Source organism: Janthinobacterium sp. 1L-D-8-B-C4, from assembly GCF_057291295.1.
Genome location: NZ_JBXAVX010000006.1, coordinates 1 through 57,467, shown reverse-complemented (window position 1 = coordinate 57,467; position 57,467 = coordinate 1). Strand labels below are relative to the sequence as shown.

The 57,467-nt window shown below is 62.6% G+C and carries 50 protein-coding genes (1 of these 50 running past the window's edge); 27 read left to right on the top strand and 23 right to left on the bottom strand.

Features of this window, described 5'->3' with window-relative positions:
• From AC0Z42_RS12370 to AC0Z42_RS12320, 11 genes are all read right to left on the bottom strand, one after another.
• Positions 1 to 71 carry the start of an acyltransferase family protein gene (locus AC0Z42_RS12370; protein ID WP_485468518.1) on the bottom strand. It extends 1,057 nt beyond the left edge of the window, so only the first 71 of its 1,128 coding nucleotides appear in the window; the start codon lies at positions 69 to 71; the stop codon falls past the left edge of the window.
• Between the two features lie 30 nt (positions 72 to 101).
• Positions 102 to 464 (bottom strand): translation initiation factor Sui1, encoded by a 363-nt coding sequence (locus AC0Z42_RS12365; RefSeq protein ID WP_485468517.1) that lies wholly within the window; start codon positions 462 to 464, stop codon positions 102 to 104.
• A gap of 50 nt (positions 465 to 514) precedes the next feature.
• Complete coding sequence (motD, locus tag AC0Z42_RS12360) at positions 515 to 1,303, bottom strand: flagellar motor protein MotD (protein WP_485468742.1); 789 nt, start codon at positions 1,301 to 1,303, stop codon at positions 515 to 517.
• 16 nt (positions 1,304 to 1,319) lie between these two features.
• Positions 1,320 to 2,066, bottom strand: a complete 747-nt coding sequence (locus AC0Z42_RS12355; protein ID WP_485468516.1) for a flagellar motor protein — start codon at positions 2,064 to 2,066, stop codon at positions 1,320 to 1,322.
• A complete protein-coding gene (locus tag AC0Z42_RS12350) occupies positions 2,048 to 2,779 on the bottom strand; it encodes an RNA polymerase sigma factor FliA (protein ID WP_065306824.1) in 732 nt (243 codons plus the stop codon). Before AC0Z42_RS12350 ends, AC0Z42_RS12355 begins: the two co-directional genes overlap by 19 nt.
• Before the next feature lie 41 nt (positions 2,780 to 2,820).
• A complete protein-coding gene (locus tag AC0Z42_RS12345; RefSeq protein WP_485468515.1) occupies positions 2,821 to 3,693 on the bottom strand; it encodes a MinD/ParA family ATP-binding protein in 873 nt (290 codons plus the stop codon).
• Entirely contained in the window at positions 3,686 to 4,990 is a 1,305-nt protein-coding gene (gene flhF, locus AC0Z42_RS12340; protein WP_485468514.1) for a flagellar biosynthesis GTPase FlhF, read from the bottom strand. The genes AC0Z42_RS12345 and flhF overlap by 8 nt, the downstream gene beginning before the upstream one ends.
• A gap of 212 nt (positions 4,991 to 5,202) precedes the next feature.
• Entirely contained in the window at positions 5,203 to 7,299 is a 2,097-nt protein-coding gene (gene flhA, locus AC0Z42_RS12335; protein WP_485468513.1) for a flagellar biosynthesis protein FlhA, read from the bottom strand.
• Positions 7,296 to 8,489 carry a flagellar biosynthesis protein FlhB gene (gene flhB / locus AC0Z42_RS12330; RefSeq protein ID WP_485468512.1) on the bottom strand — a complete coding sequence of 398 codons (1,194 nt, stop codon included), beginning with the start codon at positions 8,487 to 8,489 and terminating at the stop codon, positions 7,296 to 7,298. The genes flhA and flhB overlap by 4 nt, the downstream gene beginning before the upstream one ends.
• Positions 8,490 to 8,627: 138 nt before the next feature.
• A complete protein-coding gene (locus AC0Z42_RS12325; protein WP_485468511.1) occupies positions 8,628 to 9,626 on the bottom strand; it encodes a fumarylacetoacetate hydrolase family protein in 999 nt (332 codons plus the stop codon).
• A 147-nt stretch (positions 9,627 to 9,773) separates the two neighbouring features.
• Entirely contained in the window at positions 9,774 to 10,484 is a 711-nt protein-coding gene (locus AC0Z42_RS12320) for a pseudouridine synthase (RefSeq protein ID WP_485468510.1), read from the bottom strand.
• A gap of 208 nt (positions 10,485 to 10,692) precedes the next feature.
• Here AC0Z42_RS12320 and AC0Z42_RS12315 point away from each other — a divergent pair, with 208 nt between their 5' ends.
• Complete coding sequence (locus AC0Z42_RS12315) at positions 10,693 to 11,058, top strand: hypothetical protein (protein ID WP_485468509.1); 366 nt, start codon at positions 10,693 to 10,695, stop codon at positions 11,056 to 11,058.
• A gap of 320 nt (positions 11,059 to 11,378) precedes the next feature.
• On the opposite strand, the gene AC0Z42_RS12310 is transcribed toward AC0Z42_RS12315, so the two are convergent.
• From AC0Z42_RS12310 to AC0Z42_RS12295, 4 genes are all read right to left on the bottom strand, one after another.
• Positions 11,379 to 12,368: a S49 family peptidase gene (locus tag AC0Z42_RS12310; protein ID WP_485468508.1), complete on the bottom strand. Its 990-nt coding sequence runs from the start codon at positions 12,366 to 12,368 to the stop codon at positions 11,379 to 11,381.
• Between the two features lie 27 nt (positions 12,369 to 12,395).
• Positions 12,396 to 12,773, bottom strand: a complete 378-nt coding sequence (locus tag AC0Z42_RS12305; protein ID WP_485468507.1) for a Rieske (2Fe-2S) protein — start codon at positions 12,771 to 12,773, stop codon at positions 12,396 to 12,398.
• Complete coding sequence (locus tag AC0Z42_RS12300) at positions 12,770 to 13,429, bottom strand: HAD-IA family hydrolase (RefSeq protein ID WP_485468506.1); 660 nt, start codon at positions 13,427 to 13,429, stop codon at positions 12,770 to 12,772. Before AC0Z42_RS12300 ends, AC0Z42_RS12305 begins: the two co-directional genes overlap by 4 nt.
• Positions 13,430 to 13,515: 86 nt before the next feature.
• On the bottom strand, positions 13,516 to 14,511 hold the full coding sequence (locus AC0Z42_RS12295) for an RluA family pseudouridine synthase (RefSeq protein WP_485468505.1): 996 nt from the start codon (positions 14,509 to 14,511) through the stop codon (positions 13,516 to 13,518).
• A 679-nt stretch (positions 14,512 to 15,190) separates the two neighbouring features.
• On the opposite strand from AC0Z42_RS12295, the gene AC0Z42_RS12290 reads away from it, so the two are divergent.
• The 4 genes from AC0Z42_RS12290 to moeA all read left to right on the top strand — a co-directional run bounded on the left by AC0Z42_RS12290 (position 15,191) and on the right by moeA (position 22,858).
• Entirely contained in the window at positions 15,191 to 18,382 is a 3,192-nt protein-coding gene (locus AC0Z42_RS12290) for an Rne/Rng family ribonuclease (RefSeq protein WP_485468504.1), read from the top strand.
• Between the two features lie 59 nt (positions 18,383 to 18,441).
• Entirely contained in the window at positions 18,442 to 19,803 is a 1,362-nt protein-coding gene (gene chrA, locus AC0Z42_RS12285; RefSeq protein WP_485468503.1) for a chromate efflux transporter, read from the top strand.
• A gap of 27 nt (positions 19,804 to 19,830) precedes the next feature.
• Positions 19,831 to 20,952: a GTP 3',8-cyclase MoaA gene (gene moaA / locus AC0Z42_RS12280; protein ID WP_485468502.1), complete on the top strand. Its 1,122-nt coding sequence runs from the start codon at positions 19,831 to 19,833 to the stop codon at positions 20,950 to 20,952.
• A 64-nt stretch (positions 20,953 to 21,016) separates the two neighbouring features.
• On the top strand, positions 21,017 to 22,858 hold the full coding sequence (gene moeA / locus AC0Z42_RS12275; RefSeq protein WP_485468501.1) for a molybdopterin molybdotransferase MoeA: 1,842 nt from the start codon (positions 21,017 to 21,019) through the stop codon (positions 22,856 to 22,858).
• Between the two features lie 14 nt (positions 22,859 to 22,872).
• On the opposite strand, the gene AC0Z42_RS12270 is transcribed toward moeA, so the two are convergent.
• Genes AC0Z42_RS12270 through cqsA form a run of 3 tightly spaced genes read right to left on the bottom strand, consistent with a single transcriptional unit; the run spans position 22,873 to position 25,936 of the window.
• Positions 22,873 to 24,249 carry a DNA recombination protein RmuC gene (locus AC0Z42_RS12270; RefSeq protein WP_485468500.1) on the bottom strand — a complete coding sequence of 459 codons (1,377 nt, stop codon included), beginning with the start codon at positions 24,247 to 24,249 and terminating at the stop codon, positions 22,873 to 22,875.
• Between the two features lie 4 nt (positions 24,250 to 24,253).
• Complete coding sequence (locus tag AC0Z42_RS12265) at positions 24,254 to 24,649, bottom strand: group II truncated hemoglobin (RefSeq protein ID WP_485468499.1); 396 nt, start codon at positions 24,647 to 24,649, stop codon at positions 24,254 to 24,256.
• A gap of 39 nt (positions 24,650 to 24,688) precedes the next feature.
• Positions 24,689 to 25,936, bottom strand: coding sequence for an alpha-hydroxyketone-type quorum-sensing autoinducer synthase (gene cqsA, locus AC0Z42_RS12260; protein ID WP_485468498.1), 1,248 nt, complete (start codon positions 25,934 to 25,936; stop codon positions 24,689 to 24,691).
• 166 nt (positions 25,937 to 26,102) lie between these two features.
• On the opposite strand from cqsA, the gene AC0Z42_RS12255 reads away from it, so the two are divergent.
• Positions 26,103 to 27,416: a sensor histidine kinase gene (locus tag AC0Z42_RS12255; protein WP_485468497.1), complete on the top strand. Its 1,314-nt coding sequence runs from the start codon at positions 26,103 to 26,105 to the stop codon at positions 27,414 to 27,416.
• 3 nt (positions 27,417 to 27,419) lie between these two features.
• Positions 27,420 to 28,427: a response regulator gene (locus tag AC0Z42_RS12250; protein ID WP_485468496.1), complete on the top strand. Its 1,008-nt coding sequence runs from the start codon at positions 27,420 to 27,422 to the stop codon at positions 28,425 to 28,427.
• Positions 28,428 to 28,433: 6 nt separating this feature from the next.
• Here AC0Z42_RS12250 and AC0Z42_RS12245 read toward each other — a convergent pair whose 3' ends face one another.
• Together AC0Z42_RS12245 and AC0Z42_RS12240 are read right to left on the bottom strand one after the other, a co-directional pair.
• Positions 28,434 to 30,965 carry an ABC transporter permease gene (locus AC0Z42_RS12245; RefSeq protein WP_485468495.1) on the bottom strand — a complete coding sequence of 844 codons (2,532 nt, stop codon included), beginning with the start codon at positions 30,963 to 30,965 and terminating at the stop codon, positions 28,434 to 28,436.
• Positions 30,966 to 30,987: 22 nt separating this feature from the next.
• Entirely contained in the window at positions 30,988 to 32,004 is a 1,017-nt protein-coding gene (locus AC0Z42_RS12240; protein WP_485468494.1) for an adenosine deaminase, read from the bottom strand.
• Positions 32,005 to 32,107: 103 nt separating this feature from the next.
• Between AC0Z42_RS12240 and AC0Z42_RS12235 the strand changes: the two genes are divergently transcribed.
• From AC0Z42_RS12235 to AC0Z42_RS12165, 15 genes are all read left to right on the top strand, one after another.
• The gene (locus AC0Z42_RS12235) at positions 32,108 to 32,332 is read left to right on the top strand and encodes a hypothetical protein (protein WP_485468493.1); all 225 of its coding nucleotides are present in this window, start codon (positions 32,108 to 32,110) and stop codon (positions 32,330 to 32,332) included.
• A gap of 228 nt (positions 32,333 to 32,560) precedes the next feature.
• Positions 32,561 to 34,483, top strand: coding sequence for a PrkA family serine protein kinase (locus tag AC0Z42_RS12230; RefSeq protein ID WP_485468492.1), 1,923 nt, complete (start codon positions 32,561 to 32,563; stop codon positions 34,481 to 34,483).
• Positions 34,484 to 34,540: 57 nt separating this feature from the next.
• Positions 34,541 to 35,809: a YeaH/YhbH family protein gene (locus AC0Z42_RS12225; protein WP_485468491.1), complete on the top strand. Its 1,269-nt coding sequence runs from the start codon at positions 34,541 to 34,543 to the stop codon at positions 35,807 to 35,809.
• The gene (locus tag AC0Z42_RS12220) at positions 35,809 to 37,398 is read left to right on the top strand and encodes a SpoVR family protein (RefSeq protein WP_485468741.1); all 1,590 of its coding nucleotides are present in this window, start codon (positions 35,809 to 35,811) and stop codon (positions 37,396 to 37,398) included. Before AC0Z42_RS12225 ends, AC0Z42_RS12220 begins: the two co-directional genes overlap by 1 nt.
• A gap of 534 nt (positions 37,399 to 37,932) precedes the next feature.
• On the top strand, positions 37,933 to 38,595 hold the full coding sequence (locus tag AC0Z42_RS12215; protein ID WP_485468490.1) for an energy transducer TonB: 663 nt from the start codon (positions 37,933 to 37,935) through the stop codon (positions 38,593 to 38,595).
• 84 nt (positions 38,596 to 38,679) lie between these two features.
• Positions 38,680 to 39,612 carry a MotA/TolQ/ExbB proton channel family protein gene (locus tag AC0Z42_RS12210; protein ID WP_485468489.1) on the top strand — a complete coding sequence of 311 codons (933 nt, stop codon included), beginning with the start codon at positions 38,680 to 38,682 and terminating at the stop codon, positions 39,610 to 39,612.
• A 5-nt stretch (positions 39,613 to 39,617) separates the two neighbouring features.
• On the top strand, positions 39,618 to 40,046 hold the full coding sequence (locus AC0Z42_RS12205) for an ExbD/TolR family protein (RefSeq protein WP_485468488.1): 429 nt from the start codon (positions 39,618 to 39,620) through the stop codon (positions 40,044 to 40,046).
• Positions 40,047 to 40,148: 102 nt separating this feature from the next.
• Complete coding sequence (locus tag AC0Z42_RS12200; protein ID WP_312440206.1) at positions 40,149 to 40,580, top strand: ExbD/TolR family protein; 432 nt, start codon at positions 40,149 to 40,151, stop codon at positions 40,578 to 40,580.
• Between the two features lie 78 nt (positions 40,581 to 40,658).
• Positions 40,659 to 41,870: a tetratricopeptide repeat protein gene (locus AC0Z42_RS12195; RefSeq protein WP_485468487.1), complete on the top strand. Its 1,212-nt coding sequence runs from the start codon at positions 40,659 to 40,661 to the stop codon at positions 41,868 to 41,870.
• 161 nt (positions 41,871 to 42,031) lie between these two features.
• Positions 42,032 to 43,003 carry a bifunctional riboflavin kinase/FAD synthetase gene (locus AC0Z42_RS12190; RefSeq protein ID WP_485468486.1) on the top strand — a complete coding sequence of 324 codons (972 nt, stop codon included), beginning with the start codon at positions 42,032 to 42,034 and terminating at the stop codon, positions 43,001 to 43,003.
• A 69-nt stretch (positions 43,004 to 43,072) separates the two neighbouring features.
• Complete coding sequence (gene ileS / locus AC0Z42_RS12185) at positions 43,073 to 45,973, top strand: isoleucine--tRNA ligase (protein WP_485468485.1); 2,901 nt, start codon at positions 43,073 to 43,075, stop codon at positions 45,971 to 45,973.
• A gap of 96 nt (positions 45,974 to 46,069) precedes the next feature.
• Entirely contained in the window at positions 46,070 to 46,585 is a 516-nt protein-coding gene (lspA, locus tag AC0Z42_RS12180; protein ID WP_485468484.1) for a signal peptidase II, read from the top strand.
• 14 nt (positions 46,586 to 46,599) lie between these two features.
• Complete coding sequence (gene coaBC, locus AC0Z42_RS12175) at positions 46,600 to 47,820, top strand: bifunctional phosphopantothenoylcysteine decarboxylase/phosphopantothenate--cysteine ligase CoaBC (protein ID WP_485468483.1); 1,221 nt, start codon at positions 46,600 to 46,602, stop codon at positions 47,818 to 47,820.
• A gap of 25 nt (positions 47,821 to 47,845) precedes the next feature.
• The gene (gene dut / locus AC0Z42_RS12170) at positions 47,846 to 48,295 is read left to right on the top strand and encodes a dUTP diphosphatase (protein ID WP_485468482.1); all 450 of its coding nucleotides are present in this window, start codon (positions 47,846 to 47,848) and stop codon (positions 48,293 to 48,295) included.
• Between the two features lie 89 nt (positions 48,296 to 48,384).
• Positions 48,385 to 49,410 (top strand): M48 family metalloprotease, encoded by a 1,026-nt coding sequence (locus AC0Z42_RS12165; protein ID WP_485468481.1) that lies wholly within the window; start codon positions 48,385 to 48,387, stop codon positions 49,408 to 49,410.
• Here the strand turns inward: AC0Z42_RS12165 and AC0Z42_RS12160 are convergent.
• Positions 49,407 to 49,550, bottom strand: a complete 144-nt coding sequence (locus AC0Z42_RS12160; RefSeq protein WP_485468480.1) for a hypothetical protein — start codon at positions 49,548 to 49,550, stop codon at positions 49,407 to 49,409. The genes AC0Z42_RS12165 and AC0Z42_RS12160 overlap by 4 nt on opposite strands.
• 101 nt (positions 49,551 to 49,651) lie before the next feature.
• Between AC0Z42_RS12160 and AC0Z42_RS12155 the strand changes: the two genes are divergently transcribed.
• Entirely contained in the window at positions 49,652 to 50,635 is a 984-nt protein-coding gene (locus tag AC0Z42_RS12155; RefSeq protein ID WP_485468479.1) for an XdhC family protein, read from the top strand.
• Positions 50,632 to 51,519, top strand: a complete 888-nt coding sequence (locus AC0Z42_RS12150; RefSeq protein ID WP_485468478.1) for a DNA-3-methyladenine glycosylase 2 — start codon at positions 50,632 to 50,634, stop codon at positions 51,517 to 51,519. The genes AC0Z42_RS12155 and AC0Z42_RS12150 overlap by 4 nt, the downstream gene beginning before the upstream one ends.
• On the opposite strand, the gene AC0Z42_RS12145 is transcribed toward AC0Z42_RS12150, so the two are convergent.
• Positions 51,516 to 52,715 (bottom strand): MFS transporter, encoded by a 1,200-nt coding sequence (locus tag AC0Z42_RS12145; protein ID WP_485468477.1) that lies wholly within the window; start codon positions 52,713 to 52,715, stop codon positions 51,516 to 51,518. The two genes, AC0Z42_RS12150 and AC0Z42_RS12145, sit on opposite strands and share 4 nt — an antisense overlap.
• A 147-nt stretch (positions 52,716 to 52,862) precedes the next feature.
• Between AC0Z42_RS12145 and AC0Z42_RS12140 the strand changes: the two genes are divergently transcribed.
• Positions 52,863 to 53,777 (top strand): LysR family transcriptional regulator, encoded by a 915-nt coding sequence (locus tag AC0Z42_RS12140; protein WP_485468476.1) that lies wholly within the window; start codon positions 52,863 to 52,865, stop codon positions 53,775 to 53,777.
• 30 nt (positions 53,778 to 53,807) lie between these two features.
• On the opposite strand, the gene mug is transcribed toward AC0Z42_RS12140, so the two are convergent.
• Positions 53,808 to 54,329, bottom strand: coding sequence for a G/U mismatch-specific DNA glycosylase (gene mug / locus AC0Z42_RS12135; RefSeq protein ID WP_485468475.1), 522 nt, complete (start codon positions 54,327 to 54,329; stop codon positions 53,808 to 53,810).
• Positions 54,330 to 54,509: 180 nt separating this feature from the next.
• Here mug and AC0Z42_RS12130 point away from each other — a divergent pair, with 180 nt between their 5' ends.
• A complete protein-coding gene (locus AC0Z42_RS12130) occupies positions 54,510 to 54,983 on the top strand; it encodes a (2Fe-2S)-binding protein (protein WP_485468474.1) in 474 nt (157 codons plus the stop codon).
• Positions 54,980 to 57,283: a xanthine dehydrogenase family protein molybdopterin-binding subunit gene (locus tag AC0Z42_RS12125; RefSeq protein WP_485468473.1), complete on the top strand. Its 2,304-nt coding sequence runs from the start codon at positions 54,980 to 54,982 to the stop codon at positions 57,281 to 57,283. The genes AC0Z42_RS12130 and AC0Z42_RS12125 overlap by 4 nt, the downstream gene beginning before the upstream one ends.
• Positions 57,284 to 57,467: the final 184 nt, after the last annotated feature.

Sequence of the window (57,467 nt, the reverse complement as noted above, 5' to 3'; positions counted from 1 at the left end):
ATTGCCAGCGCACGCAGCAAATCGAGGCCGGGCAAGCGCGCGCCTGCGCGCCGCACATGTGTGTCAGCCACGCTCCGGCGACTGGTGCGCATGGAGACGGCTCAGCCGCCAGCCTGTTTCGGCTTGTGGCCCAGCTTGACGAGCGCCGCCATAATGGCGGCCACATGGTCGCCCTGCACTTCGATCACGCCATCCTTGACCGTGCCGCCCGAACCGCACTGGGTGCGCAACTGCTTGCCCAGCAGCGCCAGCGCGATGGCGTCGAGCGGCAAGCCCTTGACCACGGTGACGCTCTTGCCGCCACGGCCCTTGGTCTGGCGCGATACGCGTACGGCGCCGTCGCCTGCCTGCGCAGCCTTGGCGGCCGCCTTGCACGTGCATTGCGCCAACGGCTGGCGGCATGCGGGGCACATGCGGCCGGTTTCGGTGGAATAGACCAGGCCGCCTTGGGAACTGCTTTTCATGATGGGAGTAGAAAAAACCGAGAGGCCGCGATTGTAGCAAGCGGCTGAGTTTAATTGTTGCCCGGCTCAGGCAAAGGCGCCGGCGCGGTCGGCACTTCCGTCACCGTATCGGGTATGCCCGACAGAATCGTCACGGCGACCCGACGGTTGCGCGCGCGCCCTTCCGGCGTGTCGTTGTCGGCGACCGGGACATTGTCGGCGTGGCCAACCGCCGTCAGCCGCTGCGCCTGCACGCCGCTGGCGATAAACAGGCGCACCACGGCACTGGCGCGCGCCGACGACAGTTCCCAGTTCGAGGCGAAGCTGGAATTGCTGATCGGCTGGATATCGGTATGGCCTTCTACCTGTACATTGTGAGCGTCGCCGCGCAGCAGCACCGCCACCGCGCGCAGCGCCTGGTCCGATTCCACCGTCAGACCGGCCGCGCCGGGATCGAACAGCACGCTGGCGTTAATTTCCACGCTGACGCCACGGCTGGTCTGCGTCACGCGCACCTTGCCTTCCTTCACCAGCGGCGCCAGGGTCGAAGTGAGGTCCTGCGCCAGGCGCGTCATGTGTTCGCGTTCGCGGCGGATCGCTTCGGTGCGCCGTTTCAGGGCCGGGTTCGGCAGCGCAATCGCCTGCGGCGCCTCCATCTGGATCGGCGGCGCGCCCTTGTCGAGGCTGAAGGCGGTGCCGATGGCGTCGGAAAACACCCGGTACTTGCCTTCATTGACCTGCGAGATGGCGTACATGACCACAAAAAAAGCGAACAGCAGGGTGATGAAATCGGCGTAGGAAATCAGCCAGCGGTCCTGGTTGTCAGGCTCCTCGTCATACTTCCTGCGCGCGCGCCGCATCATGGTCAGTGCTCGCTCAGTGTTCATGCAACAGGCTGGCCACGCGCTCTTCGATGATGCGCGTATGGTCGCCGGTGGCGATATCGTAGAACACGGCGGCGGTGATTTCATATTGCACCACGCGGCGCGAAACGATGGCTTTCAGCTTGTTGGCCACCGGCAGGAACAGCAAGTTGGCCAGGCCGACGCCGTAGATGGTCGACACGAACGCCACGGCGATGCCGCCACCAAGCTTGCTGGGGTCGGTCAGGTTTTCCATCACGTGGATCAGGCCCAGCACGGCGCCCAGGATGCCGATGGTGGGCGAATAGCCGGCTGCCGATTCCCAGATTTTCACGGCCTGGCGTTCGGCCAGTTCATAGGCGGTGATTTCCACGTCGAGCAGCTGGCGCAGCTTGTCGGGCGCGATGCCGTCGACGATCATGCGCAGGCCCTTGGCGTTGAAATGATCAGCCGTGCTTTCCATCATGCGTTCCAGCGCCAGGGTGCCGTCGCGGCGCGCCGTCAGGCTCCACAGGCCGATATCGCGGCCCAGCTCGGCACGCATGTCGGCCGGCGGAAAAAATACCCAGCGCAGCATTTCCAGCCCGCGCACAAAGGTGCGCAAGCGCGTTTGCAGCAGCACCGCGCCAAAGGTGCCGATGACCACAATGGCAAAAGCGGCCGGCTGCAGCAGCGAGGCCATCTTGCCACCTTCGAGCGCCTGGCCGACCAGGAGGCCCGCCAGCGCCAGCGCCAGCCCGATTACGCTGGACCAGTCCACGCCTGCTCCCTCAAGGTTGCGCGCAGGCGCGCGACGGCCTGGGTATGGAGCTGCGAGACGCGCGATTCGGACACGCCCATCACCGCGCCGATCTCTTTCAGGTTCAGCTCTTCCTCGTAATACAGGCTCATCAATATTTTCTCGCGTGGCGGCAGCGCGTCGATGGCGTCGATCACGGACTGCCGGAAGTCGGTGTCGAGCAAGGAACGCAGCGGGTCGCTGTCCTCGTCCACGCAATGGCGGTCGAGGAAGCTGTCATTGCCGTCCGGATCGTGGAAGTCTTCATAGTAGACCAGCTGGTGGCCACCGCCCTCGCCCAGCATTTCCTGGTAATCGACCAGCGATATCTTGAGCAGCTTGGCCACTTCCGATTCGGTCGGCGGATGGCCCAGGCGCTGCTGCAAGGTGCTCATCGCCTCTTCGATCTTGCGCATGTTCTGGCGCATGCTGCGCGGCAGCCAGTCGCTGGTGCGCAACTCGTCGAGCATGGCGCCGCGGATGCGCAGCACGGCATACGTTTCGAACTGCGCGCCATGCGTCTCTTCATAGCGCGTGATGGCATCGAGCAGGCCGATCATGCCGGCCTGGATCAGGTCGTCGACCTCGACCGATGGCGGCAACTTGGCCTTCATGTGGTGCGCCAGGCGCTTTACCAACGGAATATGTTCCGTCAGCAAATGATCCTTGTTCGATTTCCCTTTGACCGTGTACATAGGCTACTTATTATTATCTTTGATAGGGTGCTGCAAAATCATCAGGCGCTGAAATGGTGTGGACTCCCCGTCTGGTACAAGGTGGTGCCCAGCACCGGCGCCGCCGAGCGGGCCAGCCGTTCGGCCAGTCCGCGAAACGCCACCGATGCGCCAGCCAGCGGAAACGCATCGATCACGCTGCGGCCCAGCCGCGCCGCGCGATGCAGGTATTCGTCGGCCGGAACCGAGCCCATCGACGTCAGTTTCACGGCCAGGTAGCGGCTTGCCGCTTGTGCCATATTATCGTATACCACTTTTGCCTCGGTTTCGGAAGCGCCAGTGACAAGGATGCCGAAAGGACGGCGGCCCAGTTCCTGGTTCAGGCGCTTGATCAGGCAGTAGGCGGCCTTGATCGAAGTGGCGCTGGTCGAGACCTGCACCACGATATCGGCGCTGGCCATCATCGGCACCGGAAAGCAGGCGCCGCCCTGCCCGGCCATGCTCATGTCGCCATCGACCAGCACGATGCCGGCCTGGCGCGCCATCACTTCGAAGGTCTTGGCCAGGCGCCGCGCCTCTTCCTCGCTGGCGTAGCCGGGGCCGTCCATCAGATGGTCGCGCGCGCCCAGGCTGGCCACGCCAAAGCCCTGCGGCACCTGGTGAATCACCTGGTTCAGGCCGCATTGCTGGCGCGCCACGTCAAGCAGGCTGGCGCCGTGCGCCAGGCCCAGCCGTGAAGCGACGCCGTCGCCGCTGGTGCTGGCGTCGAGCAGCAGCACTTCATTGCCGGCATGCGCCAGCGAAGCGCCGAGGTTGACCAGCATCGCGCCCTTGTCGTCCTGCGGCGTGGCCGACAAAAACGTCAGCACGCGCGGCTGGACGCCGGCCAGCATGCGGCGCAAGCCTTCGGCCTGGTCGAAATCAAAGTTAGCCACCGTGCACCCCGCGCGCTTCATTGTTGCGGGTCGCGGCCTGGGCCATCAGCAGCGGCAGTTCGTCATCCGAAAACTGGGTTGCGGCGCTATCGCGCTTGAGCTTGAAGGCGCGGTCGATCAGGTAGCCGCGGTCGGCCAGGTACAGGTCTTCCGGCACGCGCTGGCCATTCGACACATAGAACAGATTGAGTTTCTGGCGTATCACCACGTCGAGCACATTGCCGATCGAGGCCGCTTCATCGAGCTTGGTCATGATGCAGCCGGCCAGGCCGCCGCCCTGGTAGGCGCGCACCACTTCGTTCAGGGTTTCCTGGGTCGCGGTCGAGTTCAGGCACAGCAGGCGTTTCACATCGGCGCCGGCGCCCGACAGCATCGCTACCTGTTCCGTCACCATCTGATCGCGCTGGCTGACGCCCACCGTGTCGATCAGCACCGTATGCTTGTTCTTGAGTTCTTTCAGGGCGATGCGCAGGTCGGCCTCGTCCTTGACCGAATGCACCATCACGCCGAGGATCTTGCCGTAGATGCGCAATTGCTCATGGGCGCCGATACGATAGGCGTCGGTGGTGATCAGGGCCAGCTTTTCCGGGCCGTGGCGCATCACGCAGCGCGCCGCCAGCTTGGCCGTGCTGGTGGTCTTGCCGACACCGGTCGGACCGACCAGGGCGAACACGCCGCCCTGTTCCAGCATCGCGTCTTCGTTGGCCATGGTGTTCAGGTTGCGGCTCAGCACGGTTTTGATCCAGCGCATGCTTTGCGCGCCGTCCAGGCCTGCCGGCAGTTTGTCGATCAGGTAGCGCGCCAGGCTGGCCGAAAAACCGGCTGCCAGCATTTCGCGCAGCACCACCATTTTTTGCGGCTCGCGATGCTGGGTGGCGCCCCAGGAAATTTCCGCCAGCTGGGTTTCCATCATGCCGCGCATGGCGCGGATTTCATTCATCATGCCGTCGATATCGGCGGTGGCATTCTTTTTCACGTGTGCCAGCGCGCTGGTCATCATCTGCTGCATGCGCGCCATGTCCAGGCCTTCGGCGGGCGCGGCGGCAGGACGGGCGGGCGGCGCGGACGGGCGCTGCGGCACGGCAAACTGGGTCTGCAGCTGCGGGCGCGGATGCGACATTTCGGACGCGGCCGGCGGCGAAGCGAGCGAGGCGGCATCGTCATTGGCCAGCGCGAGGATTTCCACCACGCCGTCGCCCTGGCGGTTCGACAGGATCACGGCATCGGGGCCCAGCGCTTCGCGCACCTTGCGCAGCGCATCGCGCGAGGTCGGCGCGGTAAATTTTTTCACATTCATGGCCGCACCCCCATGACTGGGTTGGCGTGTTGCTGGCTGAACTGTGTGACCATCATCGACTCCTGTTGCGTGAGCGCTGCCTCCCACATGGGACGAAGATCACTCGGACAGCCTCCATTATTGGGGATGCGCGCAGGAAATGATAGAAGGAACAGGACCGGAAATGGGCCGTATTTCAATTTGCCGAGAGGAAATTGGTTTCTTTGCGCCTTTTACTGCGCGCCGACCAGGCTCGTCACTCTAATCGTCTTGGTTTCCGGCACTTCCGCATGCGACAGCACCTTCAGTTGCGGCAAGGCGCGGCGCAGGAAACGCGACAGCAGCGCGCGTAGCGGCGCCGGCACCAGCAGCACAGGCGTCAGGCCCATGGCTTCCTGCTGTTGCGCGGCCAGCCCCGCCTGGTGGGCGATGGTGTCGGCCAGGCCCGGCTCGATGCCGGAGCCGTCGCCGCCGGCGCCCATGGCCTGCATCAGCAAGCGTTCCAGGCGGTTGTCCAGGGTCATTACCGACAGTTCGGCCGCGCCGGGGAACAATTGCTGCACGATCGCGCGGCCCAGCGAGACGCGCACCAGCGCGGTCAGGTCGGTCGGGTCCTGCGTGTGCACGGTGTGTTCGGCCAGGGTTTCGATAATCGTGCGCATGTCGCGGATGTGCACGCCTTCCATCAGCAGGTTCTGCAGCACTTTTTGCAGCGTCGACAGCGACAGCATCTTCGGCACCAGGTCTTCCACCAGGCGCGGCGCGTCCTTGCCGAGGTGGTCGAGCAAGGACTGCACCTCGGCGCGGCCCAGCAGTTCGGAAGCGTGCGAGGTGATCAGGTGATTCAGGTGGGTCGCCACCACGGTGCCGGCATCGACCACCGTGTAGCCCATCGATTGCGCCTGGTCGCGCAGGGCCGCGTCGATCCAGGTGGCCGGCAGGCCAAAGGCCGGGTCGGTGGTCGCCACGCCAGGCAGGCTGCCGCTGGCCATGCCGGGATTGATCGCCAGGAACTGGCCATTGAACGATTCGCCCACGCCCACCTCGACACCCTTGAGCGTGATGCGGTAGGCCGAAGGTTTGAGTTCCAGGTTGTCGCGGATATGCACCGGTGGCGCCAGGAAACCGACTTCCTGGGCGAATTTCTTGCGGATACCCTTGATGCGCTTGAGCAATTCGCCGCCCTGCGACTTGTCGACCAGCGGAATCAGGCGGTAGCCCACTTCCAGGCCCAGGGTGTCGACCGGCATGATGTCTTGCCAGCTGGCCTCTTCCTGTTCCGGCGCCACGGTCGCCTGCGGCGCTTCGGCCGGCGTTTCCGCGTCGGCTTTTTTCTTTTGCGCCGTCTTGGTGATCATATAGGCCGAGCCGGCCAGTGCGCCGGCCAGCAGCAGGAACACCAGGTTCGGCATGCCGGGAATCAGGCCCATGCCGCCGATAATGCCGGCGGTAATATACAGCACTTGTGGCTTGGCAAACAGCTGGCCCACCAGCTGGGTGCCGATGTCCTGGTCGCTGGCCACGCGCGAAACAACGATACCGGCCGCCGTCGAAATGATCAGCGAAGGAATCTGCGCCACCAGGCCGTCACCGATGGCCAGCAAGGTATAGTTCTTCAGTGCATCGGCAAAGCCCATGTCATGCTGGATCAGGCCGACCAGCAGGCCGCCGATGATATTAATCACCGTTACCATGATGCCGGCGATCGCATCGCCACGCACGTATTTGCTGGCGCCGTCCATGGCGCCGTAGAATTCGGCTTCCTGCGCCACTTCGGTGCGGCGGCGGCGCGCTTCGTCTTCGGCGATCAGGCCGGCGTTCAGGTCGGCGTCGATCGCCATCTGCTTGCCGGGCATGGCGTCCAGAGCAAAGCGGGCACCCACTTCGGCAATACGGCCTGCACCCTTGGTGACGACGGTAAAGTTAATGATCGTCAAGATGATAAACACCACAATACCGACCGTGTAGTTGCCACCAATCAGGAAGTGGCCGAACGCCTCGATCACTTTACCGGCCGCATCCGCGCCCGTATGGCCTTCGGTCAGCACCACGCGGGTCGAGGCCACGTTCAGCGACAGGCGCAGCATGGTCGATACCAGCAAAATCGTCGGGAAGGCCATGAAGTCGAGCGGCTTGACTGTATACAAGGCGGTCAGCAGCACGATGATCGACAGCGCAATATTGAAGCTGAAGAAAATATCGAGGATAAACGCCGGCAGCGGCAGCACCATCATCGCCAGCAGCATGATGATGATGATCGGCGCGGCCAGGCCCTTGCTGGCATTGTTGTTCATGCCGCTCAGCCAGGCTGGCATTCTCAAGCCGTTCATGATGTGCTTCCTTTATTGTTCTTGTCTGCGCCGGGCGCGGGTTGCTTTTGCGAGGCGGGATTGAGCGGATCGAGTTCGGCCGGCACATCGAGCTTTTTCGGCTTGTCGGGGCGCTGGCCGTTGCCATTGCCGTAGCTGCGCAGCTGGAACACATAGGCCAGCACTTCGGCCACGGCGCCGTACAGGGCTTCGGGAATCTCGTCGCCGATCTCGGTATGCTTGAACAGCGCACGCGCCAGCGCCGGCGCTTCCAGGATGGCGACCTTGTGCTCGCCCGCCAGTTCGCGGATTTTTGCGGCCACTTCGTCGGCGCCCTTGGCCACCACCTGCGGCGCGCCGCGCGAATTCTCGCCGTATTTCAGCGCCACCGCGTAGTGGGTAGGGTTGGTCACCACCACGTCGGCGGTCGGCACATCGGCCATCATGCGGCGCTTCGACATCTCGTGCTGCATCTGGCGGATCTTCTGCTTGATCTGCGGATTGCCGTCCGACTCCTTGGCTTCCTGCTTGACTTCCTGCAGGGTCATTTTCATCTTGTTGGCGTAATGCCACATCTGGTAAGGACCGTCGATGGCGGCAATCAGGCCCAGCGCGCCGACGATAAACAGAAAAGCGCTGATCAACAGGCTGATCATGTGGCCCGAACCGGCGCGCAGGGACTCCACCGACAGGCCCAGCACGGCATCCTTGTGATGCTGCATCACCAGCCAGGCGACAAACCCCACCACCAAAGTCTTGGCCAGCGCTTTCAGCAGCTCGACCAGGGCGTTCTTCGACACCATGTTGCCCAGCCCCCGTATCGGATTGAGCTTGCCGAAATTGGGCGTAAATGCTTTCGAGCTGAACAGCCAGCCGCCGACCAGCAGCGGCGACGCCAGCGCCACCACCATGATCGCCACCGCATACGGCAGGCAGGTCAGCAGCACCGAGGTGACGTCGCTGCCGACGCGCAATATCATGGCATTCGGATTGAGTATCTGTTCCCGGTCCAGGGTCAGGCCGGACACCATCACCGCCGTCAGCCGGCGCACGATGGCGTCGCCGGCAAACCACAGGCAGCAGCCCGACGCCATCAGCACCGTGAACGTCGCCACTTCACGCGATCGCGGAACGTCGCCTTCCTCACGCGCCTGCTCGAGGCGCTTCGGTGACGCGGCTTCGGTCTTTTCTGCGTCGCTGTCTTCCGACATCAATCAACTCCGGTGACGTCCTGCGGCCCCAACTGGCGCATGATGGACTGAACAAGCAGTATTATTGCCGCCAGGCCTGAATTGCCATGCGGCGAACAGGAGGATAAATGCCCTGCATTTCAGCTTGCCAGGCTGAAATTATCTTGAGCGCCGCGTTTCTGCCTGTTTCACGACCTGCTCGATCGCGCCAAACAGCGACTTGCCGTCCTCGCCCAGCATCTCGATGCGAACAGTATCGTCAAACAGCATGTAGGGCGTGCTGATGACGCCATCGGCATGCAACTCATGCTGTCGTCGCTCAACGATGCTGGAAAAACCCTTTTTGACTTCCTTGTTGGCAACTGCGCCGGCGCTGATCACGCTGCCGGCGCGCGCCTGGCGCGTCTGACACAGATGGGCCAGCAATTGCGGATAATTGAAGGCCATGTCGGCGTCAGCCTGTGGCTGGCCGCTCAACTTGCCGTTCAGGCTGCAGCGTAGCGGCAGATGCACCTTGCCGCCGCGCCAGGCGTCGCCCAGCTCATCCGGGGTGATTGCCACCGGCGAACAGGCCATGCCCGGTTTGGACTGCACCAGGCCATAGCCGCTGGCCTGCTCCGCCTGCGCCAGGTTGCGCAAGGTAATGTCGTTGACCAGCATCAGGAGCTTGATATTCATGTGCGCCTGATCGGCCGTCGCGCCCATCGCCACGTCGTCGGTAATGACGGCAATCCCGGCCTCGTAGTCGATACCCCATTGCTCGTAGGCCAGCGCGATCTCGTCCTGGGCGCCCAGGAATGCATCGCTGGCGCCCTGGTACAGCCGCGGCGCATCGCGCAGGTCGGCCGGCACCTCCTGGCCGGCCGCCTTGCAGGCGCGCTCGATCTGCTGCAGATAGGCAGCACCCGCCACCCGCTGGCTGCTGCGCGGCAGGGGCGCCATGCAGTTGGCCGGGTCGAAGTCGAAAGCGCGGTGGCCGCGTCCGCTGTTGATGGTCTGGTACAGCAAATCGAGCTGGGGCGCGATAAAGCTCCAGTCGTCGAGCGCCTTTTGCAAGGTTGGCGCGATGCCATCGGCCAGGTGCGCCGTTTTCAGGTCGCGCGAGACGACGGCCAGCTGGCCGTCGCGGGTGCCGTCCTTCAGTGTGGCTAATTTCATGTACGGAAAACTTTGTCAGATATGAGCAATGGCAATGACGCCAAAATAGTTGGCGCTCACCCCGAACGGCGAAAATGCCGGGATCGGACCCTCAGGGTCCGAGCCCGGATCTTGCTTTTGGGGTGGAAAAGACGCTAATGGGGATGATCAGGCCAAAAGAGCGATCTGTTCCGGCGTCAGGTAGCACCATTCGCCTTCTTCGATCCCCAAGGACTCCAGCGTCAGGCTGCCGATGGCCGAACGGTGCAGCGCCGTGCAATGGTTGCCGGCGGCGGCCAGCATGCGCTTGACCTGGTGGTATTTGCCCTGTTCCAGCACGATTTCCAGCTGGTGCTCGCCGCGCTTGACGCAGACCAGGGCCGCCAGCGGCGCCGGTTCGTCGTGCAGCTGCACGCCGGCCAGCAGCAGCGCCACCAGTTCGTCGGTGACGGGCTCTTGCGTGGTGGCTTGGTAAATCTTCGGCACATGCCGCTTTGGCGACGATTGTGCATGGATAAACGGGCCATCGTCGGACATCAGCAGCATGCCGGTCGTGTCGTGGTCAAGCCGGCCGACTGGCTGCACCTCACGCCAGGTAAACTGTTCCGGCAGCAAAGTCAGCACGCCGGGGTGGTGACTCGGCTTGCGCGAGCACTCGAAATTGGCCGGCTTGTACAAGGCCAGGTACAGGTGCTGGCGATAAGCCCACTCTTCTTCGAACACCTGCAGCACCAGGCCATCGGTTTCCACGGTGGTGCGGTAATTGGTCTGGGTCACGCCATCAATGACAACCTCGCCATCGTCGACAAGGGAACGGCAGTACTTGCGGGTGCCAAAACCCTGCGATTGCAGGATGCGGTCTAGGGATAATTTACTCATGGGCGTGACTTTAACAGATGCGCACCATGGCGTGAAGACGAGGTTCGCGCACAGATATGCCAAACCACAAGGACTGTTTTTCGGTCAAGTAGTTATTTCCTTTGAGATATGTCAAGCAGCAAGAAAATCGCATTGCTAGACTGAAACCTCATTAGGAATCGGCCTAATGAGCTTTAGGAATTACGGCAGGAATCACGAAGGAGAACATATGAAACATCTCGACACCATCACCCTGGAGGGCAGCATAGACCAGATGCGCACCCGCATCGCCATCGAACAGGGTGCCATGCATCAGGTGCAACTGAGCGTGGCGCGCTGGCGCGGTGACGCAGCGGGCGCGAAGCGGGAACACGACCAGGGCCCGGCCATGGCGTCCAGCCAGGCTGAATGGCATGCCGCTGCCCAATGCCATTTCCTGTGCTGGCTGGCCGATGGCGGCTTTGCCCAGGCCAGCGCAGAAACCGACGTGGCCATGCCAGCTGGCACGGCCAACGTTGTGCTTGAAGAGACGGAGGCAGAGACAAAGGCAGCAGCGCAGATAGTGCCTGCCGCCTGCCATAACTGTACCGCTTGATTACCTGATGCCTGCTCGCGCCATGCCCCCGCGCCGCACGCCTGCATCCACATCGGTAGTGACAGCAAAAGGAAACGGCGGCATTGCGCCGCCGCTCCCAAGTCCCGCCGGGACTTTAGTGAGGAATATAAATTCACTCAAAACCGCATCGTCGATGCAGCAAGTAGTTCCAGGACAGACGGATCAAGTTCGTACTGACAACATAGTTGATGTATATCACCCTCCCTTGAGAAGAACTACTGTTTCAATATAGCCCATACAGCAAGATTTTCAAGCTCAATTACCGCGGAGCTTGAAAACTATTCTTCTTTCGCCAACGCTTAACGCAGCGACGGCTGGGCCTGCTGCACGGCCGCCTTCATGGCGCCAGCGCCCATGGCAGCGCCAAATTTCTTCAGCACCCGCTCCGGCAAGCCTTCATGCTGCGTGTAGTCGACGATGTCTTCAGCCTTGACGATATCGCGCGCCACGCTGTCGACCGTGCCAAAATCGTCGGCCAGGCCCATCTCGACGGCGCGCGCGCCGGTCCAGAAGAGGCCGGAGAAGGTTTCCGGCGTTTCCTTCAGGCGCTTGCCGCGTCCCGCGCGCACCACGGCGATGAATTGCTGGTGGATTTCATTGAGCATGTTCTGTGCATGCGCCTTGTGCTTCTCGCTCAGCGGGCTGAACGGATCCATGAAGCCCTTGTTTTCGCCGGCAGTGAGCAAGCGACGTTCGACGCCGACTTTTTCCATCGCGCCCGTAAAACCGAAGCCATCCATCAGCACGCCGATCGAACCGACCACGCTGGCCTTGTTGACGTAGATGCGGTCGGCCGCGGCGGCGATGTAATAGCCGCCCGAAGCACACATTTCGTCGACCACCACATACAAGGGCTTGTCGGGGTAGCCTTTGCGCAGGCGCAGGATTTCATCGACGATCATGCCGGCTTGCACCGGACTGCCGCCGGGACTGTTAATGTGCAACACCACCGCCACCGAGCCACTGTCCGAAAACGCCTTGTCCAGCGCCGGGATCACGACAGCGGCCGAACCGGCGCCTTCGGACTCGATCTCGCCGCTGATATCGATCAGCGCCGTATGCCGGCCCAGGGTTTCCGTATCGCCCATATTGTTGTAGTCATAAAACACCCACAGCGCGAACAGCACGATCAGCAGGCTGAAGATCTTGAAGAAGATGCTCCAGCGCCGGTGCGCGCGCTGCTCCTGCACGGTGGCGAACACGAGCTTTTCCAGCACCGTGCGTTCCCATTGGCTGTTGCCGGCACCGGCAGGGGGATGCGCCGGTTTGTCGTTGATGTTATCGCTCATGATTCACTTTATCAAATAGCCGCGCGCTCAAGCCTGGCGGGGCATCACATACTCATCGGGCTGCCAAAACAATTGCCCGTCGCGCTCACTGACCGCGATCGGGCGCAAACGGCCACCCTTGCACGGGCCGCCCGCACAGAAGCCGCTGTCGGGAACATAGATGGCGCCATGCGTGGAACACATCAGATACAAGCCGCTCGATTCGAAAAACTCGCCTTCGGCCCAGTCCAGTTCGATCGGCACATGGGCGCAGCGGTTCAGGTAGCCGTAGGGCTTGCCGTCGTAGCGCACCACAAAGCCGGTGGTCGCCTCGCCACCCGCCTGCACGGGAAAGCGCACGCCCTTGCCGCCTTCGGCGACGGCGTCGGCGGCGCAGATCAGGATTTCCTGTACCTCGGCCATCATGCGTGCTCGCTCAGCCATTGATGCAACTGCGCCACATTCGCAGCCGAATACATCGGCTTGCATTCCTGCAACTGCGACACCGGATGGGCGCCGTACTCGACCGCGATACCGGCCGCACCCGCATTGCTGGCCATCAGCAAATCGTGGCTGGTGTCGCCGACCATCACGGTGCGGCGCATGTCCTGGCCCAGCTCGCGCGTCAGTTCCTGCAGCATGGCCGGATGGGGCTTGGAAAAGGTTTCATCGGCGCAGCGCGTGGCGTCGAACAGCGACAGCAGCTTGACGGCGTTCAGGGCGCGGTTCAGGCCGACGCGGCTCTTGCCGGTGGCAACAGCCAGGAAATAACCATTCTGCGACAGGTCGAGCAGCATCTCCTGCACCCCGGCAAACAGCACCAGCTCATGGTCGCGCGACAGATAATGATAACGATAGCGCTCAACCATGCGCGCGTGATATTTGGGCTCGATGCCAGGCATGACCACCTGCATGGCTTCCTGCAAGCCCAGGCCGATCACGTGCGAGGCCAGCAACTCGGTCGGCACCGGCAAGCCCAGGTCCTTGGCCGCCGCCTGGATGCAGCGGACGATGGTCGAGGTGCTGTCCATCAGCGTACCGTCCCAATCGAAGACGATCAGATCAAATTGCTTTCTTGCCATGTTTCCCGACGTTCCAGCCGCCGGCTCCTTGAGTGGTAAAAGTTGACCGCTGACTACCTTGTGAGTAGTCCCCACGGTACGAGTGCTTAACGTGTGGCAACGGCAAGTGGTTTGCCCAAGCTTACCAAGAAACGCTCGCACTCGGCGGCCAACGGTGCGTTCAGGGTCATCGTCTTGCCGGTTTCGGGATGCACAAAGGTGATCTGATGCGCGTGCAGGAACATGCGCTTCAGGGAACCGCGCGTGGCATCGGCTTTCAACAGCGCGCGATTGAGGGCAAAATCGCCGTACTTGTCGTCGCCGGCGATAGCAAAGCCCGACGAAGACAGATGAACGCGGATCTGGTGGGTACGGCCGGTTTTCAGTTCGGCTTCCAGCAGGGCGAAGTTGTTATATTTATGCAACAACGAAAACACCGTATGCGACGCCAGGCCGTCGGCCTGCACCGCTACCCGGCGCTCGCCCTCGGCCGTCGTATATTTGTGCAGCGGCAGCTTGATATGCTGGCGCGCATTTTTCCAGTCGCCGGCCACCAGCACCAGGTAGCGCTTGTCGGTGACGCCGTCGCGCATCTGCTCATGCAGGTTGGTCAGCGCCGAGCGCTTTTTCGCCAGCAGCAGCAGGCCCGAGGTATCGCGGTCCAGGCGGTGCACCAGTTCCAGGAACTTGGCGTCCGGGCGCGAGGCGCGCAATTGCTCGATCACGCCGAACGACACGCCCGAGCCGCCATGCACGGCCACGCCGGCCGGCTTGTCGATCACCAGCATGTGCGCGTCTTCGAAGATGATCTTGAACTCGGCCGCCGGTGCGCCGGTCGCTGCTTTTTCGGCCACGCGCACCGGTGGAATGCGCACCACGTCGCCGGCGGCCAGGCGGTACAGCTGGTCGATACGGCCTTTGTTGACCCGCACTTCTCCCGATCGCAAAATACGGTAGATGTGGCTTTTAGGCACTCCCTTGCATACTCTTAACAAGTAGTTATCAATACGCTGGCCTGCTTCTTCTTCATCGATGGTGACGAATTGCGCTTGCGGCTGAATCGGGGGTGTTGAAGGGGGAACAACATCATTTTGACTCTTCATTTACTATGTCTTCCCAGAAATCTCTCTAAGTCCTTCATTTTGAATATATAATTGTTTTTGCTGCGGCCCTGGCTGCTGCTGGTGTAAGAATAAAAGCACATTTTACACAGGGGCGTCTCCACCGGCCTCGCCAAATTGCAAATTCGGTGGAAAAAAACGTATACGCACCACCCTCGCGCCCATCAAGGTTGCACCGTAGTTGTAATCGGATAAGCGCGGGGATGCTGAAGAGAGTGATCTGGATTAAAAGGATAAGTACCCGTTAGCGCGACTTATCGAGTCGGGCTCGCGGGTTGATGAAGTTGATAACGCTTGCCGTTTTCGCCAAACCCCGTATGAAGCCACACTATTGAGGGTTGTCGATGAATAGGCTGAGGCCAAGCCTCGCCATCGCGATTCCAGTAGGTGAGCCGGCTTACGCTTTGGCTCTGAATTTGCTGACCGCCTGCATTCTCTGCTCCCGCGATTTCGGGCTGCATCAGATGAGTACAGGTGTCATGTCACTCGGCATGTCGATCGACATCACCGCGCCTGTTGCGGCCGTAACGTATATACGTTGTTGCTCCGCACGCTTGGGCATTCCCCCCGCCAACACTCCCGTTCTCGCGTATATCCCTGTACTTTCGCCGCTTCCCAGGAAGCGGCTTTGAGATGGCCTACGGGTCGCGGAGTTATAAAAATGAAACGCATGTTGTTTAATGCCACGCAGCAAGAAGAACTGCGCGTAGCGATTGTCGACGGACAAAAACTGATCGACATCGATATCGAGACAGCCGGGCGCGAACAGCGCAAATCGAACATCTACAAGGGCGTGATCACGCGTATCGAGCCTTCGCTCGAAGCGTGTTTCGTCAGCTACGGCGAAGACCGCCACGGCTTCCTGCCATTCAAGGAAGTTGCCCGCACTTACTTCCGCGAAGGCGTCGATGTGCGTACCGCCTCCGTCAAGGAAGCGCTGCGCGAAGGCCAGGAAATCATGGTCCAGGTCGAAAAAGAAGAACGCGGCAACAAGGGCGCTGCCCTGACCTCGTTCGTTTCGCTGGCCGGCCGCTACCTGGTCTTGATGCCGAACAACCCGCGCGGTGGTGGCGTATCGCGCCGCGTGGAAGGTGAAGAGCGCCAGGAATTGCGCGAAACCATGGATAAACTGGACTTGCCAGCGGGCATGTCCGTAATTGCCCGCACCGCCGGCATCGGCCGCAACGTCGATGAACTGCAGTGGGACTTGAATTACCTGATGCAACTGTGGCGCGCCATCGAAGGTGCCGGCAAGTCGGCCAACGGCGCTTTCCTGATCTACCAGGAAAGCTCCCTGGTAATCCGCGCGATCCGCGACTACTTCCAGCCCGATATCGGCGAGATCCTGATCGATACCGACGAGATCTACGACCAGGCCCACCAGTTCATGAGCCACGTGATGCCCGACATGGTGCACCGCGTAAAACGCTACAGCGACGACGTGCCGCTGTTCTCGCGCTTCCAGATCGAACACCAGATCGAAACGGCCTACAGCCGTACCGTGCCGCTGCCATCGGGCGGCGCGATTGTGATCGACCACACCGAAGCGCTGGTCTCGGTCGACGTCAACTCGGCCCGCGCCACGCGCGGCTCGGACATCGAAACCACAGCCTTCAACACCAACTGCGAAGCGGCCGAAGAAGTGGCCCGCCAGCTGCGCCTGCGCGACCTGGGCGGCCTGATCGTGATCGACTTCATCGACATGGAAGTGGCCAAGAACCAGCGCGAAGTGGAACAGCGCCTGAAAGACGCGCTGCACCATGACCGTGCCCGCGTGCAGATGGGCAAGATCTCGCGCTTCGGCCTGATGGAACTGTCGCGCCAGCGCCTGCGCCCTTCGCTGTCCGAAGGCTCGCACGTGACCTGCCCGCGCTGCTCGGGCACCGGCCATATCCGCGATACCGAATCGTCCGCCCTGCAGGTGCTGCGCATCATTCAGGAAGAGGCGATGAAGGAAAACTCGGCCACTATCCACGTGCAGGTACCGGTCGATGTCGGCGCCTTTTTGCTGAACGAAAAGCGCGGCGAAGTGCTGAAGATCGAGAACCGTCACCGCATCGCCGTGATCCTGATCCCGAACAAGCATCTGGAAACGCCACACTACAAGCTCGAACGCATCAAGCATGACGATCCGCGTCTGGAAGACAGCCAGGCCAGCTACAACCTGGCTGAAAGCGCCGAAACCGACATGGCCTACAGCAAGCGCCAGAAGGAAGAAGCCAAGCCGCGCCAGGAAGCCGTCGTCAAGACGATCACGCCTGACCAGCCTGCACCGATGGTCGAACGCAAGCCAGTTGAAGTCAAGCCGGCCCCGGTGTTCGTGCCACCTGCGCCACAAGGTTTCTGGGCCAAGGTCGTCAGCTTCTTCAACGGCCCGCAGGCACCGGTGGCGCCAGCCCCGGCGCCTGTCGCGCCAGTCAAACCTGCCGGCACGCCCGACCGTGGCGACCGCAACAGCCGTGGCCCGCGTGGCCGTGGCCGCAACGGCAAGCCGGGCCGCGAAGAGCGCGAACCAGGCCAGGGCCGTCCGGCCCAGGACGATGCCGCGAAAGAAGCCGAAGCACTGGAAAAAGCCGTGCGTCCGCCACGCCCGCCACGTCCGCCACGCGAACCGCGTGAAGCCGGCGACCTGACGGCGCCGGCACCGCGCGAACGCGCGGAACGCGGCGAGCGTCCTGAGCGCGCCGAACGTCCGGAGCGCGCCGAGCGTGCCGAGCGTACGCCACGCCCACCGCGTGAAGCGCGCGAACCACGCGCCGACAAGCCAGTGGCTACTGAAGTGAAAGCCGAGTTCAAGACCGACATCAAGGCCGAGGAATTGGCCGCCGTGGGCGTGATCACCACGCCGGTCAATGTGCTCGTGCCGTCGACCGGCCCTGCCATCGACGCGCCAGCGCCAACCAGCCTGGAAAAAGCTCCGGCAAATGCCGGCCCTGAAGGCGAAGAAAGCGATGTCGAAGGCGAAGGTGAAGAACCGCGCCGCCGCCGTCGTCGTGGTGGCCGCAACCGCAACCGCCGCGACCGTGAAACGGGCGAGCTGATCGAATCGGCAAACGGCGAGAACGATGGCCAGGAAGCGCCTGCCGTCAGCTTTACCGTGGCCCCGGCCGATGACGCAGCGCCTGCACTGGCCATCGTTACCAGCGCCACTTTGGTGGAAGTGACCGCCACGCCGGTACCGCAGGCTGATGCCGTGGTGGTGGAAGTGACTGAAGTGGCCAAGGTAGTGGAAGTGACGGAAGTGGTGGCAGTTGCCGAAACCGCTACCCAAGCTGCCGCTGCCGAACCTGCACCAGCGCCAGCCGAAGTGATCGTGCCGGAAGCGCCAGCGGAAAACGTTGTTGCTGCAGCACAAGCTTTACCGGCAGAAACCGAACCCGCGCCAGCCGCCGAGTACAGCTTTGCCGAAAAAGCAGTGGAAGCACCGGCCCCAGCGCCTGTCGAAGCACCAGCTGCAGTGGAAGCAGCGGTGGAAGTGGTTGCCGAGCCTGCTCCTGCGGCAGCACCGGTTGCAGTGACCGAGCCTGTTGCAGAAGCACCGGCACCAATGGCTGCGCCTGTGGTGGAACCGGTGGCCGAGGTGGCGGAAGTTGCTCCTGCTCCTGCTCCTGCTCCTGCTCCTGCTCCGGTTGAAGTCGCTCCGGTCGCCGCACAAGCTGCAGCGCCGCTGGACCTGGACGCCGTGCTCGGTTCGGCCGGCCTGACCCTGGCCGCCACCGATCCGGAAAAACTGCGCCTGGCGCAGGAAGCGGCCGCCAAGGCCGTGGCACCGGTACGCAAGCCGCGCGAACGCAAGCCATTGCCGCCGCAGTCGGATGAGCCATTGATCCAGGTCAACACGCAGCGTCCATAAGCGAGCCGGGTCCGCCCAGCCGCACTCGATAAAGGGGGAGCCAAGGCTTCCCCTTTTTTATGTCCTCACTTTCGCCAGCCATGCTTGAAAAGACCGTAGCCGCCATCCCCGCTCCTGTCAGCCTGCGCAGCGCCTTCTGGTACTGGCTCAAGCTGGGCTGCATCAGCTTTGGCGGCCCGGCCGGGCAAATCGCCATGATGCATGCGGAACTGGTGGAAAAGCGGCGCTGGATTTCCGAGCGGCGTTTCCTGCATGCGCTGAACTACTGCATGCTGCTGCCGGGGCCGGAAGCGACCCAGCTGGCCATCTATATCGGCTGGCTGCTGCACCGCACGCGCGGCGGCATCATCGCCGGCCTGCTGTTCCTGCTGCCGTCGTTGCTGCTGTTGATCGCCCTGTCGTGGATCTATATGGCGTATGGCCATGTCAGTGCGATTGCCGGCGTGCTGTATGGCGTCAAGCCGGCCGTCGTCGCGCTGGTGCTGGCGGCGGCCTGGCGCCTGGGCCGCCGCACCTTGCGCACGCCAGGCCTGCAGCTAATCGCCTTTCTTGCCCTGCTGGCCATTGCCGTATTCCAGCTGCCGTTTCCATTGATCGTGCTGTGCGCCGCCGTGCTGGGCGCGGCCGGCGGCTACCTGTTGCCGGCCCAGTTTCACGCCAGCAGCGCCAGCCATGGCGGCAACAAAAGCCATGGCCCGGCCCTGATCGACGACGATACGCCCACCCCGGCCCACGCACGTTTCGGCTGGCCGCGTTTGTTGATGACGCCCTTGCTGGGCATCATGCTGATCGTTCTGGCATGGCTGGCGCTGGCCTGGCTGGGCGGGCGCGAACAGCCGCTGGCGCAGATGGCGGTGTTTTTCAGCAAGGCCGCCCTGCTGACCTTTGGCGGCGCCTACGCCGTGCTGCCGTATCTGCACCAGGGCGCCGTCGAACATTACCACTGGCTCGGCAGCGCGCAGATGATGGACGGCCTGGCGCTCGGCGAAACCACACCCGGGCCCTTGATCATGATCGTCGCCTTTATCGGCTTTGTCGGCGCCTGGGGCCAGGCCGTGTTCGGCGAGCATCTATTGCTGGCGGGCGTGTGCGGCGCGCTGGTCACGACCTGGTTCACCTTCCTGCCGTCGTTTATCTTCATTTTGGCCGGCGCGCCGCTGGTGGAAGCGACGCGCGGCAATCTGCACCTGGACGCGCCGCTGAACGCCGTCTCGGCCGCCGTGGTGGGCGTGATCGCCAGCCTGGCGCTGTTCTTCGGCCAGCATGTGTTCAGGATGGAACAAGCCGCGCCGCACTGGGACTGGCTGGCGATTGCCATTGCCGTGGCGGCCAGCGTGGCATTGATAAAATATCAGCTTGGCACCATCAAATTGCTGCTCGCCTGTGCCATCTTCGGCCTCGTGCTATCGTATCTGCCTTGAACGACTATAGGCAGTGGCAATACATTCATGCTTGACAAGATTATCTACCTGGCCGAAGCGCGCAATGGCGCCGTGGCCGTACCGCAACGGCTGGAACAGCCGACCGGCAGCGTGGCCGACCGCCTGGGCCGGCCCCTGCACGACCTGCGCATTTCGATTACCGACCGCTGCAATTTCCGTTGCGTGTATTGCATGCCGAAAGACGTGTTCGACAAGAACCACGTCTACCTGCCGCACACGGCCTTGTTGTCGTTCGAGGAAATCACGCGCATCGCGCGCCTGTTCGTGGCCCATGGCGTGGAAAAGATCCGCCTGACGGGCGGCGAGCCGCTGCTGCGCAAGAATATCGAACGCCTGGTCGCGATGCTGGCCGCCCTGCGCACGCCCTCGGGCCAGCCGCTGGACCTGACCCTGACCACCAATGGCTCCTTGCTGGCAAAAAAGGCGCAATCGCTGAAGGATGCCGGCCTGAACCGGGTCACCGTGTCGCTCGATTCGCTCGACGACGCCACCTTCAAGCGCATGAACGATGTCGATTTCGCGGTGGCCGACGTGCTGCATGGCATCGACGTGGCGCACCAGGTGGGCCTGGGGCCGATCAAGGTCAACATGGTGGTCAAGGCCGGCATGAACGACCAGGAAATCGTGCCGATGGCGCGCCATTTCAAGGGCACGCCGTACATCCTGCGTTTTATCGAATACATGGACGTGGGCGCCTCGAACGGCTGGGACCTGAAGGAAGTGATTCCATCGGCAGAGGTGGCGCGCCGCATCGGTGAAACCATGCCCCTGGCGCCGGTCGATCCGAACTACACGGGCGAGACGGCCTCGCGTTGGCGCTACCTCGATGGCGGCGGCGAGATCGGCCTCATTTCCAGCGTCACGCAGGCGTTTTGCGCCGACTGCAGCCGGGCCCGCCTGTCGACCGAAGGCAAGCTGTACACGTGCCTGTTTGCCAGCGGCGGCCACGACCTGCGCGCCCTGCTGCGCGATGGCCGCAGCGACGAAGAAATTTCCAGCGCGGTGGCGCAGCTGTGGCGCGGCCGCGGCGACCGTTATTCGGAACTGCGCACCAGCCAGACCAGCTTGCCCGGCCAGGCAATTGAGCCAGGCAAAAAGAAAGTGGAAATGTCGTATATCGGCGGCTGATTTCTGCCGGCCGGTCATGGCCGCTGCTACCATGGCGTCTGGAATCACCACTGCAAGCATCCGCATGATAGCTAAACAAGACATTACCGGCCTGATACTGGCCGGCGGCCTGGCCACGCGCATGGGCCAACAGGACAAGGGCATGCTGGCCCTGCACGGCCAGCCGCTGGCGCAGCACGTGCTGCAACGCCTGGCGCCGCAAGTGGGGCCGCTGGCCTTCAATGTCAACGCCCGCCCTGAACACTATCTCGGCTTCGGCCTGCCCATCTGGCCTGACGACCTGGCCGGCCATTGCGGCCCGCTGGCCGGCTTGCAAAGTGGCATGCGCCGCGCTGGCACGCCGTATCTGCTGATGGTGCCATGCGACTCGCCGCTGCTGCCGCCGGACCTGGCTGCCCGCCTCGCCGCCGGCCTGCTGGCGCACGACGCGGACCTGGCGATTGCCGTTACCGAAGAGCTTGATCCTGCTGGCGGCGCGCCGCAACGGCGCCGCCATCCCGTATTTTGCCTGGTCAAGACGTCTGCCCTGCCCCAGCTCGATACTTATCTGGCCAGTGGCGAGCGCAGGGTCGGCGCCTGGCATGGCGGCTTGAGACTGGCCGAAGTGCTGTTCGAGGACGCGGCCGCGTTTCGCAATATCAATACCCCAGAGGAACTGGCCCAACTGAACGCCGAGGCCATGACGGTGGACATGGCGCAAGCGCTGCTGGCCGCCAAGGCCGCGCCCATCACGGAATTGGAACAGTTGCCGCTGGCACAGGCGCTGGGGCGCATCCTGGCGAACGACATCATTTCGCCGATCAGCGTGCCGGCGCACGACAATTCAGCCATGGACGGCTACGCCCTGCATGGCGCCGACCTGGCCGGCAGTGCGCCGGTGACCCTGGCGGTGGTCGACACCATCCTGGCCGGCAGGCCGGGTACGGTGGCGGTTGAACCCGGGCAATGCGCACGCATCATGACCGGCGCCGTGATGCCGGCCGGCTGCGACAGCGTGGTGCCGCAGGAACTGGTGCTGCAAGCCAACGAGCAACAGATTACCTTGCGCGCCGATGCGATCAAGGCGGGCGACAACCGCCGTTTCAAGGGCGAAGACCTGATGCAGGGCCAGCCGGCGCTACTGCAGGGCAAGCGTTTGGGACCGGCCGAACTTGGCCTGCTGGCGTCGCTGGGCATCGCCTCGGTGCCGGTGCAGCGCAAGCTGCGGGTGGCGTTTTTCTCGACCGGCGACGAATTGCGCCAGCCGGGCGAGCCTTTGGCCGCCGGCAGCATCTACGACAGCAACCGCTATACCCTGCTGGGCATGCTGGAGCGCCTGGGCTGCGAGCCTCTCGACATGGGCAGCGTGAAGGACCAGCCCGCTGCACTGGAAGCGGCCCTGCGCGGCGCCTGCGCCAGCGCGGACGTCATCATCACCTCGGGTGGCGTGTCGAGCGGCGCGGCCGACCATACGCGCGCGATCCTGGCCCGGCTGGGCAAGGTGGCCTTCTGGCAAATCAACATGCGTCCGGGCCGGCCGATGGCTTTCGGTGAAATCTGCGCCGATGGGCACTCGGCCCTGTTGCTGGGGTTGCCCGGCAATCCGGTGGCGGTGATGGCGACGTTTTATTTCCTGGCCCGCCCCACACTGCTGCGCATGATGGGGGCCAGCGCCGAGGCGTTGCCACTGATCAGCGTGCCGGCGCAGGCGGCGATCCGCAAGAAACGCGGCCGCACCGAGTACCAGCGCGGCATTGTCGAGCGAGACGCGCACGGCCGCCAGCAAGTGCGCGTGACGGGCGCGCAAGGCTCGGGCATCTTGCGCTCGATGACGCAGGCCAACTGCATGATCGTGCTGCATGAACAGCAAGGCCATGTGGCGGCCGGCGAACTGGTCGATATCGTGTTGTTTCACGGGCTGGCCTGAGGCCGGCCGGGCAATTACTCTGCGGCGGGGTCCACGCCGGCTTCCCCCAGCAGCAGGGCAGCCGTGTCGCCCGGCAAGGCTTCTACCGATTTGAGCTTGCGCGCCATCTGCCGGCTGCGCACTTCGGCGCTTTCGATATTCCTGGCCGCCTTTTCCAGGGTCAAACGGGTTTGCGACAGCACTTCGCCGAACTTGCCGAACTCCGTCTTGACGGCGCCCAGCACCTGCCATACTTCCGACGAGCGCTTTTCCAGCGCCAGCGTCCTGAAACCCATCTGCAGGCTGTTGAGCAAGGCGGTGAGCGTCGACGGGCCGGCAATGCTGACCCGGTGCACGCGCTGCAAGTCGTCGGCCAGGCCCGGCCGGCGCATCACTTCCGCGTACAGGCCTTCGGTGGGCAGGAACAGAATCGCAAAGTCGGTGGTGTTGGGAGGCAACAGGTATTTGTCGGCGATGGTTTTCGCCTCGCCGCGCACCGCCCGTTCCAATTCGCGCCCCGCCTGCAGCACGCCCTCGGCATCGGCCCGCTCGGCCGACTCGACCAGCCGTTCATATTGTTCCTTGGGGAACTTCGCATCGATCGGCATCCAGACGGGCGGCCCGCCATCGACCAGCCCCGGCAGTTTCAATGCGAACTCGACCCTGGCGCCGCTGCCCGGCACGGTTTCCACGTTTTTCGCATACTGGTCGATGGTAAGCACTTGCTCCAGCAGCATTTCCAGCTGCACCTCACCCCAGGTGCCGCGCGTCTTGACGTTGGTCAGTACCCGCTTCAGGTCGCCCACGCCCAGCGCCAGCTGCTGCATTTCGCCAAGTCCCTGGTGCACTTTTTCCAGCCGCTCCGACACTTGCTGGAACGAGGCGGACAGGCGCGTTTCCAGGGTGGCATGCAGTTTTTCATCGACCGTCTTGCGCATTTCTTCCAGCCGCGCGCCATTGTCAGCCTGCAAGTCGCGGATCTTGTTTTCCAGGGTGGCGCGCACTTCCAGCATGCGCTGCGCATTCGATTCGGTCAGCTGGGCCAGGCTCTGGCTGGTGCTGTCGGCAAAGCGCGCCAGGCTTTGCGCCTGTTCTTCGCGCCCCACTTTTCCCTGCGCCTGGATCTGCGTGCGCAGGCTGTCGAGCTGCTGCAAGGTAGCGGCCTGGAATTGCGCCAGGCCGGCTGCCAGGTCCTGCCGCGTGGCCTGCGCCGACGCTTGCAGCTGCAGCCGCACTTCGCGCTCGACCCGGTCGATGCGTTCCAGGCTTTGCGCCTGGTGCTGCTGCACCAGCGCCAGGGTGGTGGCGCCGTCGGTACCGGCGCCCGGGCGCGGGCGCAACAGCAGCAGCACCAGCAGGACGATGACGGCCGCGAGCGCGCTCAGCAGCACATAGAATTCGAGCGAGGTCATGGCGTCAGTCGGGCTTGTTGCGCATCCAGTCGGCGGTCTGGTAGAACGACTCCATCAGGCGCACGCGCAGGGATTCTTCGATGCCGCTGTCTTCCATGGCCCAGGCCATGGCGCGCAGCCACTGGTCGCGCTCGCTCGTGCCGATGGCGTACGGCAAATGGCGCGCGCGCAGGCGCGGGTGGCCGAATTTTTCGATATACAAATCCGGCCCGCCCATCCATCCCGTCAGGAAGAAATACAGCTTGTCGCGCGAGCCTTCGGTCGAGGATGGATGCATGGTGCGGATGCCGGCAAATTCCGGTTCCAGCTCCATCAGGTCATAAAAGCGGTCGACCATCTGGCGCAGCACGGGCGCGCCGCCGATGGTCTGGTACAGGGTGGGGGCGTTGGTATCGGTCATGGCCGCCATGATAGCGCAAGCGGCCCGGCCCCGTCCTGGCTAGACCAGCGCCAGCTTGCGCAGGCGTCGCGTCGACGGCCAGCGCGCCAGGCCCACTTCGTCGCGGATCGCCGCGCAGGCGTCGAGCAGGCGCTGCGCCTGGTCCTGGCGCAGCAGGGCATTCAGGGTCAGGCGCACCAGCGCGCGGTTTTTTGGCGTGGCTGGCGCGCAAAACACGGCGCCGTAGATGCCATGGCGTTCCAGAGCCTTGCGCAGCACCAGGGTGTCCGGTTCGGTGCCCGCTTCGAGCGCGATGATCTGCTCGGTGCCGTCGCTGACGTTATAGCCCAGGTCAAGCAGGCCCTGGCGCAGGTAGACGCTGTGCTGGCGCAGTGCGGCGCGGCGCTCGTCGGCGGCGCTGATGAAATCGAGCGCGGCGTCGAACCACGCCAGCTCGTGCTCAAGCAGGCAGGAACTGAAAATGGCCGGGCGCGAGGCGGACAAAAAGTATCCCTTGAAGTGCGACGAGCAGGTGATCAGCCCGGCGCGCCCGGCAAACGCCTTGGCCAGCGAGGCGGTACGGAAATGAACGCGCCCGGCCAGTCCCAGCTCGGCCACCAGGCCGGCGCCTTTCGGCCCGTGCGTGCCCAGCGAATGCGATTCGTCGACGATCAGCATGCAGCCGCTGCGTTCGGCAATCTCGACCATTGCCAGCAGCGGCGCGACGCTGCCATTGGTGCTGTACAGCGCGTCGACCACGATGATGCCCGGGCCATGCCGTTCCAGCTGGCGGCGCAGGTGGGCGCTGTCGTTATGCAGGAAAGGCACGGCCAGTGCCTGCGCCGACTGCACGCCCTCCCACAGCGAAGCATGGGCCTGCATGTCGAGATACACCGGGATGCCGGGGCCGGCCAGGCTTTGCAGCAAGCCCACATTGGCGGCCCAGCCCGACTGCGCCAGCACGCACGCCTCGCTGCCGAGAAATGCGGCCAGCTTGCCCTCCAGGCGGTGCTGGCGGCTGCCTTCCTGCAGGAAGACTGACGACATCAGCATCGCGCCGCCGCCTTGCAATACGCGCGCCTGCGCCGCCAGCGGCGCCGGTTCGCCGGCGATATTCAGGTAATCATTGCCGGCGAGCATGACCGCATCGGCCGGCATCGCTTGCCACTGGTGCAGGTGTTCGCCACCGAGCAGCTTTTCGATGCGCTCCACATAATGTTCGTCCATGCGCGCGCGCACAAAGGCGGGCAGCTGTTGTTCGGCATTGATGGCAGCGGCGGTGGACAGGGAAGAAATGGCAGGTGACATGATGACTCCATGGAAATGTTGTGATGGGAATTGCTACATCCAACATGCGCGAGCCATTACTCAGGAGTTTGATGCATCTCAATACCGGACCAGTTAGCCTTCTTTTCCACCGGAAACAGGCTGATCATATGGTATTGATTTACCACAAAAGTTCCTTCCCCATACCATGACGCATGCACAGTCCTCCGCTGGAAAACCATGGCAAAGCCGGCTGCTCCAGCCTTTTCTGCATTTCCATGACGCCATCGAGCATACGCCGGTCCGGCGCGCCCAGGTGCGCCTGCTGGCCTTTTGCGGTGCGCTCGGCATGCCGTTGTACTACACGCTGTGGCATTACTATTTTCCGCAGGAATTCGAATCGCCGGCCTTGCGCGTCATGGCTGCGCTGCTGTTCGTACCGGCCCTGTTCCCTCAGCGCTTCAGCAATACCTGGTTCAGCGTCTATCTGTTCGTCGGCCTGACGTTCGAGCTGCCGTTTTTCTTTACCCTGATGTTCCTGATGAACCATGCCTCGGCGCTATGGATGCACTCGCTGCTGGTGGCGCTGGTAGTGCTGTTCCATTTCGATACGCGCATCGCCGTGCTGGCCTACCTGAGCGGCACGCTGCTGGCCTGCGCGGTCTTTGCCGTGCTGGGCGACCCGCACTTCCTGCTCGACACGCAGGTCATGCAGCAGCTACCGGTACACTGGTTTACCATCGTCGTACTGTCGCTGGTCAAGGTCAGCCGCCATGTAGGGGCGCAGGAAAAGCTGGCCGGCCTGGCCGCTGGCCTGGGCAGCGTGGCGCACGAACTGCGCACGCCGCTGGTCAGCGTCGAAGCCAATGTACGCGGCCTGCAGCGTTTGCTGGCGCGCGATACCGGTGCCGATAGCGCTGCGCCCGGCGCGGCCTGCATCGACGCGCTGGCGCGCATCCAGTTCGAAGTACGCCACATGCATCACATGATCGACCTGTTCCTGCTCAGCGCCAGCGCCGTCAGCAGCCGGCTCGAAGCGACCGAGTCGGTCGGCATGCACGACACGGTGACGGCCGTCCTCAAACGCTATCCCTTTGTCAGTCCGGCGCAGCGCGCCCTCGTCGCGGTCGACCTGCGCGCCGATTTCCGCTTTGCAGGCCAGACGGAGCTGTGCGTGGTGATCCTGCTGAACCTGCTGCGCAACGCCCTGAAAGCCATCCAGCGCGCCGGCAAGGGCCGCGTGCGCATCGTCATCGACGGCAAGCGGGCCGTGCCGCGCCTGCTGTTCATCGACACCGGCTGCGGGATTGCCGCCAGCCGCCTGCCGCTGATCTTCGACCGCTTCTATTCCTATCCCGCGCACAATGGCAGCGGCATCGGCCTGGCACTGTGCCGGCAGATCCTGCAAGCCTGGCGGGCGCGCATCCATTGCGTCTCGCGCGACAGCGCCTATGCCATCTTCGTGCTGGAATTCGCGCCGCCGGCGCCCGACCGTTTTTCTCCTCCCCAACGTGCAAGGTGACGCATGATACTGCCCGTCCATACCCACCCGACCCTGACCGTCCTGATCGACGACAGCGATTCCTTTCTGAAAAGCCTGGCCTTCCAGCTCGATCCCGCGCTGGCGCGCAAGACCTTCCACGACACCAGCGCGGCCCTGGACTGGCTGCGCCAAAGCACGCGGCAGGGCGAGACCCCGCTGCACGTCAACTTCGACACGCAAAACCTGCCGCCCGACCAGTGCAACGTGGCGCTCGACATCGAGCGCATCTGGCGCATCAGCAGCCAGCCCCAGCGCTTTGCCACGCCGTCGGTACTGGTGGTCGATTATTCGATGCCGCAGATGAATGGCCTGGAATTTTGCCAGGCGGTGCGCGACCTGCCATGCAAGAAGATTCTGTTCACCGGCGCGGCCGATGAAAAAGTGGCGGTCACCGCCTTCAACCGGGGCCTGATCGACCGCTACATCAAGAAGAGCGACGACAATGCGCTCGATATCCTCGAACACGAAATCATCGGCCTGCAGCGCGAGTTTTTCCTGCAGCAATCCGATACGGTGCGCGACCTGCTGGTGCTGCACGACTACCAGTTCCTGCAGGACGAGGCGATGGCGGCGGTGGTGCTGGAATTGTGCCGGCGCCATGGCTTTGTCGAACACTATATTTTTCCCAACCCGGGCGGCATCCTGTTTTTCACGCGCGATGGCCAGGCCAGGCTGATGGTGATCGAAACCGAACGCAGCCTGCACACGCAATACGAGATGGCACGCGACAGCGATGCGCCGCAGTCGCTGCTGCAAGCCTTGCTGGAACTGCGTGTGATCCCGTATTTTTCCGATGCCGACAGCGACGGCATGTATAGCGCCAGCATTGGCGAAAACTGGTTCCGCTACTGCGCTCCACCGACCATTTGCCGGGGTGGCGAAACCTACTACTGGGCCCTGTTCGACCTGCCGGCGCACCAGCTGGGCCAGCCGGTGCTGTCGTATGCACAGTTTTTGCGCACGCAGGCCAGGGAAAGCCTGGCCGCCTGAGGCGGCTTACCCTTCGCGCAGGGTTTGCAGCGGCGGATGTTTCAATACGCCGCGCAGGCCCAGCCAGCCGCCGGCAATCGCGCACAGGGCGCCGGCCAGCAGGCCGAAGAGCCACACGCCGGGCGCGAAGCTCCAGGCGAATTTGAACTGGTACGTGGCCAGCGCCCAGCCCATGGCCGCCGCGCCAGACGCCGCCAGCAAGCCGGCCAGCGCGCCCACCAGCGAGAATTCGATCAGCTGGGCTTGCGCCAGCTGGCGCCGGGTGGCGCCCAGCGCGCGCAGCAGGCCCGCTTCGCGGGTGCGCTCGTCTTGCGAACCCATCAGCGCCGCATACAGCACCAGGAGGCCCGACGCCAGCGTAAACGCAAACAGGAATTCAACCGCCGTCACCACCTGGTCCAGCACGGCCTGGATCTGTTTCAAAATGCCGCCCACGTCCACCACCGTCAGGTTCGGGTAGTCACGCGTCAGGGCATTGCCCAGGTCGCCATGCGCGGCCGGCAGATGAAACGCCGTGATCCAGGTTTGCGGCGTGTCGGCCATCGCTTCCGGGTTGATGATGACAAAGAAATTGACGCGCATCGAACCCCATTCGAGCTTGCGCAAGCTGGTGATGCGCGCCTCGACCATCTGGCCGGCGATATCGAAACGCATGCTGTCGCCCAGCTTCAGGTTCAGGGTCTTGGCGATGCCCTCTTCCACCGACGCTTCGGCCGGTGCACCCGGCTTGCCGCTGAACCATTGGCCGGCGAGCAGCTTGTTTTGCTCTTGCATGCGCGCCATGGTCGACAGATTGAATTCGCGGTCGGCCAGGCGCTTGGCGCGGTCGTCCTCGTAAGTGTCTTCGGTAATCGTCTTGCCGTTCACGGCCACCAGGCGCCCGCGTATCATCGGATACAGCGGTGCATTGAGCACGCCGGCCTGCGCCAGGCGCGCGGCGATCGGCTCTTTTTGTTCCGGCAAGATATTGATGATGAAGCGGTTCGGTGCGTCGGCTGGCGTAGCGTTGCGCCAGGCCACCATCAGATCGCCGCGCACCACCGTCAGCAAGAGCAAAGCCATCAGGCCCAGCGCCAGCGACACCACCTGGATCACGGTCGCGCCCGGGCGGCGCTGCAAGGACGTCACGGCAAAGCGCCAGCTTTGATGGTTGACCAGGCCGCGCAGGCTTTTCAGGGACTTGAGGCCAAGCCAGCCGGCCAGGCCAAACAGCGCAAAGCCGCCGAGGAAACCTGCCGCCGTCAGCAGCGCCAGGGTCACGTCGCCAGCCTGCCACAGCAGCAGCACCACAAAGGCGGCGATGCCCAGGCCATAAGTGGCCAGCGCCAGCGCCTGCGGCGGCTCCTGCTCGCGGCGGATCACGCGGTTGTGCGGCACATTACGCAACTGCAAAATCGGCGGCAGGGCAAACCCCAGCAACAGCAGGATGCCGGTGGCCACGCCCTGCAACGCCGGCAGCATCGACACCGGCGGCAAGTCGCTTTGCACCAGCTTGCCCAGCAATTCGAGCAGCACCAGGTGGCCGCCGAAACCGACCGCCACGCCGATCACGCTGCCGACCAGGCCAACGATCAGGAACTCGATCACATACATGGCCGTGACCTGGTTTTGCGTCAGGCCCAGGCAGCGCAACATGGCGCAGGCGTCGAGGTGGCGCAGCATGAAGCGGCGCGCCGCCATCGCCACGGCAACCGCCGCCAGCATCGCCGACAGCAGGCCGACCAGCGACAGGAAACGGTCGGCGCGGTCCAGCGTCGACTGCATCTGCGGGTTGCCCGACTCGATCGATTCGATGCGCACGCCCTTGATCGCCTGTTCGCTGATCTGTTTTTCCAGCCACCCCTGGTAGCTGGCGATATCGGCCGCTTTTGTTGCCGGCGCCGACAGCAGCAGGCGATACGACACGCGTGAGCCATTTTGCACCAGCGCCGTGGCGGCCAGGTCGGCCAAAGGCAGCATCACGCGCGGCGCAAAGTTCAAGAACGAGGCGCCGCGGTCCGGCTCGCTGGCGATCAGCTGCGTGACGGTAAAATTCTTGTCGCCAAGTTTCAAGGTATCGCCCAGTTTCGCGTTCAGGGCGGACAAAATGGCCGCATCGACCCACAGGGTGCCGGGCGCGGGCACCTGATCGGTCGGCTTGCCGACGGCGTCCAGCGCTTCGCTGGAACTGGTGGTGATTTTCAGCTTGCCGCGCTGCGGATAACCGTTTGAAACGGCCTTGATCGAGGCCAGCTGCGACAGCGATTGCTCGCCTTCGCCGGCCTGCGCCATGCTGGGAAAGGTGACGGTGTCGGCCAGCATGAAGCCGCGCCGTTGCGCCTCCGCGCGCCAAGCGGCGCTGACCGGCTGGTCGGCGCTGATGACGAGGTCGGCACCGAGCAGCTGGTGCGCGTCGCGGTTCAGGCCAGAGCGCAGGCGGTCGACGAAAAAGCCCACCGCCGACAGCGCGGCAACAGCCACGATCAGGGCGATCAGCAGGAAACGCAATTGCCCGGCGCGCCAGTCGCGCCCGGTCATGTTGAGGGATAGGCGGAGCATGGCGGCGGATCTTTATGAAAAGTTATTGCGGTGTAGTTTGCGCGAAATAGGCGTCGACAGTGGCCAGGAACGCGTCTTTTTGCGCCTGCGGCAAGAACGCCGCGATAAAGCCGTTGCGCGCCAATTGGCGGGCGTGCGCCAGGCCCAAAGGCAGCGCGTCGAAGATGGCGTCGAAGTTATCGTTCATGTAGCCGCCGAAATACGCCGGGTCGTCCGAGTTGACGGTGACCAGGAGGCCTGCGGCCAGCAGCTCGGCCAGGTTATGGTCGTGCATCTGGTCGAACACGCGCAGCTTGGTGTTCGACAGCGGGCAGACGGTCAGCGCGATCTGCTCGCGCGCCAGGCGCGCCGTCAGTTCCACGTCTTCCAGGCAGCGCACGCCATGGTCGATGCGTTCGACTTTCAAATCGTCAAGCGCGGTGCGGATATACGCCGGCGGACCTTCTTCGCCGGCATGCGCCACCAGGTGCAGGCCCAGTTCGCGGCAGCGCGCAAACACGCGTGAAAATTTTTCGGGCGGGTTGCCCACTTCCGACGAATCGAGGCCGATGCCGATGAACTTGTCGCGGTAGGGCAGCGCATCTTCCAGGGTCTCGAACGCTTCCTTTTCGCTCAGATGGCGCAGGAAGCACAGGATCAGGCTGGCGCTGACGGGGCTGTCCTGGCAGGCGCGGTGGATGCCGTTGATCACGTCGGCGATCGCCACGCCGCGCGCCGTATGGGTTTGCGGGTCGAAGAAAATTTCGGTGTGCAGCACATTGTCGGCTTCGGCACGCAGCAAGTAGGCCTGCGTCATGTCGTAGAAATCCTGCTCTTTCAGCAGCACGCTTGCGCCAGCGTAATAAATATCGAGAAAGGACTGCAAATCCGTAAAGGCATAGGCGCTGCGCAAGTGTTCCACGGATTCATAGCCCAGCGGCACGCCATTGCGTTCGGCCAGTGCGAAAATCAGTTCCGGTTCCAGCGAGCCTTCGATATGGATATGCAGTTCGGCTTTGGGCATGCCGCGTACGATCGCGCGCAATTGCTCGTTCATCATGAGGTGTTCCTTGTAGGGGGCGAAGAAAAAATGCTGGCGCAGGCGCGCGACGGACCGGGACCCTGGCGCTGCGTCATCAAACATGCATGCAGTTTATCGCAAGATGAGCCGCACCACCGGCGACGCCGCCACGCCACTGTCGGCGCAGGCTGTCGAATTGTCGTATGATGATCGTGAAGGGGCCGGAAAGTTTGGTAAAAAGCCTGTGGTTTTTTTGATTTTATTCAATCAAATCAACAATTTACAAACAAGTATTAAAGATATTACGACTTATCTTTTGACTTCCTCATCCTTTAGAGCAATAATTAATTTCATGGGGCAAAGGTAGGTGCAACAAGCGCTATCAACACATGAAAATAAGCCATCTGATTACGTCAGAATGGCATCAAGCGCCAGTTTTTGGTCCGGGCAATCCGGACTGGCAAAGACAGCCGGGCTTGAACAACAATAACAATCGAACACGGGGTAATAACAACGCAAGCGGCAAGCCGAGGCGACTGCCAGGCCGGCTGACATGGTAACTGGCAAGTTAGTTTTACATTAAAGGACATTGAACATGACCATTTTTGATAACTACGCAGCACGCTACGAGCGCACCCGTGAAGAGGAAATGTCGCTCACCGAATACCTGGCCCTGTGCAAGAAGGACAAGCTGACTTACGCCAGCGCGCCCGAACGCATGCTGGCCGCCATCGGCGAGCCGCAACTGGTCGACACGCGCACCGACACGCGCCTGTCGCGCATCTTCGCCAACAAGATAATCAAGATCTACCCGGCCTTCCGCGAGTTTTATGGCACCGAGGAAGTGATCGAACAGGTGGTCTCGTATTTCCGCCATGCCGCACAGGGGCTGGAAGAGCGCAAGCAGATCCTGTACTTGCTGGGGCCGGTCGGCGGCGGCAAATCGTCGATCGCCGAAAAGCTCAAGTCGCTGATGGAGCACGTGCCTTTTTACTGCCTGAAAGGCTCGCCCGTCAACGAGTCGCCGCTGGGCCTGTTCAACGAGGAAGAAGACGGCACCATCCTCGAGGAAGACTACGGCATCCCGCGCCGCTACCTGCGCAATATCCCCAGCCCGTGGGCCGTGAAACGTTTGCATGAATTCAATGGCGACATCAACCAGTTCCGCGTCGTCAAGCGCTATCCGTCGGTGCTGAAACAGATCGCCATCTCGAAGACCGAGCCCGGTGACGAGAACAACCAGGATATCTCCTCGCTGGTCGGCAAGGTCGATATCCGCAAGCTCGAAGACTATGCGCAGGACGACCCGGACGCCTACAGCTATTCGGGCGGCCTGTGCCTGGCCAACCAGGGCCTGATGGAATTCGTTGAAATGTTCAAGGCGCCGATCAAGGTACTGCACCCGCTGCTGACGGCCACCCAGGAAGGCAATTACAAGGGTACCGAAGGCTTTGGCGCGATACCGTTCGACGGCATCATCCTGGCCCACTCGAACGAATCGGAATGGAAAACGTTTAAAAACAACCGCAACAACGAGGCTTTCCTCGACCGTATCTATATCGTCAAGGTGCCGTACTGTCTGCGCGTGTCCGACGAAATCAAGATCTACGACAAGCTGGTGGCCAATTCCTCGCTGGAAAAAGCCCCGTGCGCGCCGGGCACCCTGCGCATGATGGCGCAGTTCGCGATCCTGTCGCGCCTGAAAGACCCTGAAAATTCCAGCATCTTTTCCAAAATGCTGGTGTACGACGGCGAGAACCTCAAGGACACCGATCCGAAAGCCAAGTCGATGCACGAGTATGTCGACTATGCCGGCGTCGACGAAGGCATGAACGGACTGTCGACGCGCTTTGCCTTCAAGATTTTGTCGAAGGTGTTCAACTTCGACAATTCCGAAGTGGCGGCCAATCCGGTGCACCTGCTATATGTGCTGGAGCAGCAGGTCGAGCGCGAACAGTTTCCGTCGGAACTCGAACAGCGCTACTACTCGTATATCAAGGAGCACCTGGCGCAGCGCTACGTGGAATTCATCGGCAAGGAAATCCAGACCGCCTACCTGGAAAGCTATTCCGAATACGGCCAGAACATTTTCGACCGCTATGTGACGTTTGCCGACTTCTGGATACAGGACCAGGAATACCGCGACCCGGACACCGGCGAAAGCTTCGACCGCGAATCACTGAACAACGAACTGGAAAAGATCGAGAAGCCGGCCGGTATTTCGAACCCCAAGGATTTCCGCAACGAAATCGTCAATTTCGGCCTGCGGGCGCGGGCCTCGAATGGCGGCAAGAATCCGGCCTGGACCAGTTATGAAAAATTCCGCACCGTGATCGAAAAGAAAATGTTCTCGAATACGGAAGATCTGCTGCCGGTGATATCCTTCAATGCCAAGGCCAGCGCCGACGATGCCAACAAGCACGCCGACTTCGTGGCCCGCATGGTGGAAAAAGGCTATACGGCCAAGCAGGTACGCCTGTTATGCGAGTGGTACTTGCGCGTACGCAAGTCATCCTAGCGGCAGCGGGACGCGCCGGCTTCGGCCGGCGCGCAAGACAAGTGAAGGAGGCACGCTTTGACTTACCTCATCGACAGGCGCTTGCAAAGCAAGAACAAGTCCGCCGTCAACCGCGAGCGTTTCTTGCGGCGCTACAAGGGCCAGATCAAGGATGCCGTGGGGCGCGCCATCAAGGGGCGCTCGATCACGGATGTCGAAAATGGCGAAAAGGTCACCATTCCCGTCAAGGACGTGGGCGAACCGGCGTTTGGCCACGCGCATGGCGGGGTCTGGGAAGTCGTCAATCCCGGCAACAAGGAATACCTGAAGGGCGACCAGATCGCCCGGCCCAAGGGCGGCGGCGGCAGTGGCCGCGGCAAGGCCGGCAACAGCGAGGAAACTTCCGAAGACGATTTCATCTTCGAGCTGTCGCGCGAAGAATTCATGAATTTTTTCTTTGAAGACCTGGAATTGCCGCACATGGTGAAAACCCAGCTGACGGCCACCACCGAACTGAAGAACCAGCGCGCCGGCTACAATATGTCGGGCACGCCATCGAATATTCACGTGCTGCGCTCCCTGCGCGGCGCACTGGGCCGGCGCATCGCCGTCGGCGGCGGCTCGCGCAAGCAACTGGCCGTGGCCGAGGAACAACTGGCGCAGATGCTCAGGGAAGGCGTATCGGAAGAAGACGGCGACGTGCTCGAGCTGCGCCGGCTGATCCACCACCTGCACACGCGCTTGCTGGCGATTCCCTTCATCGACCCGTTCGACCTGCGCTACAGCAACCGCATCAAGGTGCCCAAGCCGATGACGCAGGCGGTGATGTTCTGCATCATGGACGTGTCGGGTTCGATGGACGAGTCGCGCAAGGATACAGCCAAGCGCTTTTTCATCCTGCTGTATCTGTTCCTCAAGCGCGCCTACGACAAGATCGACGTGGTGTTTATCCGCCACCATACGGCCGCCTCCGAGGTCGATGAACACGATTTCTTCAATTCGCGCGAATCGGGCGGCACCGTGGTGTCGTCGGCCCTGAACCTGCTCAACACTATAATAGAAGAGCGCTACGGCGGCGGCCAGTGGAACAGCTACGTGGCACAGGCTTCCGACGGCGACAACTGGGACAACGATTCCGTGCTGTGCCGCCAGCTCTTGATCAATACCATCATGCCCAAGGTGCAGTATTACACCTACGTTGAAATCACCGACGGCCCGCAGCAGAACCTGTGGGAGCAATATGCGGGCGTGCTCGACCACCACGGCCATTTCGCCATGCAAAAGATCGTCACGCCGGCCGATATCTATCCGGTCTTCCGCGAACTGTTCAAGAAACAGGTGAAATGATGACCAGCGCAGCCACTCCGCATGCCGAACCATTCGTCCGCGTCCGCCACCCGAACGCCCTGCCCGAGCAATCCGAATGGACGTTCGAGCTGATCGAGCAGATCCACGAGGAAATCCGCCGCGTGGCGAAACAGTTTGGCCTCGACACCTATCCCAACCAGCTCGAAGTGATCACGGCCGAACAGATGATGGACGCCTACACCTCGGTCGGCATGCCGGTGTCGTACAACCACTGGTCGTTCGGCAAGCATTTTTTGTCGACCGAGAAAAGCTACAAGCGGGGCCAGATGGGTCTGGCCTACGAGATCGTCATCAACTCGAACCCGTGCATCGCTTATTTAATGGAGGAAAACAGCCTGACCATGCAGTCGCTGGTGATTGCGCACGCGGCCTACGGCCACAACTCCTTCTTCAAGGGCAATTATCTGTTCCGCGCCTGGACCGATGCGGACGCCATCATCGATTACATGGTGTTTGCCAAGAACTACATCGCCGAATGCGAACAGCGCCATGGCGTGGACGCGGTGGAATTGCTGCTCGACTCCTGCCATGCGATCCAGAACTATGGCGTGGACCGCTACAAGCGCCCCGCCAAGTTGTCGATGGCGAAAGAATATGCGCGCCAGAAAGAACGCGAAGAATACGTGCAGTCGCAGATCAACCAGCTGTGGCGCACCCTGCCGCGCCGCGACGAGGAAGAAGACGAGGACGAGCAGCGCAAGGCGGCGCCACGCTTCCCGCCCGAGCCCGAGGAAAACCTGCTGTACTTTATCGAAAAATATGCGCCGCTGCTCGAACCGTGGCAGCGCGAGATGGTGCGCATCGTGCGCAAGATTTCGCAGTATTTCTATCCGCAACGCCAGACCCAGGTGATGAACGAAGGCTGGGCCACCTTCTGGCACTACACGATATTGAACCAGCTGTATGACGAAGGGGTGGTGGGCGACGGCTTCATGATGGAGTTCCTGAAAAGCCATACCAACGTAGTGTATCAACCGCCGATCGACAGCCCGTATTACAGCGGCATCAATCCGTATGCGCTGGGCTTTGCCATGATGAGCGATATCCGCCGCATCTGCGAACACCCGACCGATGAAGACCGCGCCTGGTTTCCCGACCTGGCCGGCAGCGACTGGCGCAAAAGCCTGGACTTTGCCATGCGCAATTTCAAGGATGAAAGTTTCATTGCCCAGTACCTGTCGCCGCGGCTGATACGGGAATTTCACTTCTTTGCCGTGCTCGATGACGACAAGAATGAAAAGCTGGCCATTTCCGCCATCCACGATGAAGCCGGCTACCGCTATGTGCGCCAGCAGCTGGCCGAGCAATACAACCTGGGCAATCGTGAACCGAATATCCAGGTGTGGTCAGTCAACACGCGCGACGACCGTGCGCTGACCTTGCGCCACACGCAATTCCTGCGCCGCCCCCTGAACCAGCAGGCCACGGAGGTATTGAAACATGTGGCGCGCCTGTGGGGCTTCGACGTGCATCTGGACACGGTCGATCCGCAGGGCATGGTGCTGGGCACCCTGAACTGCCGGCGTGAAAAGCGCAACCGCCGCGACGATACAATGATGCGTCCGTAACACGATTTGTCATGGATATCAGCGAAATATAAGCGTGCGCTATGCCTGCATCACAATTCCGTATGGCCTGACGGCCTCGAAAAACGCCGTATCGACACGTGATTTCGCTCCTCGCGGCGCCGATTCGCACCGCCTTGGTGCAGCAATAAGCTTAAGTGGTCTGGTTCAGGCATGAAAAGTTACCTAAAAGAAATAATTCTATCCAAATTTAGCGTTTTCCATATCCAATAACGCAAAATATAATTCTGCCATAACGGGACATGGGAGAACTTAGCCGTGGTACGCCCAAACGGCTGTAAAAAACCGATAAGACCGCCTTTTTTTATGTCCGAAAGCGTGCAAAGATGGCATAAGCAAGTACGTTTTCAGGGCGCAAAAGACGCGAAAATTTAACCGGTTTTAGGCGTTAAAAATCTGTGTAAAATAAAGAATTCGTATGTATAATTCGGCGACGTCCCGGATACGGCTGGAGCTTTGTGTCGTCATTTTGGGGTTCAGTTGCAAGACAAGAGATGGTATTTGGAGAAAGCAGGCATGAATTTTTCGAACGAGAAAAGTCCCAAGAACTACACAGGCATCACGATCGTTGTCCTGCTGCACGTTCTCGCGGCTTACGGGATCGCGACGGGCTTGGGCAAGCGCTTGGTCACCAAAATGATGGACCCGGTTGAAACCAAGATTATCGAGGAAGTGAAACCGCCTCCACCGAAGGATCTTCCACCGCCACCACCGCCGCCAGAAATGAAAGCGCCGCCGCCGCCATTCATTCCGCCAGTCGAGGTGAATGTGCAGCAGCCGCCACCACCACAGAACGTGATTGCCAACACCACCCAGGTGAAGCCAGCCACCAATGTGCTGGCACCGCCGGCACCGCCTGCAACGCCTGCGCCAGCCGCTCCTCCTGGACCAGCCAAATCGGTGCGTACCGCAGCGGTGGTTGACTTCAGCGTCTGCGAAAAACCGCAGTATCCGAAGTCGTCGCAGCGCAATGAGGAAACCGGTGTCGTGACACTGTCGTTCCTGATCGGCGTTGACGGCAAGGTTGCTGATTCGAAGATCGTGAAGTCGAGCGGCTTCAGGGACCTGGACAAAGCTGCGGTAACAGGCATCAGCCGCTGTACGTTCAAGCCGGCTACGGTAGACGGCAAGCCGGAACAAGGCTGGCAGCAAATGCAATACGTTTGGTCGCTGGATTAATACCCGAGGCAGTCATTCTGTCTCACACCATGATTTCGTTGTCATCACGTTCAGCGATCTGTTATTTTTAATTTTGGAGGAAGCATGTTTAAGAATACCCGTTTGTCCGCATTTTTTGCCGCGGTTCTGTTGTCCGTTACCGCTACTACCGCACTGGTAGCAGCACCAGCATTTGCGGACGCGCCAGCACCGGCAGCGACGGCTCCAGCGGCAGACGCTGCAGCAGCACCGGCAGCACCTGCTGCTGACGCCGCAGCTCCAGCAGCAGACGCAGCCGCTCCAGCCGCTGATGCCGCCGCTCCAGCCAAAACCGAAGAAGTACACAATCCGTTCGGCCTGTCGGCTGTGTGGGACGGTGGTTTCGTGCCACGCGCCACCCTGATCATCCTGGCCATCATGTCGATCGGCAGCTGGTACATCATCATCACGAAACTGCTCGACCAGATGAAAATCTTCAAGCAAGCCAAGGAAACCGCTGCCAAATTCTGGAAAGCACCTTCGATCGCTGCTGGTTCGGCTACCCTGGTTGAAGGCTCGCCATTCCGCTTCATCGCTGAATCGGGCACCAAGGCTACCGCTCACCACGACGGCGCCCTGCTGGAACAAATCGATCTGTCGACCTGGGTGACGATGTCGATCCAGCGCGCTTCGGACAAAGTCCAGTCGCGTCTGCAAGATGGCCTGTCGTTCCTGGCGACCGTTGGTTCGACCGCACCGTTTATCGGTCTGTTCGGTACCGTTTGGGGTATCTACGGCGCGCTGACCGCCATCGGCATGACCGGTAACGCATCGATCGACAAAGTTGCAGGTCCAGTTGGTGAAGCACTGATCATGACCGCGTTTGGTCTGCTGGTCGCTGTTCCTGCCGTTCTGGGTTACAACTGGTTGGTTCGTCGTAACAAAACCGCTATGGAAGACATCCGCTCGTTCAGCGCCGACGTACACTCGGTTCTGGTTTCCGGTGCCATGTCGACCAGCGAAGCTGGCCGTGCTGCCGGCGCTAAAAAGATCGGATAAGAATCATGTCGATGTCCGTCGGCTCCGACAGCGGAGATGAAGATCAAGTAATGTCAGAAATCAACACGACGCCGCTCGTCGACATCATGTTGGTTTTGCTGATCATTTTCTTGATCACCAGTCCGGTTGTTCTCAAGCTGCAGAAAATCGATCTGCCGATTGAGGCCAACCAAGCCCTGCAAACCAAGCCGCAAAACGTTAACATCGTGGTTAACAAGGACGGCGAGATTTACCTGGGCCAAACCAAACTGAAAGACACGAACGAATTGTTCGATTATCTTAAAGTTGAAGCAGTGAAAGTCCCGCAGCCGGAAGTACACGTTCGTGGCGACCAGGAAGCACGCTACGAATCGATCGGCCGAGTGATCTTCACGACCCAACGTGCCGGGATTCAGAAGGTCGGCTTTATCACCGAACCACCTGACAAGAGCTGATAGCAACTGACGGCGGCGCCCTGGCAACGGGGCGCCACGGCCAGAAGCTTGCCGGGCGGCAGTTTCGCCCGGTGCTTCGTTGGACTTCTTAAAGGAAACACTATGAGTATGAATGTCGGTTCGGGAAGCGCAGCAGGCGCGGATCCGGAACCAATGATGGAACTGAACATGACGCCCCTCATCGATGTGATGCTGGTGCTGATTATCATGTTGATCATCACGATTCCAAAACAAAACCACTCGGTGAACCTGAACATGCCGGTCGGCACCCCGCCGCCACCGACTACGGAACCAGTGGTCGTCACGATCGATGTCGATTTTGACGGCACCATCTTGTGGGACAATCAGGTCGTTCCTGACCGTGCCTCGCTGGAAGCCAAACTGAACAACGTTGCTGCGCAAGCAGACCAGCCGGAAGTGCATCTGCGTCCGAACAAGCTGGTGGAATACAAGGTCGTCGCCGGTGTCATGGCATCGGCCCAGCGTCTGGGCGTGACTAAAATCGGTCTGGTCGGCAACGAGCAATTCCAGTAAGCTGTTTGCATCAGGTTCTCTTTACATACGAATAGGCAGGCCTTCCTGCCTATTCGCTTTTTACAGAAAGACTTTCTCATGTCCAAGTTTCGTCTCGCTCATCTCGGCCTCGTCATGGCCGCTATCGGTTTTACCGCAGCAACGCCCGTAATCGGCCTGGGCTCGCTGGCATATGCCGCCGACACCGTGCGCGCCGAAGTGGGCAAGCCACTGCAAGAAGCGCAACGCCTCACGAGCGCCGGCAAAAACAAGGAAGCGCTGGCCAAGCTGCGCGAAGCTGACAACGTCAGCGGCAAGACCGCCTTTGAAAGCTACCAGATCGAACGCGTGCGCGCCTCGGCCGCCGCTGGCGCCGGCGATAACGGCGCCGCCATCAAGGCTTTTGAAGCCGTCATCAATTCCGGCCGCCTGAGCGCCGCCGAAGCACCGAAATTCACGCAAGGCCTGGCCGGCATGTACTACCGCGCCAAGGACTGGCCGAACGCCATCACCTGGTTCAAGCGTTCGCTGAAAGACCGCGAAGATCCACAGACGCGCGAATACCTGATCCAGGCTTACTACTCGAGCGGCAACTACGCCGAGGCGGCAAAAGAGCTGCAGGCAAAAGGCGGCAACTCGGAAGGCAGCCTGCAGATGCTGGCCAACATCCAGTTGAAACAGGGTGACAAGGCTGGCTATGTGTCGACCCTGGAAAAACTGGCGACCAGCTATCCGAAGGCGAGCTACTGGGCCGACCTGCTGAACCGCGTATCGGGCAAACCTGGCTTCTCGCAACGCCTGGGCCTGGACGTACAGCGTTTGCGCCTGGCCAATGGCCTGTTTACCAAGGCATCCGAATACATGGAACTCAGCCAGCTGGCCCTGCAGGCAGGCAATCCGGGTGAAGCCTTGAGCATTATCGACCAGGGCTACAAAAAAGGCGTGCTTGGTACCGGCGCCGATGCAGCCCGTCACCAGCGCCTGAAAGACCTGGCCCTGAAAACCCAGGCCGAGCTGAAAGCGAACGCCGCCAAGTCGGAAGCCGAATACGTCAAGAACAAGGACGCCGACAGCTTGAGCAAGCTGGGCTTTGCCCTGGTCTACGACGGCCAGGCCGACAAGGGCCTCGGCCTGATGAACGACGCCGTGAAACTGGGCACCGCCAAGTATCCGGAAGAAGCCAAGCTGCACCTGGGCATCGCTTACATCCACGCCGGCAAGAAATCGAATGCCAACACGGCGTTGAAAGCCGTCAAGGGCACCGATGGCGCAGCTGACCTGGCCCGCTACTGGACACTGATGAATAAATAATCAGATGTAAAGCAGTCTCAAAAAGCGTTGCCAGCACACTTGCCGGCAACGCTTTTTTTCCATTTCAGCCAGGAAATTACCCGTGTGCCGGCCCTGCCGGGTGTGCATCCCTGAAACAGTCCGTATAATCCCCCTTTTGGCACAGTTTTCATCCCATTCCCATGAAGGTATTTCGCGGACTTCCCAATGCCCAGGCACGCGCACCATGCGCGCTGACTATCGGCAATTTTGACGGTGTCCATATCGGCCATCAAGCCTTGCTGGCGCGCGTGCGCGAGGCGGCGACAGAACTCGGCATCGAAGCGGCCGTGATGACGTTCGAGCCGCACCCGCGCGAATTCTTTGCCCGGCGCAGCGGTGACCTGTCGAAAGCGCCACAGCGCATCGCCAACCTGCGCGACAAATTGCAGTCGCTGGAAGACGCCGGCATCGACCGCGTGATCGTCGAGCACTTCAGCGCCCAGTTCGCTTCCCTGAGCCCGCAGGAATTCACGCAACAGGTGCTGGTTGACGGCCTGCACGTGAAATGGCTGATGGTCGGCGACGATTTCTGCTATGGCGCGCGGCGCGCCGGCGACGTCGCCATGCTGCAGGAAGCGGGCCGCGAGCATGGTTTTCATGTCGAGACCCTGCCCACCGTGATGAATGGCAGCACCCGCATTTCCTCGTCAGCCGTGCGCCTGGCGCTGGCCGATGGCGACTTTACGCTGGCCAAGCAGTTGCTGGGCCACCCGTACGCGATTTCCGGCCATGTAATCCATGGCCAGAAGCTGGGCCGCACCCTGGGTTTCCCGACCCTGAACCTGCGCGTGGCGCACCGCCCTGCCCTGTCCGGCATCTTTATCGTGCAAGTGCACGGCCTGGCGAGCGGAGCGCTGCCGGCCGTGGCCAGCCTGGGCGTGCGCCCGACCGTTGACGACAGCGGCCGCGTGCTGCTCGAAGTGCATCTGTTCGACTTCGCCCAGTCCTGCTACGGCAAGCTGGTACGCGTGGAATTCCTGCAAAAGCTGCGCGACGAAGAAAAATACGATGACCTGGCCACCCTGACGGCGGCCATCGAGCGCGACTCGAACCAGGCCCGCGCGTATTTCGCGCAGCGCCGCAGCGCCATCACCGCTACCGACCGAATTTGATCCCGGCCAACTCCTGCGCACGGCGGGTTTCCCCGCCACAGTTATCACACCATACAAGTAAAGAAAACCATGTCCGACCAAAACAAGCCAGCCGCACCCAAGCAGAACAAGAAACCCGTCAGCAAATACCCGGTCAACATGACCGAAACCCCGTTCCCGATGCGCGGCGACATGGCCAAGCGCGAACCGCAATGGGTACAGCAATGGCAAGACAAGAAAATCTACGAGCGTGTGCGCAAGGCCGCTGCCGGTCGTCCGAAGTTCATCCTGCATGACGGCCCGCCGTATGCGAACGGCGACATCCACCTGGGCCACGCCGTCAACAAGATACTGAAAGACATGGTCGTCAAATCGCGCTCGCTGGCCGGTTTCGATGCACCTTACGTGCCGGGCTGGGACTGCCACGGCATGCCGATCGAGATCCAGATCGAAAAACTGTACGGCAAGAATCTGCCGACCGCCGAAGTGCTGGAAAAAGCGCGCGCCTACGCCAACGTGCAGGTCGAGCGCCAGAAAAAAGACTTCATCCGCCTGGGCGTGCTTGGCGAATGGGACAATCCCTACCTGACGATGGCGCACGGCAATGAGGCCGACGAACTGCGCGCGCTGGGCAAGCTGCTGGAAAAAGGCTATGTGTATCGCGGCCTGAAACCGGTCAACTGGTGTTTCGACTGCCAGTCGGCGCTGGCCGAGGCGGAAGTGGAATACGCGGAAAAACGCGATCCGGCGATCGATGTCGGCTTCCAATTCGCCGAGCCGGAAAAACTGGCAGCCGCGTTTGGTTTGCCGTCCTTGCCGACCGAGAACGGCTTTATCGTCATCTGGACCACCACGCCGTGGACCATCCCGTCGAACCAGGCGCTGAACGTCAACCCTGAAGTGAAGTACGCGCTGGTGCAAGCCGAGCGCGACGGCCAGCCATTGCTGCTGATCCTGGCGCAAGACCTGGTGGTATCGAGCCTGGCGCGCTTCAAGCTCGACGGCACGACGATCGCCACCTGCGACGGCGCGGCCCTGGCCGGCATCAATTTCCGCCATCCTCTGCACGCCAGCGACGCTTTCTATGACCGCCTGTCGCCTTTGTTCCTGGCCGATTACGTGACCACCGAGAGCGGCACCGGCGTGGTGCACTCGGCGCCAGCCTACGGCCTGGACGACTTTATCTCGTGCAAGGCGCACGGCATGAAGGACGACGACATCATCAAGCCGGTAATGGGCGACGGCAAGTTCGCCTCGACCCTGCCGCTGTTCGGCGGCATGAGCATCTGGGAAGCGTCGAAACCGATCTGCAACGCCCTGCGCGAAGCCGGTGCGCTGTTCGAAGTGAAGATGTTCGACCACAGCTACATGCACTGCTGGCGCCATAAAACGCCGATCATCTACCGCGCCACTTCGCAGTGGTTTGCCGGCATGGACGTGACGCCAAAAGACGGCGGCGCGACCTTGCGCGAAACCGCCCTGAAAGGCATCGCAGACACCGAGTTCTTCCCGGACTGGGGACAGGCGCGCCTGCACGGCATGATCGCCAACCGTCCGGACTGGACCTTGTCGCGCCAGCGCCAGTGGGGCGTGCCGATGGCCTTTATCGTGCACAAGGAAACCGGCGACCTGCACCCGCGCACCCCGGAACTGCTGGAACAGGTGGCCAAGCTGATCGAAAAAGACGGCATCGAAGCCTGGCAGGCGCTGGACCTGGCGGACCTGATCGGCGACGAAGCGGCCATCTACGCCAAGAACAAGGACACGCTTGACGTATGGTTCGATTCCGGCGCCACCCACCAGACGGTATTGGGCGGCCCGCAAGCGCATGGCTCGCATTCGACCCAGCTGCAATTCCCGGCCGACCTGTACCTGGAAGGCTCGGACCAGCATCGCGGCTGGTTCCACTCGTCCCTGCTGGTGTCGTCGATGCTGAACGGCCGTCCGCCCTACAAGGCCCTGCTGACGCACGGCTTCACGGTCGATGGCGAAGGCAAGAAGATGTCCAAGTCGCTGGGCAACACGCTGGCGCCGCAAAAGATCTCCGACAGCCTGGGCGCCGACATCCTGCGCCTGTGGATCGCTTCGACCGACTACACGGGCGAGCTGTCGATCTCGGACGAAATCCTGAAACGCGTGACCGAATCGTACCGCCGCATCCGCAACACCCTGCGCTTTTTGCTGGCCAATACCTCGGACTTCAACCCGGCCGTCGATGCGGTACCGGTGGCAGAACTGTTCGAGATCGACCGCTATGCGATCGCCAACATGGCGTCGTTGCAACAGCAGATCGAGAACAACTATGCGCGCTACGAGTTCCATCCGGTGGTATCGAAACTGCAGACCTACTGCTCGGAAGACCTGGGCGGCTTCTACCTGGACATTCTGAAAGACCGCCTGTACACCACCGGCCTGACCTCGCATGCGCGCCGCTCGGCACAGACCGCCCTGTGGCATATCACGCAAAGCCTGCTGCGCCTGATGGCCCCTGCGCTGTCGTTTACGGCCGAAGAAGCGTGGGCCGTGTTCGCCGGCGAAGAAGCCTATGCCGCCAGCGATGAAACCATCTTCACGCAAACCTGGTGGCAGTTGCCGGAGGTGCTAGACGCCGCCGACCTGCTGGAAAAATACACGGCCCTGCGCGCCGTGCGCACCGATGTGACCAAGCAGCTGGAAGACCTGCGCACCTCGGGCGCCATCGGTTCGTCCTTGCAGGCCGAGCTGACCATCAAGGCCGCGCCGATGAAGTACAAGCTGCTGGCCAGCCTGGACGACGACCTGAAGTTTGTCTTCATCACCTCGCAGGCAACGGTGGCCGAAGTGGCCGACGAAGCGGGCGAAGAAGTGGTCGTGACGGCGTCCACCGCGCCGAAGTGCGAGCGCTGCTGGCACTACCGCAGCGACGTCGGCACGGATGCGGAACATCCGACCCTGTGCGGCCGCTGCGTCAGCAACCTGTTTGGTGCAGGTGAAAAGCGCCGTTTCGCTTAAACTGTCGCACCGGAACGCCGCTCGCGTTCCGCTCCCGCCCGCCGCTGCCTGGATTGATACCCGGGCAGCGGCGGCTTTACCTCTTCCTGAAAAAATATGGCCACTAAAAACCGCGTTGTGTCGAAACCGAAATCGTCGTCGTCATCGTCCCTGGTTCCCTGGCTGGGCATCGCCGCCATCGTCATCCTGTTCGACCAGATCAGCAAGATCACCGTGCTGCGCACGTTCCAGTATGCCGAGGAAAAGGTCATCACCTCGTTCTTCAACCTGGTGCTGGCGTTCAACAAGGGCGCAGCGTTCAGCTTTTTGTCCGACCAGGGCGGCTGGCAACGCTATTTCTTCACCGCGATTGCCGTCGGCGCGGCCATCTTCATCCTCTACCTGTTGAAAAAGCACGCCGGCCAGCGCATGTTCTGCTGGGCCCTGGCGCTGATCCTCGGTGGCGCGCTGGGCAACGCCATCGACCGCCTGGTGTACGGCCACGTGGTCGACTTCCTCGATTTTCACTGGAAAAGCTGGGGCCATTTCCCCGCTTTCAATATCGCCGACAGCGCGATTTGCATCGGCGCGGCCCTGTTCATCATCGATGAACTGCGCCGTGTAAACAAATAACCGGGAGCTTGGTCATGGAATTGTCCGGCAAAAAAATCGTCCTGGGCCTGTCGGGCGGCGTCGCCTGCTACAAGGCGGCCGAACTGTGCCGCGCGCTGACCCGCGCCGGCGCTTCGGTGCAAGTGGTCATGACGGATGCGGCCAGCCACTTCATCACGGCCGTGACGATGCAGGCGCTGTCCGGCCATCCGGTGCATACCAGCCAATGGGATGCGCGCATCGACAACAATATGGCGCATATCGACCTGACGCGCGGCGCCGACGCCATCCTGATCGCGCCGTGTTCGGCCGACTTTTTACGCAAGCTCGCCCATGGCGTCTGCGACGACCTGCTGTCGACCCTGTGCCTGGCGCGTCCCGCTCACCTGCCGCTGCTGGTGGCGCCGGCCATGAACGTGGAAATGTGGCAGAACCCCGCCACCCAGCGCAATGTGCAGCAGCTGCGCGAAGATGGCGTCAAGCTCTTTGGACCGGCCGCCGGCGAACAGGCTTGCGGCGAGATTGGCCTGGGCCGCATGCTCGAACCCGAGCAGCTGCTGATGGAGCTGATCGCCGCCTTCCAGCCGAAAGTACTGGCCGGCAGGCGCGTGCTGGTCACGGCCGGCCCCACCTTTGAAGCGATCGACCCGGTGCGCGGCATCACCAATCTGTCCTCGGGCAAGATGGGTTACGCCGTGGCGCGCGCCGCGCGCGAAGCGGGCGCCGAAGTGCTGCTGATTTCCGGCCCGACAGCCCTGCCCGCGCCGTTCGGCGTGCGCCGCATCGACGTGCAAAGCGCACAGCAGATGCATGACGCGGTGCTGAACCAGCTCGATGGCCAGCACGTCTTTATCGCCGTCGCCGCCGTGGCCGACTGGCGCGTGGCCAATGCCAGCAGCCAGAAAATGAAAAAGCAGGCCGACGGTTCGGTGCCCGAACTGCAGTTCGCGCAAAACCCGGACATCCTCGCCACTGTTGCGGCGCGCACCAATCTGGCCGGCTTCCCGTACTGCGTGGGCTTTGCCGCCGAGTCGGAAAACCTGGTGGAATTCGGTTCTTCCAAGCGCGAGAAAAAAGGCATTCCCCTATTGGTCGGCAATATCGGCCACAACACCTTCGGCCAGGACGACAACACCATCATCCTGTTCGACGAAGACGGCCACACCGTGCTGCCGCGCGCCTCCAAGCTGGAACTGGCGCGCCAGCTGATCTCGGAAATCTCGAAACGCATCGCGAAAATCTCGCTGCTGAAATAACCTTCTTACGCAAGTATCAGATTCAATGAAAAATATCGACATCAAGATCCTCGACGCCCGCATGAAAGACCAGTTGCCGGCCTACGCCACCCCGGGCAGCGCCGGCCTGGACCTGCGCGCCTGCATCGACGAGCCCATCACCATCGCCCCTGGCCAGACCGTGCTGATCCCCACCGGGCTGGCAATCTACCTGGCCGATCCGGGCTATGCGGCGATGATCTTGCCGCGCAGCGGCATGGGCCACAAGAATGGCATCGTGCTGGGGAATCTGGTAGGCTTGATCGACTCCGATTACCAGGGCCAGCTGATGGTCTCGACCTGGAACCGGGGACAGAACGCATTCACGCTCAACCCCATGGAACGCCTGGCACAACTGATTATCGTGCCGGTGCTGCAAGTGGGCTTTAACGTCGTCGAAGAATTCGGCGACAGCGAACGCGGTGCTGGCGGCTTCGGCAGCACCGGTAAACACTAAGGAATTTTATGCCAGGTTTCCGCCAAATCGACCCAGCCCAAAACCCGCTGCGCCAATTGGCCTTGCCACTACTCGTGGCTTGCGCTGCCATGCTTGCCGGCTGTACCACGCCCGGCACCACCGTCAGCGGTCCGTTCAATATCGTGCCCGCACCCGATGAAGCGCCCACCTATACGGCGCAGCAAAAGGCGGCGCAGGAAAACCTGGTCCGGATGGTCGCGGTGCAGGACCGCTTGTCGAAAGTGTCGGCGCCGCTGCTGATCAACAACGCCGACCTGTGCAAGACCTACGCGCGCAACCTGCTGGGTTTTACGGCACAGAACAAATACTCCTATCCGGGCGTGTACGCCGATGCGGCGCAGGCAGCGCTGGGCTACGGCGAACAGATGCAGGTATCGAGCGTATTGCCGGGCAGCGGCGCCGCGCGCGCCGGCCTGCGCAAGGGCGACGGCCTGCTGGCGGCCGAAGGCAAGCCGCTGCCGGCCGGCCCGAATGCGGAAGGCCCGTTCGGCGCCATCGTCGGCCCGCTGGCGTCGAAAAGCGCCAGCATCAACATGACGATTGCGCGCCAGGGCCAGCCGCAGGACCTGAAGATTCCCGTCACCCGCGCCTGCGCCTTCCGCGTTGCGCTGGGCAACGCCGACAATATCAATGCCTATTCCGATGGCGCGCGCATCATGGTGACGCGCGGCATGGTGGCAGCGGCGCAAAACGATGAAGGCATCGCCTTTGTGATCGCGCGTGAAATGGCGCACAACATCCTCGACCATGCGCGCACCCAGCGCAGCAGCGGCACGGCGGGCAGCCTGATCGACAGCCTGGGCGCGGTGCAGCCGGACGTGTCGATGCTGACCGGCGCGGCCGGCATCCGCGCGATGCCGCAGGAAATGGACGCGCAGGCCGACACCCTGGCGATCTACCTGCTGGCGCGGGCCGGCTACGATATCGGCAATGCCGCCAGCTTCTGGCAGCGCATGGCAACGCAAGTGCCGGCCAGCACCGCCAACGGCTATACGGCGCTGCACCCGGGCATGAGCGCACGCATCGCCGCCATCAACCGGGCGGTGACCGATGTGCGGGCCAAGCAGGCCGCTAAAAAGCCGCTGCGGCCTTAAGAACCGGGAAACGGGGGGAACACGCCCCCCGCGACCCAGGTGACGATGCCGATCAATATCACTGCCAGGAACACGCCGACCAGCAGTTTGCTGACGGTGGGCATGCCTTCATCTTGCGATGGCTGTTCTTTGATTATCATGGGAACTCTCCGCAGGCTGTGGGATAGCGAGTCATCAGTATAGCCACTTTTCATTGCACGCCGCACGCATGCGGCACCATCGAACCAACCTACGGCCCACCATGGACAGCATCGACCTCGAAGTACTGAAAACCTGCGCCGCCTGGATCGCGGCCGGCCGCCGCTGCGAACTGGTGACCGTCATCAAGACCTGGGGTTCCAGCCCGCGCCCGGTCGGCGCCACCCTGGCCATCTGCGACGATGGCACGGTAGTCGGCTCGGTATCGGGCGGCTGCATCGAAGACGATCTGATCGACCATGTGCGCACGCACGGCATCGTGCGCGAGCGGCCCGAAATCGTCAGCTACGGCATCAGCGCCGACGAGGCGCACCGCTTCGGCCTGCCCTGTGGCGGCACCATCGAACTGGCGATCGAACCGCTGCACGCGGCCAGCGGCGTGGCCGAACTGCTGGCGCGCCTGGAATGCCATGAACTGATCGAACGGCGGCTGGAGCTGGCAAGCGGCGCCGTCAGCCTGCATGCAGCCGCGCCGGGCGCGACTCTGGTGCTGGACGACGATCTGCTGACCACCCAGCACGGCCCGCGCTGGCGCCTGCTGATTATCGGCGCGAGCCAGCTGTCGCGCTTCGTGGCGCAGATCGCCACGGCGATGGATTACCACGTGATCGTCTGCGACCCGCGCGAAGACTACCGCGGCGGCTGGAACGTGCCCGGCGTGCCGCTGCTGCACGCCATGCCCGACGACCTGGTACTGGAACTGCAGCTCGATAGCCGCAGCGCCGTGCTGGCCCTGACGCACGACCCGAAACTGGACGACCTGGCGCTGATGGAAGCGCTCAAATCCCCGGCGTTCTATGTCGGCGCCATCGGCTCGCGCGCCAACAATGCGAAACGGCGCGAGCGGCTGCTGCAGTTCGACGTCACGCCGGAACAGCTGGCGCGCCTGCATGGCCCGGTCGGCCTGTATATCGGCAGCAAGACGCCGGCCGAAATCGCCATCTCGATCCTGGCCGAACTGACGGCCGTAAAAAATGGCGTACCCGACAAGCTGCAGATCCAGCACGCAGCCGCGCTGTCGGCATGAAGACCTTGCACTGGACGCTGCCGCTGCCGCCCGGCTACCGGCAGGCGGACGTGATCGCCTTTCATGGCCGCGACGCGCAAGGCGTGGCCGAACAGGTGACGCCCGATGGTCTGCGCAAGGGCATCCTGCATGACGGTGTGCCGGTGCTGCTGGAAGTCGATTTCACAGCCAAGGAAGCGCTGTGCCGCGCCGATATCGACGGCCCCCTCACCGACGGCATGCAGGACGCGCTGCACGGTGTTTTGCTCAATATCCTGGGCCTGCGCATCGCCCCCGAACCGTTTGCGCAGCTGGTGGCCGGCGACCCGCTGATGGGTCCCCTGGCGCGCGCCAACGGCAGCTTGCGCATCGTGCAGTCGGCCACGCCGTTCGAGGCGCTCACCTGGGCCATTATCGGCCAGCAGATCAACCTGCCGTTCGCCATTTCGCTGCGCCGCACCTTTATCTTGCAAGCGGGGCGCCAGCACAGTGGCGGCCTGTGGTGCTACCCGGAAGCGTGCGACGTGGCGCGGCTGGCGCTGGAAGAACTGACGAGCCGCAAATTTTCGCGTGCCAAGGCCGAGACGCTGCTGCGCCTGGCCAGGCTGGTCGATGATGGTGAACTGTCGCTCGAACTGCCTGCGTCGGGCGAGGTCGAGGCGGTCTCGCAGGCGTTGCTGGCCGTGAAAGGCATCGGCCCGTGGACCGTCAATTATGCGCTGCTGCGCGGCTATGGCTACGCTGACTGCTCGCTGCACGGCGACGTGGCGATCCGCGCCGCGCTGCAAAAGCTGCTCGGGGAAACCAGCAAGCCGGACATGGCCCGCACCGAACAGTGGCTGCGCCAGTACGCGCCGCAGCGCACCATGGCGGCAGCACATTTGTGGGCCAGCCTGCAAGCCTAGCGCAACGGCAGGGCGGCGCGCCGCTGTGCGCGCGCCCCAAACAGGTGGATCATGCCAGCCACCAGACCCAGTACCACACCGAATACCGCCACGCCGCTCCAGCCGTAGCGCTCCATCAGCCAGCCGCTGGCCGCCACGCCGACCGCGCCGCCGATGAAAGTAGCCGTCATGTACAGGCTGTTGATGCGGCCCTGCGCGGCCGGATCGGCGGCAAAGGCGCGCGTCTGGTTCGCTACCAGGGCGGCCTGCACGCCGATATCGAGCACGATCACGCCGACCACCAGCAACACCAGCGAGGTGCCGGCGCCCACCAGCAGCAGCCATGACAAGGTGACGATAGCGATGCTGGCGCCAATGACGGTGCGCGAGCCGAGCTTGTCGGCGGCCCGGCCACCCAGGGTCGCGGCCAGCGCGCCAGCGGCGCCGATAATGCCCAGATGCCATGGACCGTTCGCCAGCAGTGCCGCCAGGTTGACCCAGAAAGCATTGAAGCAGGCCCACAGCAGCGACTGGATCAGCATCGATTCACGAATCGGGCGATGCTCGCGCAGCAGCGGCCATAATGAGGCCAGCAGCCGCGCATACGACAGCTGCGTGGTCGGTATGCCGCGTGGCAGCAGCGCCCTGGCCGCGAGCCAGACGGGGATCATGAACGCCGCCTCCATCGCGTAGACGGCGCGCCAGCCATAAGCATCGCCGACCACGCCGGCCACCGTGCGCCCCAGCAAAATACCGACCATGATGCCGCTGACCACCGTGCCGACAGAGCGGCCGCGCTCGCCGGGCGACGACATCAGCGCGGCGAACGGCACCAGTTGCTGCGGCACGCAACTGACGATGCCCAGGCCAAACGAGGCTGCCACCAGCGCCCAGATGCCGGGCGCCATGCAGGCGGCCAGGGCAAAAAAGAAAGCCAGGGCAATCTGGCCCAGCACCAGCTTGCGCCGGTCAAAACGATCGCCCAGCGGCAACAGCAAGGCCAGGCCGGTGGCAAAACCCAGCAGCGCCGCACCGGCGACCAGGTTGACGGACGCCAGGTCGACGCCAAAGCCGGCTTGTATCAGCGGCAGGATCGGTTGCGTGCAATAGATATTGGTGATCACCGCGCCGGCGATCACCGCCATCATCAGTATCTTGCCGCGCGGCGCGGTCGCTGGCGGCCGTGTTTCATGTGGGTTTGGGGATGTGGAGCGCATGGCGCTCTTCTTTCATGGTGATCTGTCAGGCGCCACGGCAACATGCCAAGGCGAAGAAGACCAGCTTACGTACTTGCACGCATGAAGAGAATCCCCTAGTATCGGGAATCATTCTTCCAATATTTGACAGGATCGCGATCACTGAACATGGATAAACTCGACTCGATGGCGGTGTTGCTGGCGGTGTTGCTGGCGGTGGTGGAAGCGGGCAGCCTGTCGGGCGCCGCGCGCCGTCTGGCCATGCCGCTGGCCACCGTCAGCCGCAAGGTGGCGGCACTGGAAGCGCACCTGAAAACACGGCTGCTGCACCGCACCACGCGCCACCTGGCGCTGACCGAGGCAGGCAGCACCTATGTGGCCGCCTGCCGCCGCATCCTCGACGAGATCGGCGAAGCGGAACGCACGGCCAGCGGTGAATACGCCACGCCCAAGGGCGAACTGACGGTCACCGCGCCGATGATGTTCGGGCGCCTGCATATCGTGCCGGTGGTGGCCGAGTTTCTGGCCCAGTATCCGGAGATCGAAATCAACCTGGTGCTGACCGACCGCGTCATGCACCTGATGGATGAACATATCGACGTGGCGGTGCGGATCGGCGAACTGCCCGACAGCGGCTTGATGGCCACCGGCGTTGGCAAAGTGCGGCGGGTGGTGTGCGCCAGCCCCGCTTACCTGGCCCGGCATGGCGCGCCTGTCACGCCGGCCGACCTGGCCGCGCATGACTGCATCAGCTTCGAGGTGATGGAATCGCGGCGCGCCTGGGTGTTCGGCGCGGCCAGGTCGGCGCAGGCGGTGCCGGTGCACTCCAGGCTGGCCGTCAATACGGTGGACGCGGCGATCGCCGCCGCCACCCTGGGCGTGGGCCTGGTCAGGGTGATGTCGTACCAGGTGATGGACGCCCTGCGCAACGATACGCTGCGCATCGTGCTTGAACCGTTCGAGGCCCAGCCCTTGCCCGTCAGCCTGGTACACAAGGGGCAAACGCCGCTGCCGCTGAAACTGCGCGCGTTTCTCGATTTCGTCACGCCGCGCCTGCGTGCGCGCCAGCTGAGCATCAACTGAGCTGAGCATCAACTGAACCTCGACTGAAACTCAGGCGATCGCGCGCCTCAGTTCCGCATAGGCCTGCACCAGCTGTTCCTTGCTGTAGCCGCGATTGAGTCCGCTGGGGTTCGGCAGTATCCACACGCGCGCGCCGCCGAAGCGCGCGGGCTGCTCGCCCCAGTCGACCTGGCGCTGGCCCGTCATCGCGGCGTAGGCGGCCTTGCCCAGGAAGGCGATCCATTGCGGCTGCAGCAGCGCCAGCTTGCGCGCCAGGCCCGCCGCTGCTTGCGCAAATTCTTCCTTGCCGACCTGATCGGCCCGCTGTGTCGGCCGCGCCACCGCTGCGGTCAGGCCCAGCCCGAACGCCAGCACGCTGGCGTCGTCCTGCGGCGCCACCTGGTGCGGCGTGAAGCCGGCCAGGTGCAGCACGGGCCAAAAGCGGTTGCCGCGGCCAAGGAAATGGTGGCCGGCGACGGCCGCACCAGCGCCCGGATTGAGGCCGCAAAAAACCACCTGCAAGCCGGGGGCCAGGATATCGGGCAAGCCTTGCACCAATGTCGTGTGTGTCATGAAAAACTCCGAATGCGGGGAGCCGCAGTATAGAAGAAACTGGAGCACAAGTTTGAACCTTGCCGCCGCCGGTCGCCTCGCCTGCAGCACTTGGCCGCCGGTGCTACCATCTACTACTGATGAGCTAATCCCAACGAAGGATGGCCTTCACGCTGTTTCGCCCCCCCACCGAGGAACCAAATGACTACCCTGACCATCAATGGCAAGCGGCACGATATCGCCCTGCCCGAAGACACCCCCCTGCTATGGACCCTGCGCGACGAGCTGGGCATGACCGGCACCAAGTTCGGCTGCGGCATGGCCCTGTGCGGCGCCTGCACCGTGCACCTCGACGGCGAAGCAATCCGCTCGTGCGTGACGCCGATCTCGGCCGCCGCCGGCAAGCACATCACCACCATCGAAGCGGTGGGCGAAGACAAGGTCGGGCTGGCCCTGCAACAGGCCTGGCAAGACCACGGCGTGCCGCAATGCGGCTACTGCCAGGCCGGGCAGATCATGTCGGCCACGGCGCTGCTGCACAAGACACCAAAGCCCAGCGACCAGCAGATCCGCGAGGCGATGAGCGGCAATATCTGCCGCTGCGGCACCTATACGCGCATCCATGCGGCCATCAAGCAGGCTGCCGGCGTGACGGCCAAGGGAGCGTCCAAATGAACGCGCCTGACAAACTGATCGCCTCGGCTTCGCGTCGCAACTGGCTCAAGGCCGCCGGTGCGCTCGCTGGCTTGAGCCTGGTCGCCGGTCCGTCCGGCCTGGTGATGGCGGCCGACGCCGTCAAATACGGCGGCGAGAACATGCCGGGCGGCGTGGTCGATGACGCGCTGGTATTCCTGTCCATCGGCGCCGACGGCGTGGTGACCATCATGGTGCACCGCTCGGAAATGGGCCAGGGCATCCGTACCAGCCTGCCGATGGTGGCGGCCGACGAACTGGGCGCCGACTGGGCCAAGGTCAAGGTGCAGCAGGCGCCGGCCGACGAAGCGCGCTACGGCAGCCAGGACACGGATGGCTCGCGCAGCATGCGCCACTCGTTCCGCGCCATGCGCCACGTGGGCGCCACCGCGCGCCTGATGCTGGAAACGGCGGCCGCCGCGCGCTGGAATGTACCGATTGCCGAAGTCAAGGTGGTCGATCACACCGTCGTGCATGCGGCCAGCGGACGCACGTTGGGCTTTGGCAAACTGGCGGCCGAAGCGGCCAGGCTGCCGGTGCCGCCGCGCGCCAGCATCTCGCTCAAGCGCGCCGACGAGCTGCGCTATATCGCACAAGACAACAAGCGCGGCATCGATCTGCACGATATCGTCACCGGCAACACCCACTTCGGCATCGACACGCGTTTGGAAGGCATGCACTACGCCGTGATCGCGCGTCCGCCGGTATTTGGCGGCAAGCTGAAAAGCGTCGACCAGACGGCCGCCCTGAAAGTGCCGGGCGTGCTGCGCATCGTCGAACTGGCGGGCAGCCCGCCGCCGGCCATGTTCAATCCGCTCGGTGGCGTGGCCGTGATTGCCAGCAATACATGGGCCGCCATCAAGGGCCGCGAAGCGCTGGTGCTGGAATGGGAAGACGGCGCCAATGGCGCTTATGATTCGAAGGCCTTCCGCGCCACGCTGGAAGCGGCGGTGCGCCAACCGGCAAAACCGGCACGCGACCAGGGCAAGACGGTCGAGACGCTGGCCGCCGCCCCGGCCAAACGGAAGATGAGCGCCGAATACTATCTGCCACACCTGGCGCACGCCACCATGGAGCCGCCCGCCGCCACCGTGCGGGTGGTCAACGGCAAGGCCGAGGTATGGGCCTGCGTGCAGGCGCCGCAAGCCACGCGCAGCAATGTGGCGAAAGCACTGGGACTGGCGTTCGAGGACGTCACCGTGCATGTGACCCTGCTCGGCGGCGGCTTCGGGCGCAAGTCGAAACCGGACTTCGCGGTCGAAGCGGCGCTGCTGTCGAAAGCGATGGGCGGCAAGCCCGTCAAGCTGACCTGGACCCGCGACGACGACCTGCAGCACGATTACCTGCACACGGTGTCGGTCGAACGCCTGGAAGCGTCGCTGGACGCGAAAGGCATGCCGACCGCCTGGCTGCACCGCACGGCCGCGCCCACCATCACCTCGACCTTTGCCGCCGGCGCCAACAAACAGGCGCCGTTCGAACTGGGCATGTCGGCCATCAACGTGCCGTTTGCGATCCCGAATATCCGCGTCGAAGTGCCGGAAGTGCCGGCCCACACGCGCATCGGCTGGTTCCGCTCGGTGTCGAATATTCCGCATGCGTTTGCGATCCAGTCGTTTACGGCCGAGCTGGCGCATGCGGCCAGGCGCGATCACCGCGACTACCTGCTCGAACTGCTGGGACCGGCACGCAAGATCGACCCGAAAGAGCTGTCCGATGGCTGGAACTACGGCGAAGACCCGGCAAAGTATCCGGTCGATATAGGCCGCATGCGCCACGTGATCGAACTGGCCACCGCCAAAGCGGGCTGGGGCCGCAAGCTGCCCAAGGGTCGCGGGCTTGGCCTGGCCGTGTCCTACAGTTTCGTTACCTACGTGGCGGCGGTAATCGAGGTCGAAATCAACGCGGCCGGCGAAGTGCTGATCCCGCGCGTCGATATCGCCATGGATTGCGGCCCGCAGATCAACCCGGACCGCGTGCGCTCGCAGATCGAAGGCGCCTGCATCATGGGCATCTCGCTGGCGATGAGCGGTGAAATCAGCTTCAAGAATGGCCGTGTCGAGCAGAGCAATTTCCACGACTACAGCGTGCTGCGCGCCGCCGACGCGCCGCGCGTGATCCACACGCACCTGGTGCCGGGTACGCTGGACATGGAACTCGGTGGCGTGGGCGAACCGGCCACCCCGCCGATCGCGCCGGCGCTGTGCAACGCCATCTTTGCCGCCACGGGCAAGCGCATCCGCGCGCTGCCGGTGGGGATGCAGCTGGCAAAGAAGGGATAATAGGGAAAGAAATGCCGCCAGTCTGGCGGCATTTCAAGCGCAAGCATGTCAATCGGCCGCACAACGAAAAAACCGCTGGCCCTCTTGCGAGGAATCAGCGGCTTCGAATTGGTTGCGGGGACAGGATTTGAACCTGTGACCTTCGGGTTATGAGCCCGACGAGCTGCCAGACTGCTCCACCCCG

Excerpts from the sequence above, each read along its gene's own strand:
- AC0Z42_RS12365 (WP_485468517.1), bottom strand. The coding sequence starts at position 464 with ATGAAAAGCAGTTCCCAAGGCGGCCTGGTCTATTCCACCGAAACCGGC.
- motD (WP_485468742.1), bottom strand. The coding sequence starts at position 1,303 with ATGCGGCGCGCGCGCAGGAAGTATGACGAGGAGCCTGACAACCAGGAC.
- AC0Z42_RS12350 (WP_065306824.1), bottom strand. The coding sequence starts at position 2,779 with ATGTACACGGTCAAAGGGAAATCGAACAAGGATCATTTGCTGACGGAA.
- flhF (WP_485468514.1), bottom strand. The coding sequence starts at position 4,990 with ATGAATGTGAAAAAATTTACCGCGCCGACCTCGCGCGATGCGCTGCGC.
- flhA (WP_485468513.1), bottom strand. The coding sequence starts at position 7,299 with ATGAACGGCTTGAGAATGCCAGCCTGGCTGAGCGGCATGAACAACAAT.
- flhB (WP_485468512.1), bottom strand. The coding sequence starts at position 8,489 with ATGTCGGAAGACAGCGACGCAGAAAAGACCGAAGCCGCGTCACCGAAG.
- AC0Z42_RS12325 (WP_485468511.1), bottom strand. The coding sequence starts at position 9,626 with ATGAAATTAGCCACACTGAAGGACGGCACCCGCGACGGCCAGCTGGCC.
- AC0Z42_RS12320 (WP_485468510.1), bottom strand. The coding sequence starts at position 10,484 with ATGAGTAAATTATCCCTAGACCGCATCCTGCAATCGCAGGGTTTTGGC.
- AC0Z42_RS12315 (WP_485468509.1), top strand. The coding sequence starts at position 10,693 with ATGAAACATCTCGACACCATCACCCTGGAGGGCAGCATAGACCAGATG.
- AC0Z42_RS12310 (WP_485468508.1), bottom strand. The coding sequence starts at position 12,368 with ATGAGCGATAACATCAACGACAAACCGGCGCATCCCCCTGCCGGTGCC.
- AC0Z42_RS12305 (WP_485468507.1), bottom strand. The coding sequence starts at position 12,773 with ATGATGGCCGAGGTACAGGAAATCCTGATCTGCGCCGCCGACGCCGTC.
- AC0Z42_RS12300 (WP_485468506.1), bottom strand. The coding sequence starts at position 13,429 with ATGGCAAGAAAGCAATTTGATCTGATCGTCTTCGATTGGGACGGTACG.
- AC0Z42_RS12295 (WP_485468505.1), bottom strand. The coding sequence starts at position 14,511 with ATGAAGAGTCAAAATGATGTTGTTCCCCCTTCAACACCCCCGATTCAG.
- AC0Z42_RS12290 (WP_485468504.1), top strand. The coding sequence starts at position 15,191 with ATGAAACGCATGTTGTTTAATGCCACGCAGCAAGAAGAACTGCGCGTA.
- chrA (WP_485468503.1), top strand. The coding sequence starts at position 18,442 with ATGTCCTCACTTTCGCCAGCCATGCTTGAAAAGACCGTAGCCGCCATC.
- moaA (WP_485468502.1), top strand. The coding sequence starts at position 19,831 with ATGCTTGACAAGATTATCTACCTGGCCGAAGCGCGCAATGGCGCCGTG.
- moeA (WP_485468501.1), top strand. The coding sequence starts at position 21,017 with ATGATAGCTAAACAAGACATTACCGGCCTGATACTGGCCGGCGGCCTG.
- AC0Z42_RS12270 (WP_485468500.1), bottom strand. The coding sequence starts at position 24,249 with ATGACCTCGCTCGAATTCTATGTGCTGCTGAGCGCGCTCGCGGCCGTC.
- AC0Z42_RS12265 (WP_485468499.1), bottom strand. The coding sequence starts at position 24,649 with ATGACCGATACCAACGCCCCCACCCTGTACCAGACCATCGGCGGCGCG.
- cqsA (WP_485468498.1), bottom strand. The coding sequence starts at position 25,936 with ATGTCACCTGCCATTTCTTCCCTGTCCACCGCCGCTGCCATCAATGCC.
- AC0Z42_RS12255 (WP_485468497.1), top strand. The coding sequence starts at position 26,103 with ATGACGCATGCACAGTCCTCCGCTGGAAAACCATGGCAAAGCCGGCTG.
- AC0Z42_RS12250 (WP_485468496.1), top strand. The coding sequence starts at position 27,420 with ATGATACTGCCCGTCCATACCCACCCGACCCTGACCGTCCTGATCGAC.
- AC0Z42_RS12245 (WP_485468495.1), bottom strand. The coding sequence starts at position 30,965 with ATGCTCCGCCTATCCCTCAACATGACCGGGCGCGACTGGCGCGCCGGG.
- AC0Z42_RS12240 (WP_485468494.1), bottom strand. The coding sequence starts at position 32,004 with ATGATGAACGAGCAATTGCGCGCGATCGTACGCGGCATGCCCAAAGCC.
- AC0Z42_RS12235 (WP_485468493.1), top strand. The coding sequence starts at position 32,108 with ATGAGCCGCACCACCGGCGACGCCGCCACGCCACTGTCGGCGCAGGCT.
- AC0Z42_RS12230 (WP_485468492.1), top strand. The coding sequence starts at position 32,561 with ATGACCATTTTTGATAACTACGCAGCACGCTACGAGCGCACCCGTGAA.
- AC0Z42_RS12220 (WP_485468741.1), top strand. The coding sequence starts at position 35,809 with ATGACCAGCGCAGCCACTCCGCATGCCGAACCATTCGTCCGCGTCCGC.
- AC0Z42_RS12215 (WP_485468490.1), top strand. The coding sequence starts at position 37,933 with ATGAATTTTTCGAACGAGAAAAGTCCCAAGAACTACACAGGCATCACG.
- AC0Z42_RS12210 (WP_485468489.1), top strand. The coding sequence starts at position 38,680 with ATGTTTAAGAATACCCGTTTGTCCGCATTTTTTGCCGCGGTTCTGTTG.
- AC0Z42_RS12205 (WP_485468488.1), top strand. The coding sequence starts at position 39,618 with ATGTCGATGTCCGTCGGCTCCGACAGCGGAGATGAAGATCAAGTAATG.
- AC0Z42_RS12200 (WP_312440206.1), top strand. The coding sequence starts at position 40,149 with ATGAGTATGAATGTCGGTTCGGGAAGCGCAGCAGGCGCGGATCCGGAA.
- AC0Z42_RS12195 (WP_485468487.1), top strand. The coding sequence starts at position 40,659 with ATGTCCAAGTTTCGTCTCGCTCATCTCGGCCTCGTCATGGCCGCTATC.
- AC0Z42_RS12190 (WP_485468486.1), top strand. The coding sequence starts at position 42,032 with ATGAAGGTATTTCGCGGACTTCCCAATGCCCAGGCACGCGCACCATGC.
- ileS (WP_485468485.1), top strand. The coding sequence starts at position 43,073 with ATGTCCGACCAAAACAAGCCAGCCGCACCCAAGCAGAACAAGAAACCC.
- lspA (WP_485468484.1), top strand. The coding sequence starts at position 46,070 with ATGGCCACTAAAAACCGCGTTGTGTCGAAACCGAAATCGTCGTCGTCA.
- coaBC (WP_485468483.1), top strand. The coding sequence starts at position 46,600 with ATGGAATTGTCCGGCAAAAAAATCGTCCTGGGCCTGTCGGGCGGCGTC.
- dut (WP_485468482.1), top strand. The coding sequence starts at position 47,846 with ATGAAAAATATCGACATCAAGATCCTCGACGCCCGCATGAAAGACCAG.
- AC0Z42_RS12165 (WP_485468481.1), top strand. The coding sequence starts at position 48,385 with ATGCTTGCCGGCTGTACCACGCCCGGCACCACCGTCAGCGGTCCGTTC.
- AC0Z42_RS12160 (WP_485468480.1), bottom strand. The coding sequence starts at position 49,550 with ATGATAATCAAAGAACAGCCATCGCAAGATGAAGGCATGCCCACCGTC.
- AC0Z42_RS12155 (WP_485468479.1), top strand. The coding sequence starts at position 49,652 with ATGGACAGCATCGACCTCGAAGTACTGAAAACCTGCGCCGCCTGGATC.
- AC0Z42_RS12150 (WP_485468478.1), top strand. The coding sequence starts at position 50,632 with ATGAAGACCTTGCACTGGACGCTGCCGCTGCCGCCCGGCTACCGGCAG.
- AC0Z42_RS12145 (WP_485468477.1), bottom strand. The coding sequence starts at position 52,715 with ATGCGCTCCACATCCCCAAACCCACATGAAACACGGCCGCCAGCGACC.
- AC0Z42_RS12140 (WP_485468476.1), top strand. The coding sequence starts at position 52,863 with ATGGATAAACTCGACTCGATGGCGGTGTTGCTGGCGGTGTTGCTGGCG.
- mug (WP_485468475.1), bottom strand. The coding sequence starts at position 54,329 with ATGACACACACGACATTGGTGCAAGGCTTGCCCGATATCCTGGCCCCC.
- AC0Z42_RS12130 (WP_485468474.1), top strand. The coding sequence starts at position 54,510 with ATGACTACCCTGACCATCAATGGCAAGCGGCACGATATCGCCCTGCCC.
- AC0Z42_RS12125 (WP_485468473.1), top strand. The coding sequence starts at position 54,980 with ATGAACGCGCCTGACAAACTGATCGCCTCGGCTTCGCGTCGCAACTGG.